Annotated in this window: 60 protein-coding genes and 1 riboswitch (2 of these 61 running past the window's edge); of the genes, 13 read left to right on the top strand and 47 right to left on the bottom strand. The window is 35.8% G+C overall.

All coding sequences use genetic code 11. The annotated features are described in order from the left end of the window. Positions 1-487, bottom strand: partial view of a gluconate:proton symporter gene (locus DKL58_RS01390; protein WP_109585824.1) — the 5' end (the start) only. The gene continues 803 nt to the left of window position 1, outside the view; the window shows 487 of its 1,290 coding nt (coding positions 1-487); it begins with the start codon at positions 485-487; its stop codon lies off the left edge, out of view. A gap of 209 nt (positions 488-696) precedes the next feature. Here DKL58_RS01390 and DKL58_RS01385 point away from each other — a divergent pair, with 209 nt between their 5' ends. Further along, the gene (locus tag DKL58_RS01385; protein WP_045927508.1) at positions 697-1,692 is read left to right on the top strand and encodes a LacI family DNA-binding transcriptional regulator; all 996 of its coding nucleotides are present in this window, start codon (positions 697-699) and stop codon (positions 1,690-1,692) included. A gap of 405 nt (positions 1,693-2,097) precedes the next feature. On the opposite strand, the gene DKL58_RS01380 is transcribed toward DKL58_RS01385, so the two are convergent. After that, positions 2,098-2,844 (bottom strand): DeoR/GlpR family DNA-binding transcription regulator, encoded by a 747-nt coding sequence (locus tag DKL58_RS01380; protein ID WP_109585823.1) that lies wholly within the window; start codon positions 2,842-2,844, stop codon positions 2,098-2,100. 156 nt (positions 2,845-3,000) lie between these two features. Between DKL58_RS01380 and DKL58_RS01375 the strand changes: the two genes are divergently transcribed. Genes DKL58_RS01375 through DKL58_RS01355 form a run of 5 tightly spaced genes read left to right on the top strand, consistent with a single transcriptional unit; the run spans position 3,001 to position 6,464 of the window. Then, positions 3,001-3,864, top strand: a complete 864-nt coding sequence (locus tag DKL58_RS01375; protein ID WP_109585822.1) for a class II fructose-bisphosphate aldolase — start codon at positions 3,001-3,003, stop codon at positions 3,862-3,864. A gap of 3 nt (positions 3,865-3,867) precedes the next feature. Continuing rightward, positions 3,868-4,287, top strand: coding sequence for a PTS sugar transporter subunit IIA (locus DKL58_RS01370; protein WP_109585821.1), 420 nt, complete (start codon positions 3,868-3,870; stop codon positions 4,285-4,287). 17 nt (positions 4,288-4,304) lie between these two features. Next, positions 4,305-4,802, top strand: a complete 498-nt coding sequence (locus DKL58_RS01365; protein ID WP_109585820.1) for a PTS sugar transporter subunit IIB — start codon at positions 4,305-4,307, stop codon at positions 4,800-4,802. Positions 4,803-4,806: 4 nt separating this feature from the next. Next, on the top strand, positions 4,807-5,625 hold the full coding sequence (locus DKL58_RS01360; RefSeq protein WP_109585819.1) for a PTS mannose/fructose/sorbose/N-acetylgalactosamine transporter subunit IIC: 819 nt from the start codon (positions 4,807-4,809) through the stop codon (positions 5,623-5,625). After that, positions 5,622-6,464, top strand: coding sequence for a PTS system mannose/fructose/sorbose family transporter subunit IID (locus DKL58_RS01355; RefSeq protein WP_034978857.1), 843 nt, complete (start codon positions 5,622-5,624; stop codon positions 6,462-6,464). The genes DKL58_RS01360 and DKL58_RS01355 overlap by 4 nt, the downstream gene beginning before the upstream one ends. An 83-nt stretch (positions 6,465-6,547) precedes the next feature. Here DKL58_RS01355 and DKL58_RS01350 read toward each other — a convergent pair whose 3' ends face one another. The 4 genes from DKL58_RS01350 to DKL58_RS01335 form a co-directional block, all read right to left on the bottom strand. Then, complete coding sequence (locus tag DKL58_RS01350; RefSeq protein WP_109585818.1) at positions 6,548-7,561, bottom strand: alpha/beta hydrolase; 1,014 nt, start codon at positions 7,559-7,561, stop codon at positions 6,548-6,550. 253 nt (positions 7,562-7,814) lie between these two features. Continuing rightward, positions 7,815-9,668, bottom strand: coding sequence for a beta-glucoside-specific PTS transporter subunit IIABC (locus DKL58_RS01345; protein ID WP_109585817.1), 1,854 nt, complete (start codon positions 9,666-9,668; stop codon positions 7,815-7,817). A 16-nt stretch (positions 9,669-9,684) separates the two neighbouring features. Then, the gene (rpiB, locus tag DKL58_RS01340; protein WP_052060281.1) at positions 9,685-10,200 is read right to left on the bottom strand and encodes a ribose 5-phosphate isomerase B; all 516 of its coding nucleotides are present in this window, start codon (positions 10,198-10,200) and stop codon (positions 9,685-9,687) included. Between the two features lie 17 nt (positions 10,201-10,217). Continuing rightward, positions 10,218-10,874 carry a ribulose-phosphate 3-epimerase gene (locus tag DKL58_RS01335; RefSeq protein ID WP_109585816.1) on the bottom strand — a complete coding sequence of 219 codons (657 nt, stop codon included), beginning with the start codon at positions 10,872-10,874 and terminating at the stop codon, positions 10,218-10,220. A 182-nt stretch (positions 10,875-11,056) separates the two neighbouring features. On the opposite strand from DKL58_RS01335, the gene DKL58_RS01330 reads away from it, so the two are divergent. After that, entirely contained in the window at positions 11,057-12,043 is a 987-nt protein-coding gene (locus DKL58_RS01330; RefSeq protein ID WP_109585815.1) for a LacI family DNA-binding transcriptional regulator, read from the top strand. Between the two features lie 92 nt (positions 12,044-12,135). Here the strand turns inward: DKL58_RS01330 and DKL58_RS01325 are convergent, their stop codons facing one another. Together DKL58_RS01325 and DKL58_RS09695 are read right to left on the bottom strand one after the other, a co-directional pair. After that, complete coding sequence (locus tag DKL58_RS01325; RefSeq protein ID WP_239386403.1) at positions 12,136-13,125, bottom strand: D-2-hydroxyacid dehydrogenase; 990 nt, start codon at positions 13,123-13,125, stop codon at positions 12,136-12,138. A 149-nt stretch (positions 13,126-13,274) separates the two neighbouring features. Further along, positions 13,275-13,523, bottom strand: coding sequence for a coenzyme F420-0:L-glutamate ligase (locus tag DKL58_RS09695; RefSeq protein ID WP_420812274.1), 249 nt, complete (start codon positions 13,521-13,523; stop codon positions 13,275-13,277). Positions 13,524-13,856: 333 nt separating this feature from the next. Between DKL58_RS09695 and DKL58_RS01315 the strand changes: the two genes are divergently transcribed. Next, a complete protein-coding gene (locus DKL58_RS01315; protein WP_162542311.1) occupies positions 13,857-15,050 on the top strand; it encodes an MFS transporter in 1,194 nt (397 codons plus the stop codon). Between the two features lie 85 nt (positions 15,051-15,135). Here DKL58_RS01315 and DKL58_RS01310 read toward each other — a convergent pair whose 3' ends face one another. The 20 genes from DKL58_RS01310 to rsmG all read right to left on the bottom strand — a co-directional run bounded on the left by DKL58_RS01310 (position 15,136) and on the right by rsmG (position 38,330). Then, positions 15,136-17,691: a BspA family leucine-rich repeat surface protein gene (locus DKL58_RS01310; RefSeq protein ID WP_109585812.1), complete on the bottom strand. Its 2,556-nt coding sequence runs from the start codon at positions 17,689-17,691 to the stop codon at positions 15,136-15,138. A 303-nt stretch (positions 17,692-17,994) separates the two neighbouring features. Next, a complete protein-coding gene (gene ribH, locus DKL58_RS01305) occupies positions 17,995-18,468 on the bottom strand; it encodes a 6,7-dimethyl-8-ribityllumazine synthase (protein ID WP_045927488.1) in 474 nt (157 codons plus the stop codon). Between the two features lie 2 nt (positions 18,469-18,470). After that, positions 18,471-19,697, bottom strand: coding sequence for a GTP cyclohydrolase II (gene ribA, locus DKL58_RS01300; RefSeq protein ID WP_109586984.1), 1,227 nt, complete (start codon positions 19,695-19,697; stop codon positions 18,471-18,473). 11 nt (positions 19,698-19,708) lie between these two features. Next, the gene (ribE, locus tag DKL58_RS01295) at positions 19,709-20,314 is read right to left on the bottom strand and encodes a riboflavin synthase (protein ID WP_109585811.1); all 606 of its coding nucleotides are present in this window, start codon (positions 20,312-20,314) and stop codon (positions 19,709-19,711) included. Beyond that, positions 20,299-21,360, bottom strand: a complete 1,062-nt coding sequence (gene ribD, locus DKL58_RS01290; RefSeq protein ID WP_239386401.1) for a bifunctional diaminohydroxyphosphoribosylaminopyrimidine deaminase/5-amino-6-(5-phosphoribosylamino)uracil reductase RibD — start codon at positions 21,358-21,360, stop codon at positions 20,299-20,301. Before ribD ends, ribE begins: the two co-directional genes overlap by 16 nt. A gap of 120 nt (positions 21,361-21,480) precedes the next feature. Beyond that, positions 21,481-21,614, bottom strand: a riboswitch (FMN riboswitch). Positions 21,615-22,063: 449 nt separating this feature from the next. After that, the gene (locus DKL58_RS01280) at positions 22,064-22,810 is read right to left on the bottom strand and encodes an aspartate/glutamate racemase family protein (RefSeq protein ID WP_109586982.1); all 747 of its coding nucleotides are present in this window, start codon (positions 22,808-22,810) and stop codon (positions 22,064-22,066) included. Between the two features lie 13 nt (positions 22,811-22,823). Then, positions 22,824-24,395, bottom strand: coding sequence for a UDP-N-acetylmuramoyl-L-alanyl-D-glutamate--2,6-diaminopimelate ligase (locus tag DKL58_RS01275; protein WP_045927485.1), 1,572 nt, complete (start codon positions 24,393-24,395; stop codon positions 22,824-22,826). Positions 24,396-24,439: 44 nt separating this feature from the next. Further along, the gene (locus DKL58_RS01270) at positions 24,440-25,594 is read right to left on the bottom strand and encodes a sensor histidine kinase (RefSeq protein WP_034978889.1); all 1,155 of its coding nucleotides are present in this window, start codon (positions 25,592-25,594) and stop codon (positions 24,440-24,442) included. A gap of 4 nt (positions 25,595-25,598) precedes the next feature. Next, positions 25,599-26,285 (bottom strand): response regulator transcription factor CroR, encoded by a 687-nt coding sequence (gene croR / locus DKL58_RS01265; protein ID WP_034978891.1) that lies wholly within the window; start codon positions 26,283-26,285, stop codon positions 25,599-25,601. Between the two features lie 178 nt (positions 26,286-26,463). Further along, complete coding sequence (locus DKL58_RS01260) at positions 26,464-27,432, bottom strand: ABC transporter ATP-binding protein (protein ID WP_109585810.1); 969 nt, start codon at positions 27,430-27,432, stop codon at positions 26,464-26,466. 1 nt (position 27,433) lies between these two features. Beyond that, positions 27,434-28,960: an ABC transporter permease/substrate-binding protein gene (locus tag DKL58_RS01255; protein WP_109585809.1), complete on the bottom strand. Its 1,527-nt coding sequence runs from the start codon at positions 28,958-28,960 to the stop codon at positions 27,434-27,436. A 198-nt stretch (positions 28,961-29,158) separates the two neighbouring features. Next, complete coding sequence (locus DKL58_RS01250) at positions 29,159-31,030, bottom strand: ABC transporter ATP-binding protein (RefSeq protein ID WP_109585808.1); 1,872 nt, start codon at positions 31,028-31,030, stop codon at positions 29,159-29,161. Then, positions 31,031-32,755 (bottom strand): ABC transporter ATP-binding protein, encoded by a 1,725-nt coding sequence (locus DKL58_RS01245; protein WP_109585807.1) that lies wholly within the window; start codon positions 32,753-32,755, stop codon positions 31,031-31,033. 142 nt (positions 32,756-32,897) lie between these two features. After that, on the bottom strand, positions 32,898-33,680 hold the full coding sequence (locus tag DKL58_RS01240; protein WP_045927481.1) for a DUF1129 family protein: 783 nt from the start codon (positions 33,678-33,680) through the stop codon (positions 32,898-32,900). Positions 33,681-33,689: 9 nt separating this feature from the next. After that, a complete protein-coding gene (gene ychF, locus DKL58_RS01235) occupies positions 33,690-34,790 on the bottom strand; it encodes a redox-regulated ATPase YchF (protein WP_109585806.1) in 1,101 nt (366 codons plus the stop codon). A gap of 25 nt (positions 34,791-34,815) precedes the next feature. After that, the gene (locus DKL58_RS01230; RefSeq protein WP_109585805.1) at positions 34,816-35,091 is read right to left on the bottom strand and encodes a DUF951 domain-containing protein; all 276 of its coding nucleotides are present in this window, start codon (positions 35,089-35,091) and stop codon (positions 34,816-34,818) included. Beyond that, positions 35,084-35,971, bottom strand: a complete 888-nt coding sequence (locus DKL58_RS01225; RefSeq protein ID WP_109585804.1) for a ParB/RepB/Spo0J family partition protein — start codon at positions 35,969-35,971, stop codon at positions 35,084-35,086. The genes DKL58_RS01230 and DKL58_RS01225 overlap by 8 nt, the downstream gene beginning before the upstream one ends. Next, positions 35,949-36,728, bottom strand: a complete 780-nt coding sequence (locus DKL58_RS01220; RefSeq protein WP_034979054.1) for a ParA family protein — start codon at positions 36,726-36,728, stop codon at positions 35,949-35,951. The genes DKL58_RS01225 and DKL58_RS01220 overlap by 23 nt, the downstream gene beginning before the upstream one ends. A gap of 15 nt (positions 36,729-36,743) precedes the next feature. Continuing rightward, entirely contained in the window at positions 36,744-37,592 is an 849-nt protein-coding gene (gene noc / locus DKL58_RS01215) for a nucleoid occlusion protein (RefSeq protein WP_109585803.1), read from the bottom strand. Between the two features lie 15 nt (positions 37,593-37,607). After that, positions 37,608-38,330 carry a 16S rRNA (guanine(527)-N(7))-methyltransferase RsmG gene (gene rsmG, locus DKL58_RS01210; protein ID WP_109585802.1) on the bottom strand — a complete coding sequence of 241 codons (723 nt, stop codon included), beginning with the start codon at positions 38,328-38,330 and terminating at the stop codon, positions 37,608-37,610. Between the two features lie 157 nt (positions 38,331-38,487). Between rsmG and DKL58_RS01205 the strand changes: the two genes are divergently transcribed. After that, positions 38,488-39,024, top strand: coding sequence for a CvpA family protein (locus DKL58_RS01205; protein WP_109585801.1), 537 nt, complete (start codon positions 38,488-38,490; stop codon positions 39,022-39,024). A gap of 123 nt (positions 39,025-39,147) precedes the next feature. Here DKL58_RS01205 and DKL58_RS01200 read toward each other — a convergent pair whose 3' ends face one another. From DKL58_RS01200 to yaaA, 11 genes are all read right to left on the bottom strand, one after another. Then, complete coding sequence (locus tag DKL58_RS01200; RefSeq protein ID WP_109585800.1) at positions 39,148-40,077, bottom strand: FAD:protein FMN transferase; 930 nt, start codon at positions 40,075-40,077, stop codon at positions 39,148-39,150. Between the two features lie 11 nt (positions 40,078-40,088). Then, entirely contained in the window at positions 40,089-40,880 is a 792-nt protein-coding gene (locus DKL58_RS01195) for a tyrosine-protein phosphatase (RefSeq protein ID WP_109585799.1), read from the bottom strand. An 85-nt stretch (positions 40,881-40,965) separates the two neighbouring features. Next, a complete protein-coding gene (locus tag DKL58_RS01190; protein WP_045927472.1) occupies positions 40,966-41,514 on the bottom strand; it encodes an NADPH-dependent FMN reductase in 549 nt (182 codons plus the stop codon). Positions 41,515-41,525: 11 nt separating this feature from the next. After that, complete coding sequence (locus DKL58_RS01185; protein WP_045927471.1) at positions 41,526-42,065, bottom strand: NADPH-dependent FMN reductase; 540 nt, start codon at positions 42,063-42,065, stop codon at positions 41,526-41,528. A gap of 142 nt (positions 42,066-42,207) precedes the next feature. After that, positions 42,208-42,819: a TetR/AcrR family transcriptional regulator gene (locus DKL58_RS01180; RefSeq protein WP_109585798.1), complete on the bottom strand. Its 612-nt coding sequence runs from the start codon at positions 42,817-42,819 to the stop codon at positions 42,208-42,210. 113 nt (positions 42,820-42,932) lie between these two features. Continuing rightward, complete coding sequence (locus DKL58_RS01175) at positions 42,933-43,154, bottom strand: hypothetical protein (RefSeq protein WP_046331549.1); 222 nt, start codon at positions 43,152-43,154, stop codon at positions 42,933-42,935. Between the two features lie 494 nt (positions 43,155-43,648). Beyond that, positions 43,649-44,323, bottom strand: coding sequence for an ABC transporter ATP-binding protein (locus tag DKL58_RS01170; RefSeq protein ID WP_109585797.1), 675 nt, complete (start codon positions 44,321-44,323; stop codon positions 43,649-43,651). A gap of 1 nt (position 44,324) precedes the next feature. After that, positions 44,325-45,386 (bottom strand): ABC transporter permease, encoded by a 1,062-nt coding sequence (locus DKL58_RS01165; protein ID WP_109585796.1) that lies wholly within the window; start codon positions 45,384-45,386, stop codon positions 44,325-44,327. Then, the gene (locus DKL58_RS01160; RefSeq protein WP_109585795.1) at positions 45,386-45,907 is read right to left on the bottom strand and encodes a TetR/AcrR family transcriptional regulator; all 522 of its coding nucleotides are present in this window, start codon (positions 45,905-45,907) and stop codon (positions 45,386-45,388) included. The genes DKL58_RS01165 and DKL58_RS01160 overlap by 1 nt, the downstream gene beginning before the upstream one ends. A gap of 135 nt (positions 45,908-46,042) precedes the next feature. Further along, positions 46,043-46,648 (bottom strand): histidine phosphatase family protein, encoded by a 606-nt coding sequence (locus DKL58_RS01155; protein WP_109585794.1) that lies wholly within the window; start codon positions 46,646-46,648, stop codon positions 46,043-46,045. 43 nt (positions 46,649-46,691) lie between these two features. Continuing rightward, on the bottom strand, positions 46,692-47,459 hold the full coding sequence (gene yaaA / locus DKL58_RS01150) for a peroxide stress protein YaaA (RefSeq protein ID WP_109585793.1): 768 nt from the start codon (positions 47,457-47,459) through the stop codon (positions 46,692-46,694). A 56-nt stretch (positions 47,460-47,515) separates the two neighbouring features. Here yaaA and DKL58_RS01145 point away from each other — a divergent pair, with 56 nt between their 5' ends. Next, entirely contained in the window at positions 47,516-48,196 is a 681-nt protein-coding gene (locus tag DKL58_RS01145; RefSeq protein ID WP_109585792.1) for a hypothetical protein, read from the top strand. A 453-nt stretch (positions 48,197-48,649) separates the two neighbouring features. Here DKL58_RS01145 and DKL58_RS01140 read toward each other — a convergent pair whose 3' ends face one another. Continuing rightward, positions 48,650-48,991, bottom strand: a complete 342-nt coding sequence (locus DKL58_RS01140; protein WP_109585791.1) for a hypothetical protein — start codon at positions 48,989-48,991, stop codon at positions 48,650-48,652. Positions 48,992-49,181: 190 nt separating this feature from the next. On the opposite strand from DKL58_RS01140, the gene DKL58_RS01135 reads away from it, so the two are divergent. Both DKL58_RS01135 and DKL58_RS01130 read left to right on the top strand, forming a co-directional pair. Continuing rightward, a complete protein-coding gene (locus DKL58_RS01135; RefSeq protein WP_109585790.1) occupies positions 49,182-49,601 on the top strand; it encodes a hypothetical protein in 420 nt (139 codons plus the stop codon). Positions 49,602-49,616: 15 nt separating this feature from the next. Continuing rightward, positions 49,617-49,838 (top strand): hypothetical protein, encoded by a 222-nt coding sequence (locus DKL58_RS01130; RefSeq protein ID WP_222711235.1) that lies wholly within the window; start codon positions 49,617-49,619, stop codon positions 49,836-49,838. A 466-nt stretch (positions 49,839-50,304) separates the two neighbouring features. On the opposite strand, the gene DKL58_RS01125 is transcribed toward DKL58_RS01130, so the two are convergent. The 5 genes from DKL58_RS01125 to coaA all read right to left on the bottom strand — a co-directional run bounded on the left by DKL58_RS01125 (position 50,305) and on the right by coaA (position 56,032). After that, entirely contained in the window at positions 50,305-52,338 is a 2,034-nt protein-coding gene (locus tag DKL58_RS01125; RefSeq protein ID WP_109585789.1) for an FAD-binding protein, read from the bottom strand. 101 nt (positions 52,339-52,439) lie between these two features. Continuing rightward, positions 52,440-52,976: a TetR/AcrR family transcriptional regulator gene (locus tag DKL58_RS01120; protein ID WP_109585788.1), complete on the bottom strand. Its 537-nt coding sequence runs from the start codon at positions 52,974-52,976 to the stop codon at positions 52,440-52,442. 307 nt (positions 52,977-53,283) lie between these two features. Next, entirely contained in the window at positions 53,284-53,856 is a 573-nt protein-coding gene (gene efp / locus DKL58_RS01115; protein ID WP_034978986.1) for an elongation factor P, read from the bottom strand. A 197-nt stretch (positions 53,857-54,053) separates the two neighbouring features. Then, positions 54,054-55,043, bottom strand: a complete 990-nt coding sequence (locus DKL58_RS01110; RefSeq protein WP_109585787.1) for an ornithine cyclodeaminase family protein — start codon at positions 55,041-55,043, stop codon at positions 54,054-54,056. Positions 55,044-55,117: 74 nt separating this feature from the next. Continuing rightward, positions 55,118-56,032, bottom strand: coding sequence for a type I pantothenate kinase (coaA, locus tag DKL58_RS01105; protein ID WP_034978991.1), 915 nt, complete (start codon positions 56,030-56,032; stop codon positions 55,118-55,120). A 95-nt stretch (positions 56,033-56,127) separates the two neighbouring features. Here coaA and DKL58_RS01100 point away from each other — a divergent pair, with 95 nt between their 5' ends. Continuing rightward, a complete protein-coding gene (locus DKL58_RS01100) occupies positions 56,128-56,700 on the top strand; it encodes an SGNH/GDSL hydrolase family protein (protein ID WP_109585786.1) in 573 nt (190 codons plus the stop codon). A 15-nt stretch (positions 56,701-56,715) separates the two neighbouring features. Here the strand turns inward: DKL58_RS01100 and DKL58_RS01095 are convergent, their stop codons facing one another. Beyond that, positions 56,716-57,165: a GNAT family N-acetyltransferase gene (locus tag DKL58_RS01095; RefSeq protein ID WP_109585785.1), complete on the bottom strand. Its 450-nt coding sequence runs from the start codon at positions 57,163-57,165 to the stop codon at positions 56,716-56,718. 9 nt (positions 57,166-57,174) lie between these two features. Beyond that, on the bottom strand, positions 57,175-57,671 hold the end of the coding sequence (gene helD / locus DKL58_RS01090) for an RNA polymerase recycling motor HelD (protein WP_109585784.1). 1,798 nt of this gene lie beyond the right edge of the window; only the last 497 of its 2,295 coding nucleotides appear in the window; its start codon lies beyond the right edge, outside the window; its stop codon occupies positions 57,175-57,177.

Here is a 57,671-nt window from a genome sequence, read left to right as displayed (position 1 = left end):
AAAGCACAACGTTAATATACATTGGGGCACCAATAGCCATAGAAAATGCTGCCAAAGCAACATCTCGAGGCAATCCCAATGATAATAGAATTGGTAATAAAATAACTCCAATTGCTATTACTGAACCAACACCGTATGCACTTACAAAAATAAAAGCAGTAACTAAAACAACTAAAATTGCTGCTAATAGTGGCTTCTTTTTACCAATTGACTTAGTAGCTTCTGATATTGCAGGTGCAATCCCACTATCTACCAGTACTCGACCAAACCATGAACCAAATACAATATAAATAATAGTTGGACCATAGCTGAGCGCTGGCTGCGCAAAAACTTTATTAATTGCTTCATTAAATGGTACTAAACCAATGATGCACCATAAGATTGCCATCACGAAGAAGCCAATCATCAAGTTTCCACCTTTTAAAATGTACCATATAAATAAAGCAAAAGTTATTAATAGCAAAATTGCTATTATTGTAGAACTCATTACACTTACCTCTTTACTAACTCATTATTTCATCTAATGAATATCAGCATATTTCTTTTTAAGGTAACCGGTTACCTTCTTAATATAAAACATTTAGTTTGTCTTTGCAAGCGCTTTTCAAATTAATACTGATTTTTGCAATATATCATTTTAAGAGCATTAAAATGATATACTAGTTTTAAAAACATTTAACAAAAAGAATAGTGATTATGAAAAAAGCAACAATCCGTAACGTAGCTGAATTAGCACATGTTTCCGTTGCGTCTGTATCAAGGTATTTAAATAATAAGGCTAAAGGTAGACTTTCCGAAGAAAAAGCTAAGGCAATAGAACAAGCAATTAAAGACTTAAATTACATTCCTAATCTTGCAGCTCGTCAAATGGCTACTAATCAAAGCAAGACTATTGCGGTAGTTGTTTCCAATATAGACGATTATTTTTCAACTGAATTGTTTAAAGGAGCATCTAACATCCTCAGAGTTAAAGGTTATGAGGCTTTTTTGTTAGATACCAATGCAGAACAGCAACGAGAACGAGAATTAATTAAAACCGTCAGCAGCAGTTTCTTTGATGGACTACTGTTTCAACCCTTGGGTAGTAATATAAAAACCATTCAATCTGAATTTATCCATAACATTCCCACAGTAATCTTAGACAGACGGCTAGCCACCAAACGCTGGCCTCAGGTTATTTCCAATAATGTTACGGCTTCAAAGGACGCCACGAAATATTTTTTAAAACAAGGTTGCGATGACATCTTAATTTTATCTTCTGAAGTCAAAATTGCTTCCACAAGAAGAGACAGATACAGTGGTGTTTGTGCTATTGCAAATCCTGATCAAATTCATTTAATTGAGCTTGACGAAGAGTCGTATAATTATGTGACGATTAAAAATAAGATTGAATCTTTCCTGTTAAAACAAAAAGTTCGAAATAAAAAAACTTTGATTTTTAGTTTCAAAGAACGTTGGCTACTTGCATTTTTACCTATGCTTTTTGCCGATGGCTTTTTAAATAGCGACCAAGTCTTGATCACTGGATTTTCAGATACCAAATTAGTACAAACCATTTTACCCGAAGCAAGATTAATTTCCCAAAACCCATATCTAATGGGAGCAAGTGCTGCAGAAATTTTACTTAAGAGTTTAAGTGGAGAAGATAATAGCAAAAATTATGAACCCCTTATTGTTCCTGCTAAATTTTAGCTGGTAGAATTAAATGTTAAAAACCTAAATAAATAATTCTGAAAAAGATCTTTTAACAGATCAACAAAAGTGCACTGAGGTTATCGGTCAGTGTCCTTTATACATACATTTTTCCTCAGTCTTGATAGTATTAACTAACTCAAATCGATCAGAAACCAATCATTATGTGCCAAAGTTATGCCATAGTTTAAAAAATCTTAGGTTTTCATTTTAGACTTTACTATTTTGCAAAAACATCTGGTTTATTCTATCCGTCAATTTAGCAAAGAAAAAAGAAGATGAATCATAAAAATGTGATTCATCTTCTTTTTTTGTAAGGTCAATGACCTGCTTTTTAAAGGCTTAGTTCTTATTATTTACTTTACATTGTCAATTTTTAAACCCATGGTAGTATTTTTTATTGAATTAATACACCAATTCAACATTATTCTTTTCAAATAACTTACTGTACTTTTTAGCAGGCTTTTTATCCGTTACTACTGCAAAAATCTGACTTAATTTACAATCTCTATATGGGAAAACCAGACCCATCTTATTACTATCAACCAATAAAATTAATTTTTTGCTGCATTCAATTAAAGTATGTTTTAGGCTAGACTCAGATTCAACCTTATCAGTAACACCATACTCCAGACTAAATCCTCTACATGACATAAAAGAAATATCAAAAACATGATCACGTAAATTTCTGGCAGTAATCATACTACTAGAATACGTATCAATCATACTCCCCCCAATTACATTAATTTTATTTTGTGTATGTAGATTTAAATAGATCGCCGTTTCTAAATTAGTAGTTGAAATGTTTAAGTCGCTAAAAGCAGCAAGATTTTTAGCTAATATATTGGCTGTACTACTGCTATCTAAAAAAATATTTTGCCTGTTTTCAACATAACCGGAAGCCAAGGCAGCAATGTATTTTTTCTCAGTTAGATTAATATGTTGCTTAATAGTTGTTGGTGTTTCAATCTCATTTGGTTTTAAAACCAGTGCCCCACCATGGATTCTTTGTACGAGTCCATTATTTTCAAGTTCTTTTAAATCTCGTCTAATAGTACTGGCACTGTAATGCATATGCTTCGCAAGGTCACTAATCGTCAAAAAGTTTTTGTCCTTTAATATTGTTAATAATAATTTCTGTCTGTCTTTCATCTTTAACCTCCATAATAAAATGACTAAAAAGTGTCAAAACTTGGAAATTAATCACCAAATATTTGACGTTTTTTCAATAAAGCTACCATCTATTGAAAAAGCTATTTAACACTTTAATATTAACCTTGTAAGCGAATACAAAATGGAGGTTAAAAAATGACATTAGTAACTTTAAATGATATTTTACCAAAAGCAAAAAAAGAAGGATATGCAATAGGTGCATTTAATTATGCGGACATGAATACGGCTCGAGGAATTATTGCCGCTGCTGAAGAAGAGAAATCACCCGTTGTGCTGCAAATTGCTGAATCACATTTTCCTTATTTACCTTTAAGAGAAGGTGGTAAATTAGCTTTAGATTTAGCTGAGAATTCAAGTATTCCAGTTGTTGTTCACCTTGATCATGGTACTGATATGGAAACTTGTATTAAGGCATTAAGAATGGGTTTTAGTTCTGTAATGTTAGATTTTTCCCAAAAATCTCTTGCTGAAAACATTAGTAAAACTAAAGAGATCGTAGATTTTGCCCACGCTTTAGGTGCAAGTGTAGAGGGTGAAGTTGGTGTTATGACCAGAGATGCTGGTAAAGGCAAGCCAGACTACAATAATTTAACTGATACTTACACTACCGTAAGTGAAGCAAAGCAATTTTATGAAGAAACTGGAATAGACGCAATGGCCATTTCATACGGTACGGTTCATGGCATTTATCGGGAAAAACCTGTATTAAATTTTGACAGACTACATGAAATTGCCGAAGCAGTTCCAGTTCCATTAGTTGTTCATGGAGGTTCTGGATTAACAGATGAAGAATACAAAAATTCAATTAAAAATGGTATAAGCAAAATTAATTATTATTCCGTCATGTCATTTAATGCCACTAAAGGCTTAAGAGAATATCTTGATAGCAAAAAAGAACAACAAGTTTTCTTATATGATGCTGATTTAAAAATTATGGAATTGGTAAAAGAAGACATTAAAAATAAAATTGAAGTTTTCGGCTCAGCTAACAAGGCATAAGTTATGAATAGTTTCCTAATTATTACTCATAGTACTCTTGCAGAAGGCTTCTATAATAGCACTAAATTTCTCAGTGGTTTGACTACTAATGTTAAATTTATTGACGCATATGTAGACGAAAGCGATTGGACTAAAGAAGCAGAAGAAATTATCTCAAATCAAGATAAAGAAAAACAGCTGATAGTATTGACCGATATCTATGGTGGTAGTGTTAATCAAAAAATGACTTTAATGCTCACAAAATATCACTTTATGTTAATTACAGGAGTTAATCTGCCCTTAGTTTTATCATTAGTGCTCGAGACTCAACCTTTAACTAAGGAAAAGTGTAGCAATCTGGTTGAAGAAGCCAGAAAGCAATTGCAGATTATTGAGCCAATCAAAACAAACAGTGATGATACTGACAGTGATTTTTTAAGTTGATGAGGAAGTAATGAATTATGATTAAAGAATTGCGAGTTGATGACCGTTTAATTCATGGACAAGTGGCACTTACTTGGCCCGGACACTTAGGAACTTCTCACATCGTTGTAGCTAACGATGCGGCAAGTAAAAATGAAATGCAGCAAAGTGCATTAAAAATGTCTGTACAAGGTACTGCCAAAGTGCTTGTTAGAGATATTACTGGAGCAATAAAACTTTTTCAAAATCCTAAAGCACAAAATATTCCAATGTTTGTAGTTGTTAACCAGGTAAAAGATGCGGAAAGAATCTTCACCGGTCTGAATGGTCAGCAAATCGAAAGAATTAATATTGCTAACGTTGGTCGCTTTGATGGAATAGATAAAAGCCTGAAAACAGAAATTAACGGTTCAATTTTACTAACCGCAGCCGATAAAGAAGCAGCAACAAAACTGTTAAAAGCTGGAGCAAATGTTGTTCACCAAGTCATACCTACAGACAAGGCAGACAAATTCTCTAATTTATTAAAGGAGTAATAATATGTCGAATAATATAATTTTAGCTGCATTTCTTTGTGGCCTAACCGAATTTATTTGCTATGGTGGTGACTGGCTGTTAGGACAGAACATGGCCGATCAACCTATTGTCGTAGGACCCTTAGTTGGCCTGCTTTTAGGTGATTTACAGACAGGAATTGTTTTAGGTGCAATGCTTGAAGCAACATTTATCGGTGCTGTAAATGTAGGTGGTGCTGTTTCTCTAAATCCATCTGTAGCAACTGTACTGGCAGTTGCTTATGCCATTATCGGTGGCGGTGACACAAAAGCTGCTGTTGCCTTGGCAATTCCAATGGGATTATTAGGTGGTCTGCTTGAAGTTGGAACCTATGTTTTATTTTCATTATTTCAAGATTCCTGGACTGATGCAGCAGATAAAGCTAACGAAAAAAAATTAGTATGGCTTCATTACGGTGTATGGTTTGCCAGATCATTAGTTTTCTTTATTGCAGTATTTATAACTGTCGTAATTGGTGTAAAACCTGTTGCTGCTTTTATTAAATCTTTGCCTCCTTTTGTTGAAAATGGTTTGGGATTAACAGGTGGTCTGCTTCCAGCTGCCGGTTTTGCAATGCTTTTAAGTATGGTCTGGGAAAAGAAACTTGCAGTATGGTATTTCCTTGGCTTTATTTTAGTCGAATATGTAAAATTGCCTTTACTGGTTGTTGGAATAATTGGTTTAGTATTTGCTGTAGTCTTCGCCTTTTATGATAAAGATATTTTTGACCTTAAACACAAAAAAGCTGCTGCAAACAATAATGAGTCAGCCAGTCAACAAGAAGAAGAGGACTTTCTATCATGACACAAGAATCTATAACTAAAAACACTAAAATTTCACCAACTGATAAAAAATTACTCCGCAAGCTGTATCTCAGATCATTAACTATTGGTGCCCCTTTACAATATGCGAATGAATATGGCTCAGGATTTGAATATTCAATATTACCTTTTATAGATCATTATTACAAAAATGGTTCAGAAGAAAAGCGGCAAGCTCTCAAAAGACATATTGTTTTCTATAATATCACTCAATATGTGGGAACCTTTTGCCAAGGGTTAGTTGCATCAATGGAGAAGCAGGCTTCCCAACACGAAGATTATGATGTTTCTTCAATTAGTGCCGTTAAAGCCAGTTTAATGGGACCAATGTCTGGAATTGGTGACACACTATTTTGGGGTATTTTAAGAGTTATTGCCGCTGGAGTCGCAATGACATTTGGAATGCAAGGCAATGTTTTAGCACCCTTCGTCTTCCTATTGATCTACAATATTCCTGCTCAATGGTGCCGCTGGGAAATGACTAAACTAGGATTTACAGTAGGTTCTGAATATATCACTGAAATGTATTCATCTGGTTTATTAACAATTTTCACAAAAGCGGCCAGAACTTTAGGTTTAATAATGCTTGGCGGCATGACGAGCAGCCTAGTCCAGTTTAAGACTAAATTAGTTTTTCATGTTGGCGGAGGTCAAGTAATCAACGTTCAAAATATTCTGGATTCACTTCTTAAAGGTTTAGTTCCTTTACTGATAACTTTAGGTTGCTACTGGTTGATAGCAAAGAAACACGTCAACTTTACAGTTGTCATCTTGGGCTTAATTGTTTTTTGCATTTTGATAAGTGCATTAGGCATAGCTTAAGGCCAGAAGAATTAATTAAAATAGCAAAATTTTCTAAATTGAAAATCTTGCTATTTTTTGTTTCTGCTAACTTAAAGGGTACTTTACAATTTTTCACCTTTAATAATGTTAGCAATGTCTACACAGACTTCTTCCGTTTGTTTTAAATAGCCTAAACGATCAAAAAACCCATGATCAAGGCCTTTGTATAAAATTTCTTGACATTTAAAACCTTTATTTTTTAGTAAATTAGCAAAATATTTATTGCTAGGTAAAAAGTAGTCAAATTCTGCTTCAATTAATGTAACAGTCGGCATATTTTTAAAATCATTTGCATAAACTGGACTAACTAATGGATCAGAAACTAAGTTTTGGTCAAGATAAAGTGGTCTCATTAAATTAGCAATATACATTATTTTATTTAGTCTAGTATGAATGAAGTTTGTTTGCTCTTTATTCATTTCATATAAAGAATAATCCCAATGATAAATTGTTTGGGAAACTTTTTGCAGATCTAAAGCTCCATAAATTGATATTACTTGCTTAATATAACCATTTTTGTCAAGCAATCCACATCCAACAGCTAAATTTCCGCCTGCACTGTCACCTGCAACAAAGATTTGTGAGTTTTTAAAACCTAAATATTTTTGATGATTAACAATCCATTGCACTGTTTCATAAGAATCATGCAAAGCCCCTGGAAAGGGAGTTTCTGGAGCTAAACGATAATCAAGAGAAATAACAGTGCAATTTGCTTTCTCCGCAATTAAACGGCATTGATTTAGCAAAGTTGAACTATTACCACCGATAAAGCCACCACCATGCAAATATAGACATGCATTGCGTGTGGGAATTTTACTAGCAGGCCTGCAAACTATAGCAGGTATATATCTATTTTCACATTGAACTAAAATACTTTTATCAATAATTGATGAACTAGCCAAATCTTTATTTGGCGAACCCATGCCATCTCTCGCATTTTGGAAATCAACATTGCTTAAATCAATTGCTGCCATAGCTTCTTCGTCAGAAAGAAGAGGCTTATTTTTAGTTCTTTCCAAGACTTTAGGGTCTAATAACCCCCATTCTTCACCGTATGCTGAATTTCTGATAATCATGATATCCTCCAAGATTTGCTTAAGTAAATACTATGTTTGTTACTTTAATAATATACTAGCATTTAGCAAAAACATTTCATATAGAGCAGTGACATAAAATAAAAATGGTTATTTTTATTTTACATTCTATCAAAACAATTTACTTTGTGAAAAAACTTTTTATTTCAGAAAAAAGACTAATAAATTAAGTTAACAAAACTGTAATTTATTAGTCTATTAATTAATATTTTTCTTATAATAGAAATTATAAAAGCTAAACTTGAACTTTCAAAGTGGCACTGCCATGATCATTTTTCCCTGCATTCAGTAGTTCAACGCTTTGATAATCTTTAGTATTCATAACGATGACAACAGTAGAGCAATCATAACCTGCTTTTTTAATTTCATTTAAGTCAAAATGTAATAGCTTTTGACCTTGCTTAATCTTATCTCCTTGTTTGACAAAACTTTCAAAATATTCGCCATTTAGTTTAACTGTATCAATTCCAATATGGATCATTACTTGTACGCCATTGTCTGAAGTTAAGCCAATTGCATGTTTAGTATTAAATAGCATAGTAACTTCACCATCAAATGGTGCATAAACATCTCCTGAACTAGGCTCAATAACAAAGCCGTCACCCATTGAACCATCAGCAAATGCTGGATCATGAGCTTGGGTTAAGTCCTCAATCTCTCCCGAAATTGGACTCAAAATACTTTCATCTGAAACAGGTTGTACTGAATCAGATTTATCTGCTGCTTGTTCGGTATTATTCTCGTCAATACCTAAAACCATTGTGACAACACAGCCGACAACAAAGCAGGCTAGTAATCCTATACAATAAGGAATAAAAGTTTTACCTACGAAAGCTGGTAAAGTAGTTAAACCACCAAACACAAACGCAAATGCCTTAGCTTTCATTCCACCAATAATCGCACCGCCAACTGCTCCTCCTGCAACAGCTCCAACTAAAGGCTTTTTATAACGGATTCCAATACCGTATATCGCTGGTTCTGTAATGCCGGCAAAGAAAATTGATAAAAGCGCTGAGATAGAATAAGCCTTCATTTTTTTGTCTTTTGTTCTGACAAAAGTACCAAGTGTTGCTCCTGCCATACCAAAGTTGGCCGCACATGTTAATGGCACAATATAGTCATAACCTAAGCTGCTAATATTATTAATCATTACTGGGTTAACTGCCCACTGTAAGCCGAATATAACAAAAATATTCCACACGCCACCTATCAGGGCTCCTGCAACCCAACCGTTAAGGTTCATTAACCAATTAATAACATTTGAAATCCCTTCTCCTACGTATACGCCAAACGGTCCAAAAACTCCTGCAGTTAAAGGCACCATAACAAATAAAGATATTAGTGGAACAAATAATAACTGTAAATTAGTCGGTATCCAACTTCTCAGCCATTTTTCCAAGTATGATAGACACCAAGTTGCCAAGATAGCTGGCACAACCGTTGAAGTATAAGTCATTAACACTAAAGGTATACCAAAGAAATGGACAACTGTACCATTACCTGTACTACCCATTAGTTTCATAAACTCAGGCATTATTAAAGCACCCATAATGGCTGCAGCCACAAATTTATCACACTTAAACTTTTCAGCAGCGGTAACTGCAAGCATTATCGGTAAGAAATAAAAGACAGCCGTTGAAGCCACTGTCAAAATATGATAAGTAGAAGAAGATGTAGATAACCAGTTTAATTGTGTTGCAAGTAAAACTAACCCTCTAAAAACACCTGACCCAGCAAATAACGGTAGCAATGGGGTAAAAATCCCTCCAATAACATCCATTAATTTTAGAAACCAGTTGGTATTCTCTTCTTTAGCTGTATGCTCATTTTCGCTACTTGTTAAATCCGTGTTTTCAATTAACTGATCATAAATCTGAGGTACCGCTGGCCCAATAACAACTTGAAACTGGCCAGCTTTTTCTACAACACTAATGACTCCATCTAAAGATTCAATTTTTGCTTTATTTTTATGAGCTATTTCACTATTTGCTAAGCGCATCCTAAGTCGTGTAGCACAGTGGGTAATATTTGTAATATTATCCTGTCCCCCAACTAACGATAAGATTTTTTTGCCAAGATTTTCGGACATTTTTTTCACCTATCCCTTACAATGATTGGTCCTCAAATTGTTCTTTGCCATCAAATTCTTTAGAGTGCTCCAATTCATCAAACTTTTGTTCATTATCACTTTCAATTGCTGCTAATTCTTCTACCCTTCTTTCATGACGACCGCCAATATATTTGGCTTCTAACCAATTTTTGACGATCATCTTGGCTAACTCTGGACCAACTACGCGAGAGCCGAAAGCTAATACATTTGTATTGTTATGCATTCGCGAGAGCTTAGCTGAATAGCAGTCACTGCATACGCAGGCACGAATACCTTTTACCTTGTTTGCTGCTAATGAAATGCCTACACCAGTGCCACAAATTACGATTCCCAGATCATAATCCCCATTAGCAACGGCTTTACCAACCTTTTGACCGTAAATAGGGTAATCAGTTCGCTCATTACTCTTAGTCCCAAAATCATAAACTTCATAGCCCAAGCTTTTAACATATTCCATAATTGTAGGTTTCAGTTCCAAGCCGACATGATCTGATCCAAAAGCTATTTTTATTTTCTTTGCAACCATTTTTACTGATTTTCCTTTCTGATTTGAGCAATTGTTTCCTGATAAGAAACTGGCTTGTTAAATAGTGCCGAAGTTCCGAGAATAAAATTATCAACGCCTTTTCTATGCAGTTGATTAATTTTTTCTCGTGAAACTGCTCCGTCAATTCCTAGGACAAACTCATACTTTTCTTTTGCTGCAATAAACTGATCCAGCTTTGGCATTACAAAATCTTGAAACGGCTGTCCTGCAAATCCCGGATGAACAGTCATTACTAAAACATAATCTACATTAGGTAAAAGCTCCTGAACTGTCATAAAAGATGTACCAGTATTTACTGCAATTCCAGCTTTTTTACCCAAAGCGTGAATATCATCAATCGTCCTTGCAGGTTGCTTTTCAGCATCTGGACAAAAATAAATAATGTCTGCTCCCAAATCACTAAAGAATTTAATGTAAGAACGGGGATTTTCAATCATCAAATGAGCATCCATAGGTTTTTTCGTCAAGGAACGGATTGTTTGATAATCTTCTGGTCCTAATGCAAAATTCGGAACATATCTACCATCCATTACATCCATGTGATACATATCGACTCCAGCGTTATTCAGCTTTTCAACTTCTTGTTTTAAATTACTAAAATCTGCGCACATCATTGACGGGCTTAGTATTAAAGACATTTTCTCCTCCTTCTTGAGTAAACGTTTACTCATACAACACACTGATATTATTACACTTAATTTTTATTTTGTAAACGTTTTTCTAAAAGTTGCGTTATAAATATGAGCAATCGTTTAACTATAAAAGGATCTTCATTTTTTATTTTAATGATATAATTAGGCAATAAATGAAGGAGTAGGTAATGAAGCAATATTCAATTAAAGACATTGCAAAATTATGTAATGTTTCAACTGCAACAGTTTCACGGGTAATTAATAATAATGGCAGGTTCTCTGAAAAAACCAGACAAAAGGTTTTAGATGTTATTGAACAAACTGGCTATAAAATCGATAACAATGCCCGTAGTTTGCGTACGAATATTACATTCACCATTGGAATCCTTGTTCCAGACATTAAAAATCCATTCTTTGCCGATTTGGTTCAAAAAATTGAAGAATTGCTGTTTACCAAAAACTATTCCACCATTATTTGTAATACTGATAAAAATGAACAAAAAGAAAAAGCATACTTACGTATGCTTGAAAACAAAAAGGTTGATGGCATTATCGTGATTTCTGGGTCTTATCAACATGGTTTTAAATTTCAAAGTTCTCTAAAAGAAATTCCCTACATTTGTATTGATCGCGAACCAGAAAATTTTCATAATACAGTTTTTATTTCCTCTAATCACTATCAGGGCGCCCTAGATGCAACTAATTATTTATTTCAAAAAGGAGCAAAATCTCCTGTAGTCGTAGTCAAAAAAGTTAGTAGCTCAATTAAATCTAGAATTGACGGTTTTAAGGAAAGTTTGAAAAATCATTCTCTTAAATTTGCCAAGTCACGCCACGAACTGAAGTTACAAAGTCAATCTTCATTCGTAAAATTTTTGCAAAAAAATCCCAAAACTGACAGTTTATTTGCGGTCGATGACGGGATTGCAATGGAATTACTCAAATATCTTAAAAATCTTGGTTATCAAGTTCCTCAACAAATTCAAGTAATTGGTTTCGACGATGTACCTGCAGCTAACATAGTTACACCAAAGTTAACAACCATCCAGCAAAATACCAGAAAAATTGCACAAACAGCCGTTACCAGCATGATGCATGCCATCAATAAGCAAAATGAAAAAGGAAGTCAATTTCTAATTCCAACTAAATTAATAATCAGAGAAACTACAAAATAGCTAAGTAAAAACTTAGCTATTTTTGTTTAAAGATGCTGTTTCATTTTATTGTTATAACGACCATTTGCGGCCAAAATATTTTCACTATCTATTTACAAGTTAACTACGCTATTTACTTCTCCTCCGGAAATAATTGTTTTAGCATCGTTCAAAGCAATTTCAATACTGTTTTTAACAGCTAGTTTTGTGAAGAAAGCAATATGCGGAGTAATTAATACCTGTGGCATTGCTTGTAGTTCTTTATAATCTTCCGGTAGTGAATTCAGCATATTCTTTTTATCATAAAAATCTGTTTCATCGGCTAAAGTATCCAAGGCTGCAGCAGAAACTTGTCCATTTTTAAGGGCCGCAATTAAAGCTTGTGTGTCAACCAAGCCCCCACGGGCTACGTTAATTAAAATAGGCTTTTTCTTCATTTTATCAAAAGCAGTTTTGTCAATCATGTTTTCAGTACTTGCTAATAACGGCGTATGCAAAGAAATAATATCGGATTTAGCAAGAATCGTGTCAAAGTCAGTATAAGTGAGGTAGGGTTCTAGAGACGCGTCATAAACAGGGTCATAAGCCAAAACTTTAGCCCCTAGTGCGCTGTATAGGTGTGCACTAGCTCCACCAATATGACCGGCACCAATTATACCGACAGTGCAATTAAAAATTTCAGTACTAATTGTACTTTTATCATAAGTAAAATCCCCATGAGCCATTCTGTCTTGGTAAATCCCAATTTTACGCAGTAAATACATTGCATCGGTCACACCGAGTTCGGCAATGGCCCTTGGTGAATACGCTGCAACATTAGTAATTTTAATGCCATTCTTTTTTGCGGCTGCTAAATCTTGATTATCAACTCCAACTTGCCGCACGGATAATTGCTTAATGCCATATTGCCGAAATTTTTCATAAACACTGGCACTGACTGGAAGGTTTCCTTCAGAACTCACTCCGTCAAAACCTTGTGCTAAATCAGCATTATCTGCAGACAAGTCATCGTGGACGATTTTTACTTCAACTTGGTTTTTTTGAGCCCAGTTTTCAATAATGCTTTCCTCCATTTTAATTACACCATAACAAATAATTTTCACTTTTTATCTCTCCTATTCTTTTCTTAAAAAATTGGTAATCTTAGCTTTCTAGCTGGAAAAATCGGATTGATTCTAATTCACGGTATCGACAATACCAGAAGCCCTAACTTTTTCATATTCAAGACCGTGAATGCAGGGCTAGAGGTATATTAGCATCCCGCTTTCTCATTGCTAAAACTGCAACAGTTCCTGGTAGGATCGCTGGTTTGGTAGATAATTACTTGAATTAAACGCTCATCTTTTCTGGAAATTCGCTGCTGAATTTTTCGTGCCAAAGATGTCGGCACAACTTGTTTTAGATCTACAACATCGCCTTCTGCTAGCGAGCAAATCTTAGAAGCTACACAAATAATATCACCACCAGCAATTTGAAAATGTTCCTTTTTGACTGTTTCAATTAATATTTAGGGCAAATCACAAACTTTAAAAATTATGGGTACGCCACGCAATCCAATAATTGTAACCATACATTATCCTTATCACAACTATTACTATCACTTTTTCTTAATATTTATATAATACTCTAAAAATTTGGACAACACTACGTATTTTATGGATTTGTAGCGTAATTTATAAAAAATAATCGTTAAGAAACTTAATTAAGATCTAAGTTTTTGCATATTGAAAAAGGCCGTTTCAAGTAAAAGAAACGGCCTTTTATGTTACTTTTGGTGCCAGCAAAATTCCTACATGTTACGCTTCTCATTATACAAAACGAAAGCGTGGCAAAATTGGACAATAATAACTTTCTCAGCCGTAACCAAATATTATTACCACTAATCAATTTTTTGACGAATTTTAGCAGCATCTTAGTTGGAATTGGCGGTTCACTAATTATCCGTGAATATTCAGATAATATCGTTATTAACGGCTTGATCTCAAGCATCAGTTCATTAGCACTTATTTTGAGTGTTTTATTTATCGGTTCCAAGCTTGACAATACTGACAAGCGCCGCATGCTTATCTGGATGTATATTTTACTGAGTTTATTTTTATTACTCCCTTTTACTTTTCCACAAAAATACTTTGTACCCTTATACATGCTGGTTGACCTGTGTATAACAATGTTTAGCTTAGTAGAAGGGTTATCTTTCACTGGGAATTTAAAGTCACTTTTGACTGATAATGCACTGGAGCGAACTATTAACCTTAATTCCATTGCCGGACTTATTGGTAATATCGCCAGTGTGGCAGCGATGGCAGTTTTAATTTTTACTACCCGCAACTATTTGTCTTTTCTCTTAGTAGCAAGCTGCGGTTTTTTTATAAATATCTTTCTCTCTATTACTTTACGCCAAAGGCACTTTACTAAAAACCAAAATAGTTTTAAAACCTTAACTCACCTCATAACAGTTTGGCACAACATAACTGCTAGCAAAGGCTTACGCGCCTCAATTATTGTTGCCATTTTTACCAGTGCTCTCCAAGCAGTATTTAACGGATTGACAATCTATTTCTGGAAAGCAATTGATCCTAACTATAGTCACGTTTACTGGCTACTAGTTGCCGTAGTCAGTGGGCTTTTCTTAGGTGCTATTCTTATCCACTTTGATAATACATTTTGGCTGCTTAGTGCTTTAGTATTTATTACCACCCTGGCTTTAGGAATTTTCTTTTTAAACCAAACAATCGTTACTATGACTGTTATTACTGTACTGATATATGTCGAAACTTTACCAATCGCTAATTGGTGCAATAAAACTAGAATTAAAAGAACCGGTAAAGAGGTGCAGTCTTCCCAATCAAGTTTCTTGCAGCTGGGGAGTGCTCTCTTGAATATCTTTTTTACTGTCGGAATATCTGCAATCGCCAATGCTTGCCACCAACCAGCTCTTACTTTACTTGCTGCAGGAATTGCCCTTTTACTTGTTTTTAGCCTTCTTGGCAATAATGTGCAGCAGTACCTCCAAGAAATGATCAATTAAAATTGAGCAAAAAAATCAACCATCTCTCATAAAAGAAATGATTGATTTAAGTTAACTTTTTAAATTAATATGCTTCAAACAATTATTATTCTTTTCTTCTGCGTTTAGTCACCACACCTAAAAGACTCAAAACTAGTGCTGAAGCACCTGAGAAAAGCATGCCTACTTGAGATTTCCAATCTGAACCTGTCTGAGCCAAAGTTCTGGTCTTTTTATTTGTTCCAGTAGACTTACCTAGTTGCTCACGACCTTCATTTGGCTTACTGGTAGACTTGCTTTCTTTAGTTGCCTTTTTATTAGTCTTATGTGTTCCCTTCTTATTCTTATTCGGCTTTGAATTACCGCTAGAATTATGATTATTGTGATTGTCGCTTGGTTCCTGTCCCGGTTCTTTTCCCGGTTCCTTAGCACTTTGATCATTCTTCGTGTAAACGTAAACCACATCTTGAGATTCGCTGGTAAAGAAACCTGTAGCGTTATTAGGTCTGGTCTTTAACGTATAACCAGAAATAGCTTTTGTTTCAGTTTGATAGCCGTCACCAACATTACCGCTTAAAATAACATTAGGAGCGATTTGATTACCGTTTTCATCTTCATAATGAACCGTTACATCAGCGGCCTTAACAGGCGTTTTACCGTTACCATTGTCAGTAGGTTTTTGATAAATAAACATAATATCATCTACGTTTTCGCCTATCAGTCCTTTAGCATTTTTCGGCATAGCTGTTAAAACATAACCAGGAATTTCTTTGACTTTAGCTTCATAAGGAGTGCTGTATGTACCAGTGTAAGTCTCATCAGGCGCAAGCGTCTTGCCCTTTTCATCTTGATAATGAGCTGTTATTGTAGTTTCACGCACGTACGTTTCATCTTTTGCACCATCTTTCCAATTGTTTATCAGTTGATCTGATGACCATATTTCTGAGGATTCAGGATCCTGCATTGTTTTCTTTCCAACATTTAACCAAGTTCCTGGTGTATCAAGACCCATAATTGAAACGAGTTTGTTTCCTTTTCCCAGTTTCAAAACTAGCAGGTTTTGGTGCCCTCTCAACATATCATAGGTGTTACCGTTACTACTCATATCAAAATTGCTGATGTCTAGGGTTCTTAAGTTCGAAAGTTTAGGATATTTACCATCTTTTTCAGGATTAGCGTAGAGATAGAACATTTGACTCATGCTTTGTACTTTAGAAGTATTGAAACTTGACAAATTCAAACCGACTAAACTATTTGTATCACGAAACATGTATGACATATCTACAACATTTGCAGTATCAAAGTTGCGCAGGTCTAAGTATGTTAACTTATTACATCCATTAAACATACTATTCATAGTTTTAACTTGAGAGGTATTAAAGCTACGGCTAGAGATGTTTAGGTCTTTTAGCTTTGTACATTTCATGAACATAGATGACATATTCGTTACTTTACTAGTATTAAAGTTAGAAAGATCAAGTGAGACAAGGCTGGAATCCCAACCGAATACTGAACTCGTATCGCTCTTATAAGAATAATACATACTAAACATTGACGCCATATTTTCAACATTTTTAGTATCAAAACTGTGTACATCAATGTTAGTCAAACTTGCACAGTGATTAAACATAAATGACATGTCTTTAACATTAGTGGTATTGAAGCTAGTAACATTTAATTTTTTAAGACTCTCACATCCTGCAAACATCCATGACATATTTGTGACTTGGGAAGTATTAAAATTCTGCAAATCTAATTCTTTGAGACTTTTGCAACCAGCAAACATATATGACATATCTTTGACTTGGGAAGTATCAAATTTACTTAGGTCAAGATCTTCGAGATTGGTACAGCGGTCAAACATATAAGACATGTTTTTAACATTTGAGGTATTAAAATGAGAAAGATCTACGTGTTTAAGACTACTGCATTGACTAAACCAGGCAAACATGGTGGTCGCTTCCGAAGTATCAACGTTTTCTAAGCCTTCAATATCAGTTAGGCCACTAAGGCTAATAAAAACTGACATGGTATTGCCAACAACTTTAAAGTAACCGTCAAAGATTACCTTTTTTACCTTTGCAATATCAGGGTTTCGTCCACCTTGATCTAGAAATTCACCTAAAGTTTTAGTTGTATTGACAATAGTCGGATTATCCTTATCATGACTTCCACTTACAGTTAATACGTTAGTATCACTATCATAACTTTCGTCAGCATTACCCCACTTACTTGTTTTAATAGTTTTTGTACTAATTTTATTTTCATTCTTAGTGATGTCTGTTTCTGGTTGATCATTACCAGCAGAAGTTTGGGAGTTGGAATCTTTATTGTTGCCCTGCGGTAATTCTACACTCCCATTTTGAGTTTTATCTGCATTATCTGTAGTACCATTAGTATTTCCTTCTGGTGCAGTGGTATTCGCATTATCAGTAGTAACGCCCTGATTATTTACTTGAGATACAGTATTGTTTGCTACTCGAGTTTTAACACGACTATCATTATCATTCTTATTAAAGCTTCGTGCAGTGTCTTGTGTTCCTGAATTGCTATCAGCCTTTACGACATTAGTATTCAAACTCATCAAACCAAGCGCAGCTGCCGTTAAACTGCTAAAAAGCAGTGCTCCAGTCCGCTTATTGTGATCTAATCCTTTATTCATTTCTTACCTCCTAACATAAATTCAACTATTTTGTCTATCCGAAAAAAGTATGTATATTATTACATCTTTATTATATATATTAAATAATAACAAAGCAAGCTTATTTTAAATTATTTTTACTAAAATAATGATAAAGAAATTAAAATATCACAATAAAATTCAAGATATAAAATAACATTAATAGCTTTTATATAATATATAATTGATAATCACATATTTATTAATTAAAAAGAAAACAAGTCGTTTCTGATAGTAGAAGCGACTTGTTTTCTAGTCATTATGAACAGTGATTAAATGTAGTAATTATAATTGTTTAATTTGTTCTTCTATATTTAAAACCTCTAACACATCCGTAGCACACTCTGCACCTTTATTGCCCGATTTACCACCGGCACGATCAGTTGCTTGTGCCACCGTATCAGTCATTAACACGCCAAACATCACTGGCACTGTGCCATTTGCTGATGCTGCTGCTAACTGTGAAGTAGTGCCTTCACAAACGTAGGTAAAGTGAGCTGTTTCACCCCGAATTACTGCTCCTAATGCAATGATACCGTCAACCTTACCACTTTTTGCCAAGCAGTTTACCGTACGGGCAATTTCAAAGGCACCAGGTACCCGTATTACCACAATATTTTCATCTTTCACGCCCGATTTTTTTAATTGTGACACAGCTCCAGAAAGGAGACGATCCGTTACCACACCATTAAACTGAGCAACAACAATACCAATCTTTTTATCTTGTCCTTGAGCAATGTTTCCGTTAATTTCTTTCATAATTAATCCACCTCATTTAAAATATGATTCATTTCATGCTTTTTAGTAGCCAAGTATTTCTTATTCTCTGTCGTCATGCCCACTTCAACTGGAATGCGTTCAGTAACTTTGATGCCATAGTTTTCTAATTGCGCTACCTTATCCGGGTTATTAGTCATTAATTTAACTTCGCTAACACCCTTTTGTCGTAAGATTTCGGCTGCGACATTATAGCGGCGAGCATCAACTGGCAAGCCTAGATGCTGGTTAGCTTCTACTGTATTCATACCCTCATCTTGCAGCTTATAAGCGCGTAATTTATTCTCCAGGCCAATGCCTCGACCTTCTTGACGCAAGTATAAAACCGCTCCTGAACCATTTTCTTCAATTTTAGTTAATGCTTCAGCCAGTTGAGCGCCACAATCACAACGCTTAGAACCAAATACATCTCCCGTTAAGCATTCACTGTGAAGCCGCAATAAAAGCGGCTCACCTTTTTTAACTTCACCTTTGCTAATTAATAAAGTAGGCTGCTTTTCAGGATGCTTGGTATCTCTGAAACCTTCAAGCTGGAAGTGACCATATTTTGTAGGAAAGTCAACCTTAGTAAAAGATTCAATCCCCAAATCTTTGTTTTCCTGATTTTTACGGTACTCAATTAACTCCTCAATGGTCAAATAAGGTATGCCAAGTCCTTCTGCTAAAGCTTTTAGATCTTTGCGTCTGGCCATTGTTCCGTCTTTTTTAATGCACTCACAAATAAAGCCAACAGGAGCAACGCCAGCTAGTCTTGCCAAATCTAAGGCTGCTTCTGTATGACCGGTCCGTTCCAGCACGCCACCTTCTTTAGCTACTAACGGGAAAACATGACCAGGATGATAAAAATCAGCCCATTGACTATTAGGATCAGCTAACTTTTTAATTGTTTTCGCACGATCAAAAGCTGAAATTCCCGTAGTAGTTTCAGTGGAGTCAACACTAAGAGTAAAAGCTGTGCCAAAAGTATCGTTCGAGCCAGTTTCAATTGGTTTTAATTGCAGACGGTCGGCATACGCTTTGCTCATTGGTACGCATAATAATCCACGAGCCTTAGTAATCATCATATTAACCGCTTGCGGTGTAACCTTCTCTGCTAAGCCAATCATGTCCCCTTCAGACTCACGTTGAGGCGAATCAGCGACAATAACTAATCCACCTTTTAGCATATGTTTTAATACCTTTTGCATTTTTTCGTTCAATTGTTCTGTCATTTTTTTCTCCATCATAATTCTTTTTTCCAAGCCTGAATCTGCTTAACTGCGTAGCGACCAATCATATCCACTTCAATATTTGCTTTATCGCCCACTTGATAATGAGCAAGCGTAGTATTTTGAATGGTATAAGGAATTAAGCTTACGCCAAAATGATCATTCTCTGCCATCGTGACGGTTAAACTGATGCCGTCAATAGCGATCGACCCTTTTTCAACAATAAAGGGAGCATACTTATGTGGTACTTGAAATTCCAATTCAATAGAATTTTCGTTTTCAACTCGTTTTACGAGCTCGGCTGTTGTATCAATGTGTCCTGCAACAATATGACCATCCAGTTTGCCGTTTAGCGCCAGTGAAGGCTCCAAATTAACCAAACTACCTTTTTGCAACTTGCCTAGATTAGTTCTTTTCATTGTTTCTGGCATTACATCAACTGCAAAATCTTCTTCGCTCCAGTCAGTAATGGTTAAGCAGATGCCGTTCACGGCAATGCTTGCTCCTAAAGGCAAATCTTTTTGCATCAATTTTGGCGCACAAATACCTAGTCTAGCATGTTGCGCACTTATTTCTAAGCGAGTTATCGTACCAGTTGTTTGAATTATTCCTGTAAACATTCTTTTCTCCTCACACGAATTCTTACATCTTGGTTTAAACTTTTAACATCCAATAATTGGTAGTGACTTATTTCTGCTAAAGCCTGTCCGTACACAGCAGGTAGTGCTGTACCACCCAACACCAGAGGGGTAATATACGTTACTATTTCATCCACCAAATCAGTTGCTATAAACTGGGCTTGTACATTGCTGCCACCTTCAACTAACAACGATTGAATTTCATGTTCAGCCAAAAGTTGGATCACCTTTTGGGGTGTCCATTTGCTAGCAGTATAACAGCACACATTTTCTCCAACATTTTGAGTTAAGTTTGTTTCACTCAGTAACCAAATTTGACCCCGGGTCTTAAATATTTGACTGGTAAAATCCAACCGATTGGCATCCTTAGTTAACACAATCCTAATAGGTGGATGTGGTAAGTTTTTTATTCTGACAGTTAACAGCGGATTGTCAATGCGTAATGTGTTTGCACCAATTAAAATGGCTTGATTTTGCAACCGCAATTTTTGTACATCTACTTGAGCCGCATCCCCAGTCAAAAGTGTTCTTCTTTTGCCCGCGGCATTAATTTTGCCATCAATAGACATTGCATATTTAAGTGTCACAAAGGGCCTTTCTTGCTGATAAAAAAAGTTATACGCAACATTTAAACTCTCAGTGCCACCAATGACCTCAGTCTGAACACCATGACTTTTAAGATATTTAATGCCTTTACCTGCCACAATTTGATGAGGATCGACCTGACCAATAACAACTTTTTTGATTCCGGCCTCGGCTACTTTTTTGCAACAAGGTGGCTGCTTACCATAATGACTGCAAGGCTCCAATGTTACATACAAAGTTGCTCCCCGAGCTTGTTTGGGATCTGCTAAGTGTGACAGTGTATTTACTTCCGCATGTTCTTTGCCAAATTGATGGTGGTAGCCAGTTGCTAAAACCTGACCATCTTTAACCAAAACTGCACCAACTAATGGGTTTGTCCAAGTCATTCCCTGAGCTTTTAAAGCCTCTTGGACTGCCATTTGCATATAATCTCTATCCTGCACTATTTCACTTCCTAAGCATTAAAAAACCTCGTTGATAAAATCAACGAGGCTTATTTTTTTATTCATCAAATAAGATTTCAGCGAAGTTTAATAACGACGCGAGTTTTCTGCTTAATCTTGTTTGTTCTTCTCCCATCCAGACTTTAACTGTCGGTACTAGACTTGCACTAGTTCCACCGCAAAACGCGGGTCACGGACTTCAATCATTAATTGTCACCGTCGGTAAGGAATTACACCCTGCCCCGAAGAAACCGTATTCAACTGTTTTTAGTATAATATAGTTATGCCCTATCGGCAATAGCAATTTATTGTTTTATATAATTAAATACATGATAAGCTCAAACTTAAATAAATTATTCCTTAAAACTTCCAATCAGACAAATGGAGAGGAATATTATTGTTTTTACCAAAATATTTTTTAAAGGCAGTGCCAAATGACGAATGATCTTTAAGATGATTGCAATAAGCGTCTCTGATACTCAAAATTGTTGTCACTGCTAAATTAGTAGTGACAATTATCAGTATGCTAATAAATATATACAAAAGATATAGCATCTTAGCCCTCCTATTTTTAACTGTATCACTTTTATAATACACTACTACTTAGTGATAACATTGTCAACTTTTTTTGGCAAAATAAATAGACTAACAATCAAATTGATTACTAGTCTATTTTAATTTAATATGTAAAACTTACGTTTTATTAATACATATATTTCTCTATAGCTGTTCTTGGATCCATTCCCGCACGTATTTTCAGTTCCAGTTCAATTGCTACGTCAGCCAAGATTACTTGCGGGTCGATAACATTATAAGGATGATCTGGAGCTTTTTCCTGAGCCAGCGACAATTCAGTACAGCCAAGTAAAATCACATTGCACCCATATTGATCATGCATTGTTTGCAATATGTGGTGGTAAAGTTCGCCATTAACCACACCTTTTTCCTTGATATTTGAATAAATCAGTTCAGTAACCATTGGCTGAATCTCAGATCCTCCAATTTCAACCTCACGCCCTACTTCTTTAATCTCATCTTCATACAAATGATCGTAAATTGATCCTTCGGTGGCAATTAAACCAATTTTTTTCTCTCGTGGATAATCGGTTATAAACTTATGAACAGCAATGCGCATCATATGCAAAAAAGGTATGTCTGTCAGTTTGGCCAAGTCATCATAACAATAATGAGCTGTGTTGCATGGCATTACAAAAAAATCAGGCTTTAGTTGTGCTTGCTGGAGCACATCCTCACGCAAAGCAGTGAAAAAATTAGGCTTGCTGGGATCTTTGATATATGCTGTACGATCAGGAACTTGTGCATCATTAACTAAAATATAATTTAAATAATCCTGATCTTTAGTAATTTTGATACGATGATTAATCATCCGGACATAACTTTCAGTCGCAATAGTGCCCATACCGCCAATAATACTAAAAAAATGTTTCATTATACCTGCTTTTCTAACTTCTAAAGTGTTCTTTTTTGCCTTCAAGCTCATCAATTACCTGTTGAGCAACCATAATATCAGATGGATATGGCGTATCTACACCGCGTATTTTTTGAAAACCGTCTGCACCTTTACCGCAAATCAGGACAATATCACCTTTTTTCGACAAATTAATGGCATCATATATGGCCTTCTTACGATCGAGTTCTATTGTTACATCAACTTTAGAATGATCAATTCCGGCATTAATTTCCTGTGCAATTTCTTTTGGATCTTCAAATCCCGGGTCATCAGTAGTTAAAAAAGCCTTATCCGCATACGTATTTAAACTGTGACTAAAACCGGGACGGCGAGAGACACCCTTATCACCTGGAGCACCTACAACAACAATGATTTTTGGATTATTAAATTCACGTTGCATAAAGCCCATAAGTGCCATCATGGAAGCTTCGTTATGTGCATAATCTACAACCACTACACCATGGTCTTTGGTCACTTCTGTCTGCATCCGTCCAGGAACCGTTACTTGACTAATTCCTTTAGCAGCATCGTCATGATCCATTCCGGCCAGTCCGGCTCCAATTACTGCAGCCGTACCGTTTGATTCATTAAAGTCACCCAGCATCTTTAACTGGTAATCACCAGCTATTTTAAGCTGCCTTGCTTTGTCACTGACACATAATACCTGAAATTTAGTCTGAGCCATATCAAGTTTTTCGGTTGCAAACCGAAAATCAATTGTCTGTTTTAGGTTCGGATTGCTAAATTTTTCGTCAGCAAACAAGTAGATACTGTCTGGATCAGTAGTAGTCGTGGCAGCAGCATAAACTTCGTCAAAATGGTCAGTCTGAGCGTTAATAATACACTTGCGCGCATTAACCAATAACTGCAGTTTGCAGTGTAAATAATCAGCAAAGTTAGGATGCTCATTAGGTCCAATATGATCGGGTGAAATGTTTAAGAAAAAGCCTAAGTCATAAGTTAGTCCAAACACCCTGTTTTTCTTATAAGCCTGACTGGAAACTTCCATAACCATATGCGTCATACCATTGTCCACAGCCGTTCGCATATCACGGAACAAATCAAGTGATTCAGGAGTGGTTAAGCTGGATTTAAAAGTATCATCTTTTCCCTGACCTACAACTGTGTTGACCGAAGAAATCAGTGCTGTTTTGCCACCATTGACTTGATCCAGCATTCCTTTTAAAAAATAAGCAGAAGTGGTTTTACCTTTAGTACCAGTAATAGCAATTAAATATAAATCATCTTGAGGAAAGCGGAAAAAGGCTGCAGACAATAGAGCCATTGCCTTAGAAACATTGCGCACAATCAGTGCATGCATTCCCTTGCCTTCTGGATATGGTTGCTCTGCTACATAACAGTTGGCACCATTTGCTTTTGCCATTGACAAAAATGTAGGACGAAAACCAGCACCTTTACAAAAGAACAGTGTATTGGTTTGAACATCCCGTGAATCATATGACACATATTCCATTTTAGATGGGACGGTGTCCTGAACAGCACTTGATTTAAGCAGATGGTGCTCTTTTAAAATTAAAATACAGGTATTTAAAGAAATACTCATGCTATACTCCTCTATTTAATATCTCAGTCAAAATTATACCACAGCTATGCTGGAGTTTTTTCACTCTTTAGGTTCAAAGGCAGACAAATAATGAAACGTGTCCAATCTTTATCAGATTCACAACGAATTTTGCCGTGATGAAGATCAACAATGCTTTTGGTAATTGACAGACCCAGTCCTGTACCACCTGTTTTAGTATTCCGAGATCCTTCTACTCTATAGAACCGTTCAAATATTTTTTTTAACGACTCTTCAGGAATTTGGGCACCATTGTTTTCTACCCGTAATTCCACTTCATTGTTATTGACCAAATTAGCAATCAAATTAATTTGTGTTGCCCCTGTACCATATTTCAAAGCGTTAGTGATGAGATTATTGTAAACACGTACTAACTTTTCTGCATCGGCTTCAATCGTTAAATTCTTAGGTCTTGCTTCAATATTAAATACTATCCCTTTTTCTTGACCTTCAAATTCAAATCCCGCCGCCACTTGTTCCAACATAGAAAAAATATGTAAAGAAGACAGATTTAGTTTGGTACTTGTTGATTTTAACGTTGTATACTCAAGCAGATCATGAGCCAGAGACTTCATTTGTTCAGCTTTCATATACGCGATATTAAGATATTTTTGCTGATCTGCTGGATCTGACACCCCCGATTTAAGTAATCCTAAATATCCAATGATAGAAGTTAACGGCGTTCTGATATCATGAGAAACATTACTGATCAGTTCATCTTTAGATTTTTCAATCGCCTTTTCTTCATTAATTGCGTTGACTGTACTATCGACTAATGAATTAATCGAATCAATTACTTTTTGTAAATCTGTTTTGACTTTAAAAGAAATTGTATGATCAAAATGTCCCTTTGCAATATAATGCAGTTCAGAAATAACATGTCTTAACTGCATTTGATGATAACGCCGAATTAAGCGCCAGTAGAGCACGATTAAATCGCCAATACCCATAAAAATAATAAAGGTATTTTGCCAAGACCATAGATGGCGTCCACCAGCAAAAGTAATGGTCTTTTTTAAAAAATAAATACCGTTAACCAGGTTTTTATTTTGTAAAATTGTCAAGTTGATTAAAATAATCACCGATAGGTTTAACAATAACAGCAAAATAACCGTTATAACGCCTTCAGCAAACAACTCGCTTTTTTCAGCAGCTGTCAGCTTGACCCTTTCTTTTTTCATCTAGCTAAGCCTCAACTTTATAGCCTACACCCCAAACAGTCTGAATAACATCTTCGCCGCCTGTGGCCGTTTGAATCTTGTCACGCAAGTGCGAAACGTGCACCATAACGGTTTTAGCAGAAACTATCGATTCCTGTTGCCAAACCCGTTCAAAAATTTCATCAGCAGAAAATACACGATTAGGGTGGCTGGCAAGAAGATACAGAATACCGAATTCCAAAGCAGTCAACTGAATATCTTTGCCATCAATTGTTTTAACTTCATGTGAATCACGGTTGATAATGAGCGGTCCAACTTCAAGAATGTCAGGTTCATCATCTTTGACCTGTTTTTGACTGCGACGTAAAAGCGAACGAACTCGTGCCATAACCTCTAATGGATTAAATGGCTTTGACACATAGTCATCAGCACCCGTAATCAAACCCTGGATTTTATCCATGTCTCCTGTTTTAGCAGACACAATGATAATAGGAATATCAGAATCTTTACGTACTTCTTTGATAACATCAATCCCACTCATATTAGGCATCATGACATCTAAGATCATCAAAGCAATATCTGGAGTGGTAGTTAATTTAGTAATTGCTTCCTTGCCACTGTATGCAACAACCGGAGTATAACCTTCATTTTTGAGATAAATACTTAACAATTCGACGATTTCTTTGTCGTCGTCAACAACTAAAATTTTCATAGGGCTAATTTCCCTTCTTTTTACTTATTGATTATATTCGCTTTATTTTTCTATTCTACTAAATATAGTGTAGCAGAATCTATGTCTAATATTTTAGACAATTTTGTAACAAACTACTAATATTCAAGCATAACTTTATTATTTTATTAAAAAAGCTGGGTTTTTCCAGCTTGCTTTCTTAGTTTAAATTACTAATACCATTTAAATATTCCACTATCCACTGTCGATCAATATATCCTAAAAGTTCCTTATTTTGGTTTTGCACTGCCACTGCTTCATGATCGCACAACAGCTGCAGAAGCCTGGCGATAGTTTCTTCTTCACCAATTACCATCATATCAGGCAGTGACCTTAAAGCATCTTTTTTATATTTATTAAATAAAGCCGCCTGCCTCAAAGGCGTTTCGTATAAGTTATTGCCCAAACTGCCTTTAAAAAAGTCTCTCACAAAGTCATTTGCCGGGTGCCTTAAAACTTCTTCCGGTTTGTCCACCTGCAATAATTGCCCATCTTTCATAATACCAATTCTGTCCGCCAAAAGCAGCGCCTCATTCATATCATGAGTGACAAATATAATGGTGTTATGAAGCTGTTGATGCAAGTCAACAACCAGTTTTTGCAAATTTGCCCGTGAAAGTGGATCAAGGGCACTAAACGGTTCATCCATTAAGACAATAGGCGGCTTAGAAGCAATTGCCCGTAGTATTCCAATCCTCTGTTGCTCCCCACCAGATAATTCATGCGGATATCTTGAGGCATATTCTTGCGGATTTAACCCCACTTTTTCTAATAGTCGTGCAGCTATTTCATCAAGGTTCTTGCTCTTACCCTGGATCGCCGGAATCAGAGTAATGTTTTGAGCAACTGTCATGTTGGGAAAAAGTGCAATTTGCTGCAAAACATAGCCAATTTGCCAGCGCAATTTTTGCACATTGTATTCTGTAGTGGGCCGTTCATTAACTAAAACCAGGCCAGAATTTGGGTCTTCCAAACGATTAATCATTTTAACAGATGTTGTTTTCCCACTACCGGAGTTGCCAACTAAAACAAATAATTCACCTTGCTGAACATCGAGATTAAGGTTATTTACTACTACTTTATCAGCAAACGATTTTTTTACGTGATCAAATTTTATCGCTGAAGTCATCTTACTTCTCCTTAAGCAAATGCTGTTTTACTAAAAAATTATGTGCAACTTGTCTCGGATCCATATTTTTAACGTTTACTTCATAGTTCATTTCCTGCATTTGCTTTTCAGTAATTCTGCCTGCTAATTTATTCAAACTATGCACAATATGGGGATGCTTATTTGCAAAGTCATTACTCATTAAAGGAGCACCCTGATAAATAGGGAAGTTATGTTTATCATCCTTTAAAATACTTAGATGATACTGCCGCAACTCACTGTCAGTTGAATAGGCATCAACGATGTTAACTTTATTCTGGTTTATTGCTTGGTAGCGCAGAGCCGGCTCCATTGATTTAACAGGAAAATCGATTTTGTATAGTTTCTTGATCCCTTTAAAACCATCCCCACGGTCAATGAACTCTAAAGTCATGCCGCCCTTTAACTGATTAGTAATATTAGCCAAATCACTGATTTTCTTTAAATGATTTTTATTTTTAAAAGAGGTTTTGACAGCCAAAGCATAAGTATTATCATACGCCATGGGTTTAAGCAAAGTTAGTTTATCTTGCTCATACATTAATTTTTTAGCTTTTTCATAAGTCTCTTTTTCGCTTAGTCCTGCTGTTTTTACTGGAGATTTGGCAAAAGTTTCCAAAACGGTCCCTGTAAATTCAGGGTAAATATCAATCTTGCCATTTTTCAAAGCACTGTATAAAAAGGTCGTTTTACCAAAATTGGGTTTCAGAGTCACCTGCACATGTGAATCGTCTTGCTCGATTAAATCTTTATACATATTGATCAAAATCTCTGGTTCAGAACCCAACTTGCCGGCAATAATAATAGTCTCCTTTTGACTGGTAACTGCTTGGTAAATGCCGCTTCCGGCCAAAAATATAATGCTGACACTTAAAATTCCTAAAGCAGTTTTAACCGATGCATGCTCCAGCCACTTAATCAAAGCACTTAACGTGATTGCTAAAATACCTGAACATACTGCTCCTATAACAATTAATGCGGTATTATTACGGTCAATTCCCAATAGAATAAAACTACCAAGACCCCCAGCACCAATTAAAGCCGCCATAGTGGCAGTTCCAATAATTAAAACCAGTGCTGTCCTAATACCGGAAATAATTGTTGGCATAGCTAAAGGCAATTCTACTTTAAGCAACTTTTGCAAACGAGACATGCCAAATGCGTCTGCAGCTTCTTCAAGAGCAGGGTCAATTTCAGTTAAACCCAGATAAGTATTCTGAAAAATTGGTAATAAGGCGTATACAACTAAGGCAATCACAGCAGGTACTGTTCCTATTCCTACAAGTGGAATTAGCAAACCCAACAGTGCCAATGAAGGGATTGTCTGCAATATACTGGCAATTTGTAATAAAAATTCCGCAGCCCTGGTGTGTTTTACTGCCCAAAAAGCCAGAGGCATTGCAATTACCATTGCAATTAGTAGCGAAACTAATGAGATTTGCAGGTGCTGCAATAGGGCTACGCCCAAATCGCCCCTGCGCTCACTTAAGATTTGGAAAATTTGATTCATCGTTTAATTCCTTTTGTCTAGGCCAATTTTTTAATTATCCTAAATTACATAAAGCACTATGCTAATAGCTTTAGACCTAGCTAATTTCTTAAACATTACCATAACACAAACCTGAGTTCTGCAAGCAATTATTGCTTGCCAGTCTTTTTAAGCAAAAAAATTCCCAGCACAATAATGCTGAGAAAATATAATCAAAAATTACTGTATTTCTTTTTTACCAGTATATAACTCGTAGTAGTAACCCTTTTGCTTTAGAAGCTGATCATGGTTACCGGCTTCAATAATATGACCATGATCAAGTACTAAAATCAAGTCCGAGTTAACAATTGTAGATAAGCGGTGCGCTATGACAAAGCTAGTACGTCCTGCAAGCAGATTATCCATACCAGACTGGACAAGCTTTTCTGTTTGCGTATCAATGCTGGAAGTTGCCTCATCTAAAATCATGACTGGCTCATCCGCAATCATCGCCCGCGCAATACTGAGGAGTTGCATTTGACCCTGAGACAGATCTCCGCCATTACCATCGATAATAGTTTTATAGCCTTCGTCCAAGTGATGAATGAATTCATCGGCATGCGATAAGTGCGCTGCCTGGTACACATCATCATCACTTGCTTCAGCATTACCAAAACGGATATTATCCATAACTGTACCGGTAAACATGTGTGTGTCCTGCAATACTATTGATAACGACCGCCTTAAATCATCTTTTTTAATTCTATTAATCGGAATACCGTCATAAGTTATAGTACCAGAATTAATTTCGTAGAAACGATTAATCATATTAGAAATAGTGGTTTTGCCCGCTCCAGTTTCACCAACCAGCGCTACTTTCATACCAGGTTTGGCATCAATCGAAATATCATACAAAATTTGTTTATTTGGCGAATAACCAAAGTTAACATGATCAAAAACAATATGACCATTGACAGTAACTTTCTTCACTGACCCATCTTTTTGCGGTACATTCCAGTGCCATGCACCCTTTACATCTTCGTCTTTAGTGATGGTTACATCACCATCATCAACTTCAACTATCTGATCTTCTAATTTAAAAATTCTTTCCGCACCGGCTAATGCCATTACGATAGAATTTAACTGTTGCGAAATCTGAGCTATCGGCATTGCAAACTGTTTTGATAACTGCAGAAAGGCACCAATAACACCTAATGAAAGAGGTGCAATATGATTGATGGCCACCGCACCACCTAAAACTGCAATTAACACATAAAGCAAGTTGCCCAAGTTACCCATAATTGGGAATAAAATCGTGGCATAAGTATGAGCCTTGCCAGATGCTACCTGCAATGAATCGTTATAAGCATTAAAATCTTGCTCAACTTCAGGCTCATGGCTAAAGACTTTAATTACCTTAAGGCCATTAAGCATTTCTTCATTATAACCGTTAACTTGTCCTAATTCTTTTTGCTGCAGCTTAAAGTAATGAGCTGAACGTATCGTTAAAAAGCGTACAACGATAATAGAAAGAGCAAAGACTATTAAAGTAAAAATAGTTAGCTGCCAGCTTAAAACCAACATCGCACCTAAAACGAAAATAAGGTTTAAAGTTGAGTTCATAAACTGTGGAATCGATTGTGAAATCATTTGTTGCAACGTATCAATGTCGTTTGTATAACAGCTCATGATGTCGCCATAATCATTCTCATCGAAATAAGAAATTGGCAATTTTTCCATGTGCTCAAACATTTCCATCCGCACTCTGAATTGGACTTTTTGAGCTAAAACTGCCATTAACATTGCAAAAAGATAATTAGAAATGAATCCAATAGCGTAACAGCCAAACATTACTGCAATTGCGTGCAAAAGTGGACCGAAGTCTGGTCTGGCCTCTTTAGTTAGCGGAATAATGTAAGTATTTATCAAGCGCTCGATAAACAAGGATCCTAAAACATTCGCAGCAGCCGTGAGAATTATGGCAACTGTAGAACTGATAAGCATCCAAGGACTGGTACTAGCAACTAATTTAAGCAGACGCCACAGTATTGCAGAACGTTTACCAGAGATTTGGCTATTTTGTTTTTCCACTGCTTTATTCAAATTAATCACCTACTTCTTTTGTTCTTCTTGAAACTTGGCAATTGAGCTGTACAGATCATTGCGTTTCATTAACTCTTCATGTGTACCAATATCTTGAATTTTACCATCATCCATGACAATTATTCTGTCTGCATCCTTAATGGATACGATTCTCTGCGAAATAATTATTTTAGTGGTATCTGGCATATTTTCTACCAGTGCTTCGCGGATTTGACGCTCAGTTTGTGTATCAACCGCTGAAGTAGAATCATCCAAAATTAAAATCTTAGGCCTCTTCAGCAATGCCCGTGCAATTGTAATTCTTTGCTTTTGGCCACCGGAAACGTTAGTCCCCCCTTGTTCAACCATAGTTTCATATTGGTCAGGCATTTCACGAATAAAATCATCTGCATGAGCAATTTTGGCAGCAGCAACAATTTCTTCATCAATGGCATTTTCGTTACCCCATTTCAGGTTCTCCTTAATGGTTCCTGAAAACAGAACATTATTTTGCAAAACCATTGCCACGTTGTCGCGCAGTGTTTTTAAATCATATGATTTTACATTGTGTCCAGATACCCGAACGGCTCCTGAGTCTGTATCATAAAGCCGTGGAATCATGGATACTAAGGTTGATTTAGATGACCCGGTTTTCCCAATAATACCAATTGTCTCACCCGGTTTAATGGTTAGATTGATATTGTTTAAAGCCAGGTTCTTATCATCTGGATCATATTTAAAATTAACGTGATCAAAAATTACTTCACCATTGTTTACATGCTTTAAAGGTTTGCGTGGATTTTCAATTGATGGCTTTTCATTGATAACGTCAGCAATTCTGTGACCACTAGCAGCAGAGACAACCAGCTGTGTAAAGATCATTGCCAACATATTCAAACTGCCTAAGACAGAGTTTGAATATGAAAACATTGAGATAAGCTGACCGGTTTGTAAACTGCCACCAACAATTTCTTTGGCTCCAAACCAGCAAATAGCCAAGTTAGAAATATTTAACACTGCCATAACAACAAGTGAGTTCAGCGACATGATTTTTTGTGCAGTTGCAAATAGTCTGTAGATAAAGCCGGCAGATTTTTTAAATTTAACTGTTTGTGCTTCTTCTTGAACATAGGTTTTAACTTCACGAATGCCGCGAATGTTTTCCCGCACTACTTGGTTCATGCGGTCATAGCCCCTAAAAATCTTAGGAAAATACTTGCTGGCACTTTTAATAATGATACCGAGCAGAATGACAAAAACTGGTGCAATCACTACAAATACCAGTGATAATTGGGGACTGACAATAACAGACATGATTATTGACACCAATAACATCATTGGCGCTCTGACAGCAATTCTAATTAATATTTGATAAGACATCTGAACGTTATTAACGTCAGTCGTCATTCTCGTCACCAAACTGGCACTAGAAAAATTGTCAATATTTTCAAAAGAATAATCTTGCACATGATAAAACATGTCTTTACGCAAATTGGCTGCAAACCCAGCTGCAGCATGAGCAGAGGCATAACTGGCACCAGCACCTAAAACAAGTGAAAGAACCGTAAACACCAATAAAACAATACCGCTTTTAGTAATGTAGGGCATGTTCCCTTTCATAATGCCATTATCAATTAAAATACCAACCAAATATGGTATTAACATTTCAATGATAACTTCACCAGTGACAAAGAGTGGTGACAGCAAAGACAGTTTTTTATACTGCCTGATTGACTTACTCAGCGTGTTAATCATTAAATACCTCTTTCTAATTTATTAATGCGTTATTTTTAAACGTGTATTCAGTTTAAAAAGGATAAATAGATTCATGATAAATCTATTTATCCTTTAAAACATATAGTTATCTAAGTATAGCTCTTTTCTTGACAAAAAGCACCTATTTGCTCCTATCAGCTGGTGAAAAAGCAGAGCCGATAATTTGATAATGACGACGGAAAAGCCAGCGAATACCATATACCACTGCAGCAATTATTAAATTATATATTCCAGGCAAAACAGGATTTATAATTTGTAATGCTCTCAGAGATAAAACGCCAAAGCAGATAAAGAGCAATGCCATCATTGAAATAAAACCCCAAATTAATTTTGACCAGGGGATCTTGCGATTTTTACTGCCATTAGGTAAGACCCATTCATTATACTTCGTCATAAAAACGCCCAGTGCAGCACCAACAATCAACAAAGTTAAGGCACCCATCTCTGAATTATATTTGTTGTTCTTTTGGAATAAACCAATTAAGCCAAAAAGACCAAATAGCAAAGCTACATAAAACAGTGCATTATCCGTGGCATATTGCCAAAACGGAATATCTGAAGCTTTCTTCTTTTTGGGTTTTAACATGTCAGCAGCTTTTAATTTAGGTGACATGCCGTAATATGTACTGGCAGGTTGACCATGACGCTGTGCAATTATTAAATCATTCAAGAGCGCATCTACTCTTTTTTGAGCCTCTTCATGACTCATCTTGCCTTGTGTTTCAAGTTCTTTTTGCAAGCGAAAAACATAGTCAGAATTTTTATTGCTAAGTTGTTTACGCAACTCGGCAGGCTGCATTTGTTTGACCTCATCATCTATATTTTGATTGATTACTTTTTCCTTTAGTTTTTCCTGCTTGTTAGTATCTATTTTAGCTTGTGCTTCAGTTTTCTTTTCTGCCATTATTATTTCCTAAACGTTAAATCTAAATTCAATAATGTCGCCATCTTGAACTTCATAATCTTTCCCTTCAAGACGCAACCTACCAGCTTCTTTAACTTTCTGCATGGTTTCATATTTGTCTAAATCCGTGTATGAAACTACTTCCGCGCGAATAAATCCGCGTTCAAAATCAGAGTGAATAACTCCAGCCACTTGTGGTGCTTTCATCCCCTTATGGAAAGTCCAGGCACGAGTCTCAGGACCACCAGCTGTAAAGAAAGTTCTTAGTCCCAAAATATGGTAGGCTGCCCGGATTAAACGGTCAAGACCCGACTCAGTTACCCCTTCAGCTTCTAAAAATTCGGCTTTTTCATCATCATCCAAACCAGCAATCTCTTCTTCAGTAGCTGCAGAAATTCCTAGACATTCAGCATTTTCACTTTCAGCGTGCTTTTTAACAATTTGATAATATTGATCTTTTTCGGGATCGGCCATTGAATTTTCAGCAATATTAGCAACATAAATAACTGGTTTATCAGTTAGCAAGAACAAGCCCTTAACAATTTTTTGTTCATCTTCATTGAACTTGATTGAGCGAACGGCGCTACCCTCTTCCAAAACCGGTTTAATCTTTTGCAAAACATTATATTCAGCTTTAGCTTCCTTGTCATTTTGCTGGGCAATCTTTTTCACCTTGCTAATCCGACGATTAACGGCATCTAAGTCAGCAATTGCTAATTCCAGATTAATAGTATTGATATCTTCTTCCGGATCTACTTTGCCAGTAACTGAAGTGATATTGTCATCTTCAAAAGCACGGACAACATGAATAACGGCATCAGTTTGGCGAATATTTTCCAGAAATTTATTACCCAAACCTTCTCCTTTTGAAGCTCCCTTAACTAAGCCGGCAATATCAGTAAATTCAAAAGTAGTATGAACTATTTTTTTAGCAGGAATCAATTCCTGAATTCTAGCAAGTCTCTTGTCTGGAACTTCAACCATACCAACATTCGGTTCAATCGTAGCAAACGGATAGTTGGCCATTTCCGCCCCCGCTTTAGTAATTGCGTTAAACAAGGTCGACTTACCAACATTAGGCAGCCCAACAATCCCAGCAGTTAGTGACATTTTTTATCCTCTTTCTAAAACAAAATTAGTTATTATCTTGATTAAAGTGTGGTTGTGCTATTTCATTTTTAGGCACATAAAGCTCATTTTTGGTGTTGACCGGATCATTCGCCTTAGTTAAAACTTTTTTAAAGTTATGTGTAAATTTTGAACGCGGCATCATTACGATGTGGCCGCAGCCCATGCATTTTAACCTGATATCTGCTCCTAAGCGTAGAATTTCCCAGTCATTAGTTTTACAGGCGTGAGGCTTTTTCATCAGTACCGTGTCCGCTAAACCATAGGAAATTTCTTTATTCATCAAGATCGACTCCTAGTACATCAAGTATTCTGTTTAATTCAGCAGTTGAAGAAAAGCCAATAGATAAATGACCACTGCCTTTTTTACTTTCAGAAATATTGACAGTTGAACCCAATCTATTAGCCAGCTGATGTTCAGTAGCGCGGATAAAAGGTGACTTCTGCACTGTCTTTTTGCGTGGCTTTTTAGCATTAAGATTGGCAACCAGTGCCTCAACTTTGCGCACTGGCATTCCTTCTTTAACCACTTGTTTTGCTACTTCATCAATCTTGTCTTTGTTTTTTAAACCTAAAAGCGTTCTGGCCTGCCCCATTGAAAGATCACCATGCTGAAGCAAATGCTTTGTTTTGCTTGGTAAAGTAAGCAAACGCAAGTAATTTGCAATATAAGGACGGGATTTGCCCATTCTTTTTGAAACTTCTTCTTGAGTTAAGCCTAAGTTTTTTTGCAGCATTTCATATGCCTGGGCTTCTTCAAGCGGTGTTAAATCCTCACGCTGCAAGTTTTCCAGAACCGCAACTTCCATCATTTGGCTTTCACTAAAGTCACGCACAATGGCAGGTATTGTAGTCTTTTTGGCTAGTTTTGAGGCACGAAAGCGACGTTCACCAGCGATAATTTCATAGCCCTTAACTGACTGACGGACGATTATCGGTTGAAAAACTCCGTTTTCTTTAATTGAATCAGCCAGCTCTTTAAGAGACTTATCATCAAAATTTTTGCGTGGCTGATATGGATTAGGTCTGATATCGCCTAAGTTTAAATCCTGAATTTCTTCCTCATTGTCTTCAATCTGTGGCTCATCTTCAAATAAGGCTTCAATTCCGCGACCCAGGCCACCATGTTTTTTTGTATCTTTACTTCTTGAGTTTCTTGCCATGATTTTTCAACACCTCCTTAGCTAAATCATCATAAACTTCGGCACCACGAGAATTTGGCGCATACTCAGTAATTGCTTCCCCATAACTAGGTGCCTCCGCCAATTTGGTAATTCTCGGGATAATAGTTTTATAAACTTTATCAGAAAAATAGGAACGTACTTCTTTAACAACTTCAGCGCCCAGATTAGTCCGGGCATCCAGCATTGTCAGTAAAACTCCCTCAACTCCAAGGTCTTTGTTAAAGTGTTTTTGTACTAAACGAATCGTATTAAGCAACTGACTCAGACCTTCCATTGCATAATACTCACTTTGAACCGGAATTAAAATTGAATCCGATGCTGTAAATGCATTTATCGACAATTGCCCTAAAGAAGGTGGACAATCAATAAAGATAAAATCATAATTGCCACTAATTGAATCTAAAGCAGATTTTAAGCGAGTTTCACGTGCCATCATACTAATCAATTCTGTTTCAGCACCTGATAAATTAATAGTTGCCGGAACTAAATCCAAGCGATTAGTTGAGGTATGGAAAATCGTATCTTTAAGCGGAACATCATTAATCAAAACACTATAAATATCTTGATCAATCTCGGATTTTTCTATTCCCAAGCCAGAGGTTGCATTACCTTGCGGATCAATGTCCACAATTAAGACTTGATATCCGCGTTCCGCAATCGAAGCCGCTAAATTAATAGTTGTGGTCGTCTTGCCAACGCCACCTTTTTGGTTAGCAACCGAAATTACACTCACCATATTTTCCATGCCTTCCTACTTTCTTTTTAATTCTATAGTAATCATATAATCATCAGGATCGTTATTTTCCTTAAACTTAACCTTAATACCTGACTGCTGTGCAAGCTTTATTGCCTTTTTAATCGTATTAATCTGTACTTTTAAATCTTTGGGAATTCGATTGGCTGCTCGTCTTGTTCTTTCAGCCTGCTCTTTTTCTTTATCCTTAGCATTTTTACCGGCAAAATATTGTTCTACATTTTTAACTATTTTTTCGGTGTCGCTCACATTAAGGTTATGAGCCAAAATTTCATCGAGAACGCGGCTTTGATCTTTTTCACTAAGTCCGACTAGACAGCGTCCATGACGAGGAGAAATTTCTCCACTGGCTAAATAGCTCTGCACCTTAGGCGTTAACTTTAAAAGGCGCAACTTGTTCGCTACATAAGATTGCGACTTGCCAATATTTTGAGCCAAAGTTGTTTGAGTTAAATTATTTAACTTCATGAGGTTATTATAGGCTTGTGCTTCATCAATGGGATTTAAATCTTCTCTTTGCAGGTTTTCTATTAAAGCTAATGAAGCAGCTTGACTATCATCCATATTGTTTACGATAGCCGGAATTTTTTCCCAAGCTAGATGCTTTGCGGCCCGCAATCTGCGTTCACCAGCAACAATTTCATATTCATCGCCCTTTTCACGCACAATAATAGGCTGCAGCAAGCCATCTTTATCTAAAGTCGTTGCTAATTCACGAATTGATTCTTCAGAAAACTCATGCCGTGGCTGATATGAATTAGGTTTAATTTTACTTAGTTCAATATCCTGAACTTGTTTATTTTTAGGTATTTCTTCATGATGACGCAAAGAAGAAAATAATGACATTTTGAGTCCCCCTGTTTATTGAATTGGTTTACGGTGTGGTGTGCCCGCCTGCCGCGGGTACTTTTTAGGTGTGGCCTGCACTTTTTTCACCAAAATCAGCGTGCGGTCTTCACTGCTATGAGGCAATTGCAATTCTTTTACAGCAATTGTCTTGCCACCTAAAGTTTTTAAGGCTTTTTGACTGGAATTTAATTCATCTTCAGCTTTTGGTCCTTTGAGAGCAATAAAATTGCCATTTTTCTTAACTAGTGGCAAACAATATTCACTCAACACAGCCATATTGGCAACAGCACGGGCAGTTACAATATCAAACTGCTCACGATACTGCTTATTTTGTCCAACATCTTCTGCGCGTCCATGAACTAAAGCAACATTCTTCAAGTCCAGCTGAGTGACTAATTCCTGCAAAAAGTTCAGTCTTTTGCCAAGAGAATCAACTATTGTTACTCGTAATTCAGGCACCATAATTTTTAAAGGAATTGAAGGAAAGCCTGCTCCTGCACCAACATCACACAAAGTCCGAGATTTCGTAAATATTTCGCCAAACGTAAAAAGAGGAGTAATACTGTCAAAAAAATGTTTTAAGTAAACATCATCTTTTTCTGTTATTCGTGTTAGATTAACTTTTTTATTAGTCTCAATCAGACTGGTAAAGTATTGGTTAAATTGGTTGATTTGATTTTCATTTAATTTAAAATTACGTTTTGATAATTCTTGGACAAACTGTTCAGGATTCATTTTTCACCCGTGAAACCTTGTTTCACACCCTTTAAATTTAACGCTAAAAATGGCTTATTGTAAAGTCAATGCATCCCTTTAATTATGGAATATTTTTTGACTATCGTCAAAGTCTAAACGCATAAATTAAGCTATAATATCGTCAAAGGAGATTAATATGATTGTTACTTTAATTGTTCTGGCTTATTTGGCACTAAAAACTTATAAAGGATTTCAAACAGGCTTTACCAGACTAATAATCAATTTGGTATTTTCTGCCATTGTCTTCATTGCAGCAATACTTTTTCAAAATCCAGTCGGCAATTGGCTTTATAGTCAGATCACGGGACAAAATATTCAAACCACATTAACTCCCGGAACCAATCTGATGCTTTTCCGTTTTTTAGCTTTTTTCATTATTGTCTTTATCGGCAAAATGGTGGTTAAGATTTTTAAAGGATGGGTGCCAAATAAAAATCCTCATGCAACTAATTTTGGCAATTTACTAGATAGCGTATTAGGTGCTGTTGCGTCTTTTTTTGCCAGTTATTTTTTTGTTTATATTATTTTGTCTATGCTAAATGCTTTACAAAATCCGTGGTTTATCCAGCAAACTCTTGATTCATCATTTATCCGTTTCATTATTTACAATACGCCAGGTTTATCCAATGGTCTGTTTAACAGCATTTTTAGCATTAGTCGAACAGCTGCTTAAAATAATTAAAATTAGAACTCCGTTTTTATTTTAAAAAAATAAAAATGACGCCTTTTTCATTTCCCTTTTAAGACAAAAACTTACTGTAACAAAAAAGTGCCTTCCGAGGCACTTTTTAATTTATTATTTTTGAAAATTGTCATACTCAACGTGCTCATCATTATAAACAAAAACAGCTCCGATGCGATCAGGATTATCATGCCAACCAGCTACCGGCTTACCTGCAAAAAACAGCCTCTTGCATTCAATTTCTGCTTCAACTGAATACTTAGTAAAGGTAGTGACTCCAGCTAAATTTGTTTCAACCGGATAGCCAGTCCGAGGGTCAATTAAATGGTGATATTTATGCCCATCAACTTCCAGGTACCGTTCATAAGTACCACTGGTAACGGCTGAACATTGTGGCACCATTACCGAAGCTATATTATTGCCACGAGGCTCTTTAGGATCCTGCACTCCCACTGACCACTGACCACTAGTCCGTTTAGGAGAATCACCAACAAGTAAAATATTGCCGCCAAGATTAATAATTCCAGCATGAACGCCATAAGCCATCCAGTAATCCTTAATGCGATCAGCAATCCAACCTTTAGCAATACCGCCAAGATCTAATTCCATTCCTGACTTTTTCAAAAAGACGGTTTGATCAACATCATTTAAGTCAACGCTAAACGGGTCAATCAGTTTCATCCTTTCTTTAATCTGATCATCAGTTGGAACATGGGCATCTTTAAAACCAATCGCCCATAGTTTAACGACTGGACCAATTAAAGCATTAAAGCCAAAATTTTTTCGGCTCTCTTCTACTGCCAATTTGATCAAATCATAGGTACCACTGGAAACTTGCACGGGATGTTTACCAGCCGCATGGTTTACATCCATAACTTCAGATTCATCACGATTAACTGTTAACAGATCTTCATAATGATCAATCAAAGTAAAAGAATCATTAATGACGCTTTTATCCAGTGCTCCAAAGATTTGTAAAGTTATTGATGTGCCTAAAGCATGATGTTGTCCCACTTGTTGTTCTAAAGCTAAATTTTTTATCATTGATTTTATCCCTACTTCTCCAAATAGTTTTCTCTTATTTTTTCCTGCATCTGTTCATCAATTCCTAATTGTTTATCAATATAAGAATCAATATCGCCATAGTTTTCATTGATTGTAATCAAGCTCGTATCAATATACGCATTTGCTACTGAACCTAAAATACGCATGTTAGCACGAAACTTATCATTTTCTCCGGCTCTTTTAAATTGTTCATCACGAACCTTGCGGTAATCGTTGAGCATCAAATTCGAATAAAGATAATCCTGTCGAATCGTCTCTAAATCTACTCCTAAAATGTAAAGCAATATTACAGTTACTAATCCTGTTCTGTCTTTACCTTCCGAACAATGGTATAAAACTGAGCCGTGAGTCGTTTTAGCAATTAAACTGACAATTTGGTGAATACTATTCTGAGCAAATTTATTGCTGACATGATCATGATATCTCTGACACATCGTATAGAAACCAGCATATTGATTATGGCGATATTGCTCAAATTCTATACTCATATCCAGACCATTGCCACCAGTATTATCATCGACTGACAATGGAAATTCATAATGATCAACACCTGGTATATTTTGGTCGGGATTAGCCTTGCACTCAGCCGGGGAACGTAAATCGATAATTTTAGTCAGGCCATAATCAAGCAAAAATTTTTCATCTTTTAGAATTATTTTACTAATGTTGCCTGTACGCAATAAGCGATGACTTTTAATTTTGTGGCCACCAAAGCCAATATAGCCACCCAAGTCACGGGGATTTCGCACAGATTTTACAGGTAAAACGACAGGTTCAGTCATGCCAACTTCCTTTCACATCAAAAATAACCGGATAGGATGCTCCTATCCGGTTATTTTACTCTCTGCCAGTTAAACTGGCAAAAGTTTATTTATGTGCTTGCTCAACAAACTTGAAGAAGTTATCCATCATGCCATCTAACTGCTTAATAGTTGCTTCATCAGTCAACTCACCAGTTTCTTTGTTAAACTTATCTGGAGCTTGACCAATCAAAACTTCGTTTCCTGGCAAAACATTTGCACTCATATCAGGTGAAAGCAAAATTTCACGCATATCTTCTTGAGCACGACCAGTACCTTGTGAACCATAAGATGCACCGGCAACAGCAACTGGCTTCATCTTCATAACATTAGGACCTGCATGTGAGCCTAACCATTCAAGACTGCTCTTTAAAGCAGCAGGAATAGTATGATCATATTCAGGGGTAGTGATTACTATGCCATCAGCACTCTTAATGTCTTCAATCCAGGCCTTAATAGAGTCATCAGCCATTTCTGTTCTGCAGAAAGGAGTCAATTTATCAACTTCTTTTACTTCAATATCTGCTTTATCACTATAACGCTTAGCAATAAATTGTGCTAAAAAACGATTATATGAAAAAGATGCATTTGTACCAACAATTGCTAATATTTTCATTCTCGGCCCTCCTACTTAGTTACTTGTGCGTACCAACTATCAACTTCATCGAAAAATTGACCTAAGAATTTAACGGTTGACTCATCTTTCAAGTCACCATTATCATCAAACTGTGTTGGTGCAACACCCATCATGAATTCATCACCGTTAAAGACCTTAGCGCCAAAGCCTGGTGCAGTCAACAAACTCTTCAAACGACTTTGTGAACGAGAACCACCTTGTGGCATTGGTGAAGTTGAAACAATAGCAACAGGCTTGCCCTTAAATGGGTGAGTTACACAGGATAACCACTCAAGTGCACTACTCAAGGCACTAGTAACAGAGTGTTGTTGCTCAGGAGAGCCGATTAAAACCAAATCAGCGTCTTCAATTTGTTTACTCAAGGTTTGGATTGCTTCAGGAGCATCTTCACCCTCTTTGAACATTGGCAACCCTTTAACAGTTGCAAACTTAAAATCATACTTGTCGGCAAAATGCTTAGAAATAAATTTAAGCAATGCCTCATTAAATGAATTATTGGCATTTGAGCCAGATAATGCAAGGATTTTCATAAAAACCACCTTTCAGGAAACTAATTTCTGTACTAATTATAGCATATCCGTACCTTTTTAGCATGTTTCTGCTTTCAGATGGTTTTAATAATTTAATACCCGCTTCGAACCAATAAATCCTTTACTAATAATGCATTAAGGTTTATTTTTTGTTCTTGCCTTCATTAGTATCAAATAATGAAACATTATTTGTCTTGCTTAGCCAGTCATTTAAGATTGCGTCGTTAATCTGTGCCGTTAAAACATTTATAATTTGTGTTTGCGAAAATGTTGCAATTTTATTAACTAATAATGAAGCAATGCCACTGGTAGTAATCCAGTTAGCAATGACAACACTTCTAATTTTATCTTCGGAATAATTACTATCCGGATACTGCTCCCTAAATTTTTCAATACCAAAATCAATTAATGTATCGGCGATAATTTTACTGCCAAATTTACCGTCAACAAACATCGCTCTAAAAAGATTTTCTTGTTCCCTGGCAAAATCAATGTATGATAAGTCCATATCAATCAATGGCTTACCAGTATAATTTTTTTGCAAAATATTATTCTTTAAGTTGTCGGCAATTTTACGCAAAACTTCTTTGCGTAAGTCTTCCATACTATTAAACTCAAGATACAAAGGTTGAGTGGAAAAATGACCAGCTTTGGCAATATTGCGAGCAGTCAAACTCTCAATACCATCTTTAACAACCATTTTGTAGGCAATACTTAAAATCTTATTTCTTCCTATTTCTTTTTTTCTAGCCATTTTGGTTTTCCTTGATTAACTTTAAACGTACTATTTTATAAACCAGTTTTACAGAGACAGTATTACTACTATCGAAACTTCATTTAGACAACTAATTGAAATGAGTCAATTATTTATTCCTCATTATTTAAAAACTCATCATAATAAGTTGAAACCATATCACTTACTTCTTCTTTGCTTAGACCTTGTGCAGCACAATAGGAGAAGAAAGCAGCGGAAAGAATATAGCCTCGTTCAGAATCATCTGTTAGATTGTCTGAAAATGTCATATTAATACTATGGTTTTGATAATCGGTTGATAACTCAATCGATTTATCTTCAGGGATATCATTCATTACTGTACCTCTACATGAATAGCTTTACTTAATAATATATTATACTCGTATCGCTAATAAATAAAATAAAAATTATACCAAATTAAAACATATACTCAAAAAAACTTTTTTGTTATTTTAGCAAAGAAATCATTATTTCTTAGTAATTTACTCAAGCAGTTAAAAAACACATTAATAATTCTATTTTTTAATCACAATAGTTATTTTACCTCAAAAAATAACATTATCTTTCACTAATAAGAATAGTAAATTTAAAAGTACTTTGTCAAGGGCAAAGTACTTTTTTCTAACACAAAAGAATTAAGGTTTTTTCTGTAAAATTTAACCAGCTAAAAAATGCTTTCAATTAATAACACTATTAATGTTAAACTAAAATTATTGCAAATAATAAAATTACTAACAACAAAAAAAGATTAGTTGATTTCTAGCTTTTAATCAAAATGATTTTCATGGTTATTTTTTATATTGTTATTTTTATTTATTAAATTTAATAACTAAATTTCTTGCTTTATATTGCCATCCATCATCTCATAAATATGATCTGCATATTGCTTTAATCTTGGATCATGCGTTACCAACAAAACTGACTTATTATAATTTTTCGCCAGGTTTTTAAACAATTGCCCTACTTCTGCCACATTTTCACTGTCAAGTGAAGCAGTAGGCTCATCAGCCAGCAAAATTTGAGGATTGGCGTAAAGAGCACGTGCAATTGCTGCCCGTTGCTGCTGACCGCCTGATAATTCACTCGGATATTTATCAAGTAAAGAATTGATACCAAGCTGTTTTAATAGTTCCTGCAATTTTTCTTGACTAATATTGCCTCTTTTCTTTACCTTATTAACTAGTTCAAACTGCTCTCTAATTTTTAAAAAAGGAACTAAATTATAAGCCTGCAAAACAAAACCCAGCTGCATTAGTCGTAAATGATCACTAGCTTTTGCAGAAATACGTGCAATATTCTGACCATTGACAATAACCTCTCCTGTAGTTGGTTTTTGCAAAGAACCAGCTATTGTTAAAAAGGTGCTTTTACCTGCTCCTGAAGGGCCCATAATTAAAACCACTTCACCTAGATTGGCTTTAAAATTGATATTTTTTAGAGCAACGACTTGTGCAGCTCCAGTGCCATAAACTTTTTGAACATTTTTTAATTCGATAATTGCCATATTATTCACCTATTGCCTGTGCCGGATCTACCTTTAAAATTGATCTGATTGGAATTAAGCTGCCAATAATTGCCGTTAACAGCAAACCTACTGTACCGGTCAGAATGATTCTTGGCGTGAAGCTGATGGGAACTGCGGCCGGTAAAACCTTAACTGTCACAAACATTGCTGCCAAGCCAATGACTAATCCAGCAAGGACCAATATAATTGCCTGGCTAACGGTTGCTTTTACTAAAGTGCTGCTGGGAATCCCCTGAGCACGCATGACCGCATAGTTATGCATTTTTTGCATTGTTAAAATGTATAGGAAAACTGCGATTATAATTAACGAAATAATGTATAAAAATCCAATCATCAATTCAAAAGTCATATTTTGCGCTGTATATCCTGGAAGTTTTTTAATAAATTGGTCAATGGGATACGTTTTGCTATCTTTATAATTATACTTGTAGTTATGATTACGAGAAATTAGAGCTGAAGCCTCTAAAGTTGGCATCCCTTGCCTCAATTTTTTCCAAGACTCCAATGTCCCGTAAATAATTGGAGCAATATTAATTTTCGCATTTTTAACAAAACCCACAATCTTGTACTTTCTGCTTGAGCCGTTAAGTGCAAGCTTGTCGCTCAATTTGTACCCTTTGGTTTCAAACGCCTGGTCAACAGCCACCTCATAATTCTTTTTTGCTTTTCTACCCGCAATAAGTTCCTCATCATGATAAATAAACTGCTTCTTTTTAACTCCAATAAATTGTGCTGAAATTTGGGGACGTCCTGCTTTCTTAACTACTACTGGAATTTGACCTAGCAATGCTTCATCTTTAGATAGTGTTGCTTTTTTTAAATCAGTTTTTGTTAGAAATGACTGACTCATGCTTACGTTAGCATTTTTATTTAAGACTACTTTTTGAGCATCCCAAGATTCAAGTGCCTGCGTATTTTCACTGGCCAAGCCAGTTGCCAGTGCTGATAAGATAAATATCAGATAACTAATCAAAAAAATCATTAAGATTATTAACCCATAACGTAGTTTCTCTCTTTTTATTTCTTTAATTGCTAAAAACATTAGTTCTTTCCTTTGTTTAACAGTTCCAAGCTCGCTTTAAAACGAGTCATAATTGCCTTTTTTTGAGCTGGGTTTGTTAATACCAAGCGAATGGTGGCATGACTGAGCACCATTGCACTCCAATTCTGCGGATCTAATCCAGCTAGTATTTTTGGTGAAACAGGATGACCAGGTGAACTTTCGTTATACAAGATATGCATTTTTATTAATCCCGCATATGTACTTGTCTGCATTTCTTCAATAAAATGCACAACATTAACATAATATTGTTGTGCATCAAACTGCGCTTTTATTTTTATGGGTAAATGAATACTTTTTAGAGCTAATTCATACATATAATGGTATGCATCTTCTAAATCAATAAAATATTTGTAAAAAGCCCCGCGTGCGATGCCTGTTTCTTTCACTATTCGCGCTACTTGTGCTTTTGCCAAAGGATAGCTGCTGAATTCTTTTAACAACGCACTTTCAATTTTTTTCTTTTTACCAGCAGGCAAGTTAATAAAAGTTGACTTAGCCATTTTCCAAATCATCTCCTTTTGTCGTAAGTGACACAGTGTCACTTTATAAAAATAATAGTTCATTTATTTTTAGTGGTCAATTATAATGCTCGCATAATTTTTTATAAAAAAAGCCTCTCAATGAGGCTTAGTACGCTATTCAAAAGTTAAAATACGGTTATAATAATTTACCCGGGGAATACCATTAAGATAAGAAACTTTTGCTAAAGCACAATTATCCATGGTTTCAAAATACTTCATGTCACCATGCGTAAAATAGTGGGCAAACATCATTCTAATTAAAGTACCATGGCAAAATACAAGCACTTTTTTAGTCAAATAATTCTTTTTCATATCATCTAAAAAACTGCCACACCTTTGATCCAATGCTGCAAAAGATTCGCCACTTGGAGCATATTTAATATAGTCAGCTGCAGCCTTGCCCCACGGATCAATGGCATCAGGATATTTTTGCCCCAGCTCTGAAAGAAAATGACCGTCCCATTCGCCAAAATTAATTTCCGTTAGCCTTTGATCAATTTTTATTTCTTTTTGTCCTTTAGTAAAAATTTCAGCGGTTGTCAAAGATCTCTTTAAAGGACTTGAAAAAACCACATCAAATCCCGCAGGATCGAAATTCGCAGCAGCTCTTTCAGCACTTGCGCGTCCAGATTCATCTAAATCATGATCAAAAACGGAACCTTGAATACGACCGGTTTTATTTAAATCTGTCTGCCCGTGACGAACAAAAACAATTTCCATAATAGCCTCACATTTCTATATCTTAAATTTTGTTACTAATTTTTTAGCGCCTTTTAAAATCGAACTTTGTCCTGAAAACATAAGTGTCATCAGTACTAACTTTCTGCTCAAACACAAAACCAAAATCATGAAAGTCCTGTAGTTGCTCAGGTTCAGTTAATTGGTTTTCAGCAATATAGCGCACCATTTCTCCGCGAGCCATCTTGGCATGCACCCCAACTGTTTTCCACTGACCATTTTTCCTTTCTTGAAAATCAACAGTAATCATCTGCCTGCCATTCTTAACGTATGGAGTAACATTGCGCGAATATTCTTTAGAAGCCAAATTAATGAGTATCTGATCTTCATCAAAAAGGTTATCAGCGATTGTCGTGCCCCAAAATCGGTATAAATTGGGCTGTTTAAACCCCTTTACCTTGTTTTTCATTTCCAATCTGTATGGCCATACACCATCAAAAGGTCGTAAAACACCGTACAGACCTGATAATATACGGACATTCTCTTGCAAATAAGACAAGGCGGGTTTAGTGAACAGGTCGGGAGCCATATATTGATACTGAATGCCAGAATAGGAAATAATCGCAGGAGTTAAGCCAGCTTTTTGACTCAAGTTTAGAGTTTGAATTTGTCTTTGACCTTCTTTAGTTGTACGCTCACTAGATTGCCAAATTTTTTGTAATTCGTTAAAACTGCATTTTTTTAGAAAAGCGGCTAATTCTTGAGCTTGAGCTAAAAATTGTGGGTGCGTCCTTGCAGAAAAAGAGTCATTATCAACTGTCATTTTCATTGCCGGTGAAATAATAATTTTCATCTTTACCACCTTTTGGGTTAAACTTATTAATAATATTTACTGAAGGAGAGAAATCAATGAATCCTGATTTTGCCATCGTATTAAATTTTAAACTAAAAAGCGCAAAAGATGTAGACGCTGATTTTTTAGTTAAAACTGCTCGCAATATTGGAGCCCGGGCTGTCAGCGTTGACGCTCATCAAACTGACTTTGAAAAAGCTTGTGCAAAATATACTATTGCTTTGGTCGATGCAGAAACTATCCAAGAAAGTTGTGATTTAGTCCCAGCGGATCCAATTGCAAAGCTTGTAGCCAATCGTAAAGATGGGCAAAATACGATAATTAATATTCCGGTCACAGATAATGGTAAGTTGTCTTCGGAAACTGAAGAAATGCTTAAGCAAATCAACAACTGGATGCATCTTTTTGGCCATGCTTTTAATGAAAGCGAACCCTGCGCGCTTAAAATTAGCAATGTAGAAGACAATAACGGTTTCGTACTCCAGAATAGGCACATGCCTTATCAAAAATATATTTTTATCAAACAGCCACTGCCAGAAACACTAAAAATTCTGGGTCTGTCCGACAATCCTAATCGTATCGAAATGATTGAGAATAGGATTGAGCTGGATTTCACTTTTGCTGATGACGAATTGAGCATAAACTTAGATGGTGTGCCTAAAAGTGATTTTACATGGCAGCTAATTCGGATTCAAGAGCACCGGCCAGAAGACGATATTAAGGAAACTAAATATTAGCACTCAATAACAATTTCAACTTAAAAACTGATAAATCTTGTTAAATTTATTTCACTTGAATAAAAATTCAGGTTACATTATCAAACAAGGACTTATCAGTTTTTTAATGATTCAGTATTATGGTAAGGAAGGTAAAGTAATGAGACATCTTGGTCAAAAAGCAGATGAAATCAGAATATAAAGCTGTAAAGATGACTAGTTCCGATAATAATAAAGCAGAATTGTTTTATAACGTTGCAGCTAGAGGAGATTTAATCAAAGCCTCAAAAATTAAATATTTAGCTTGACCAAAGCTACCTGTACTCAATAATTAGTTTTGAAAAATTGCTAACCAATAATATAAGTACAATAAAAATAACATATTAAAAAGGCGCTGAGTAATACTCAATGCCTTTTTGTTAACCTAAAAGACTGGCTTTTCCTGATCCTTTATTACGTTGAAACAGGTATTTTTTATTTAAGATATTCCAGAAGCTGCTCAATATCTGTTTCTTTTTTATCCTGCGTAATATCTTTATCATTTAAAATTTCAATTGCACGTTGCACTATTGAATAAATCTGTTTATCGTCATTACTATCAATCACCAGATAACTTATTTTAAAGTAAGATTCTAAATTTGACGTATCTTTTTCGTCCAGTGCTTTTCTCATTAAAAATCTAAAAATAGCCTTCATATTACGTGTCTTTTTACGTTTTTCCTGTTTTTTATCGTAAACAGGTAAAAATAAAGCAACACATACAGCAGCAATTTCAGCGGCCGCAGTAACCCACTCTGATAAAGGTCCTATACTCATAATCTCCTCCCCTTGGTTAATAGACAAGTATTACTTAAATGAAAAATCAAAATTTTGTTATCAAATACGTTTTCACTTTAATATATATATGATTTATATTATATACATTTATATAAAAGCTTGCACTTTTTATTTCTATATGCGATATGATTATATTAAGAAACTAATTATTTTATTTGGGAGGTAAAATATGCAGAATAAAAAAGCTATTTATAAAAAAATATGGTTTTGTTTTGTAGTGGTTTTTATAACTTTTTTCACTAATTTTGTGTCTGGCAACACAGGTATACAAGATGCACAACAAACGGTTATTGCAAAATCAACAAAAGTAGTAAAAAGTAATGCAAAAAAAGCAGTTACTGAAAAAGTAACTGTTAAAAGAAGAAAAGCTGCTCGCAAAAGAAAGTTAGCTGCAAAAAGAAAACAAAAAAAGCAAAAAGGTGCCGCCAAGCGCAATGTACGTAAAGTCTATATAGCTCCTAATTCGGGAAGAAGATATCATTTTAATCCGAGTTGCCGTGGTCTTCGAAGAGCACATGGAAACATAACCAAAATGTCATTAAAAAGGGCTATTAACCAAGGCTACACCTTATGTAAATGGGAAGATTAAGGAGAAGAATAGGTAATGATTAAAATTGGTTTTAGAAAGCCTAGTTTAAGAAGGTCAATCTCTGCCAGAACAAAGGGAAGAGCAACAAGGGCCATAAAAAGAGCTATTATCCCCAACTATGGTAAACCTGGTATGGGTTGGGCTCATCCAAAAAGAAAGATATATAATACAATTTATCATAAGACTACCTTTGATACTCGTAAATTATTTATTCATGACAGTTCTAGAAAAAAATAAATAAACATTTGGAGAGCCAGTTAATCCCAAAAAAGTTAACAACAGTGTCTCTGAAGTGAATAAACAAGACTAGAAAAATACTTTCTACGCATTAGCTAAGATTGTTATAAAAAAGACTGATAAATCAGCGTTTCACAAACGAAATTTGTCAGTCTTTTTTTAATATTAAAGTTTCTAAATCCACTATTGCCACTGTCACTGCAAAATTTACCATTGCTTTTTAGTATAAGATACTGTCTCTTCTAACGCAGCGAATAATCATGAAATAATGGTATCAAAGTTAATCAGTTAGCTTTAACTATGAATTCAGATCCATAATACTTGAGCATCTTAATAATTTCCAGGTCAACTTGAGTCGTGGTTTCTCTCACTGGTTTACGGGCCGGACCCACATTCGCAATATTGGCTAATTCCACTGACCGCTTTAAAGCTGCCGGAACTGTCCCTACTAAAAGGATCTATAATCTTACTTCTGCGCTAATTGATAACCGAGTACCCAACCTAAGGTCATGGCCATGCCAAGGGTCAACCCTTGCATTGGAGTAGAATATTCGATTGCGAATCTTTCACCGGCATTGTTACCACAAGCGTATAAATTTTCGATTGGATTCCAGTTAGAGTCAACTACTCGTTGCTCAGAATCTGTATTAACTCCGTTTAAGGTAACTATTCCAGTCATTGGCTTATCTTCAACAAAGTACATGCCAAAGAATGGACCTTTATTAACCGGCAATAGGAGTTTCGGATCCCTACCGAAGTCTGTATCCTCACCTTGTTCACAGAAATGATTATATTTAGCAATTTCTGCTTTAATATTTTCTTTTTGTTCTTCATTCAAATGCATATATGTAAGCAAAGTGTCCAAATCTTGAGCACCCCAGCATGAAACTGTTTCGCCAGGATTGGTCTTTGCACCTTTAGCGCCCCGATCAAGCCATGATTGGAATTCTTGATACAAATCAACTTCTTCATCACCGCCTGTTGGTACAGAAAAGTGCTCTGGAATTGATCTGCGCATTAATTCTGGCCACTGACTATCCCAAATTGCAAAATATCTTCCCGGTTTCGACCTTTCAACACGCTCTCTCATTCCAAATACACCGAGAACAGTTTCATCAGTAAATCTCTTACCATTGCTATCAAAGTAAATAAATGGTGACCCCCAAGGATTAAACCGTGATGCGCCTATTTCAGGTGCAGGCTGTCCTGAAAAGCTTGAGCCCCAGCGTAAAACATTGGTTGCATATTTATCAGAATTTAAAATAACCTGAGGATCAACCGCACAACGCGGACCCGGATCCATTGTAGCTCCAGCCCATAAAGCCATTTTTATGCCACTGCCGTCTCTACCAAAACTTGGACAGTGTAATTCTTCTGTGTCCAAGCCATGAGCTTCATATACATTTCTTTTCTCGTCTTGTAAAGCTTCATACATTTGAGGATTACCACCATAATCCCCACCAGTTAGAACAACCGCATCATTAGCCAAAAACTCTATAAATTGACCATTTTTATCTTTTGCAATAACTCCCGTAACTTTTTGATGAGGCACTTTTTTACTAAAGAAACTTACTTCACCATTTTCAGAAGTTTTTTCATCTTGTTCTTCAACTGAATATGATTCATGAATTAGTTTAACCCCCTTAGTTTCCCAATACCATTTTGCTCCTTGCTTTTCAGCATCAGCTATTAATTTGGGGGCAGCAGCATTATAGTTAATTTGCACAGCACCTGTCCAACTGGTAAACTTATTTATTTCCCTGCCTTGAGGTAAATAATCATGTTTAGAAGTAACGTTTAACAAACAAGCTTTGTTAACAACTTCAGGAGCAGTATGATCCATTAGCCAATCTATCATAGCACCACTATTATCTACAAACTGCTTGACTAGCATAGGATCGGTTCGGTTATGAGTTCTTCGTTGATACTCAGCAATAAATTCGCTCTTTTTTATCTTAGGCGCACCATTTTCTAGTTGAAAATCAGAATTAACAGCTGCTATATCATGCATACCGTAATAATAGACATTATCTTCCGCTTGGGCTTCAATTACAGCAACTTTTTTGTGCTTTTCACTGGCAGCAAAGGCGCACATTGTTCCAGCATTGCCACCACCAACTATTACAATATCAGCATGAATAACCTTCTTTATTTCTTCACAATCAATTTCAGGCTCATTTCCGAGCCAGTCAGGAGCCTTCTTTATTCTTTTACTTTGAGCTGGCTTTCCACTGGCTTCATTTATGATTTCCTGTATATCTTTCTTAATTGCATTTGAAGTGACACTCGCACCACTAATTACATCAACATCTGCACTTTGTGCCGCTAAAATTTTAGCCTGCATTTTGTGTGCTGCTAACTGTCCAATATTTTTAGTCTCTTTACTAGCGTCAATCTGTAATTCAACGATTTTATTATTTTTGATTTTTGCATCTACTTTTACCAAATCATGCATTCCTTGATTTTCTGCATGATAATTGCCATCTTTATAACTTGCCATTTTAATTCCTCCAATCTAGCATGTTACTGTCTTCACATACTAGATTAGATTATTTAGCCAATCTATCAATTTACAGATTCGTGATTTTGTTAACATAAGCGTTAATTTCGAGGAATAAAATCAGGCAGGGCATAAATTAAAGCTTTAGTTACTTCTTTAGGATCATCTTGCATTTTATCCCTTATCCATTTAGAAGTAGCTGAGGCTTGCATATAAATGCAGTACTTTAGAATTACTTTTTCTTTTGCCGTTAAATAAATGCCTTTTTGATAAAATTTCCGTTTAATAATTTTTAATACATTTTCATAACCTTGTTCTGGAAATGGTGTGATCCCCTTCTCACTGTTTTGAAATAATTCCTTGTGCTTTAACATCACGGAAAAGAATTTTAACAGGCCATCATACCATCCATATTGAACATAAATATTATTCATGCAGTCCGCCAAATAATATTTCCATAACCATTGGTGAATGTCGTATATATCCTGAAAATATTTATAAAAAGTAGTACGAGAGACATTACTTTTTTGACAAAGTTCAACTACCGAAACTCTTTCAATGTCTTTTTCTTTTAGCAATTCATTTAACATGCTGGCTATTCTTATTTTTGTTTCATTAGCCTTAACTTTTTGTTTCATTTTTAGCTATACCCTTTATTCAGTTTCCAAGTATGAACGGTTTCGTTAATTTTATTATATACTCATACCTAAAGTGCAAAAATTTAAGTCAAAGTAAAATGACGAACTTTCTTAACCTTGATACCAAAATCACATTTTAAATCTATTGAATTATGTCTAAAACTAAACTAGTTAATTGTAGCTTTAAGTTAATTTTCCATGTTGCTTTACGTTCACAATAAGAAATGCCATAGGCTAAATTTTATATCAAAAAAGGCGTAACTTATACGGTTACGCCAATTAATTACTCATTTAATAATAAATAAAGTTACTTGCCACCTTCGGCTCTTGACTTGTAGGCACCCTCTGCAGTATTGATAACCAGTTCTTCACCTTCCTTAATGAAGTCGGGAACTTGGACTACCAAACCTGTTTCCATAGTAGCTGGTTTGCCGGAACCGGTAACAGTAGCGCCTTTAATGCCCGGTTCAGTATGAGCTACTTTCATTGTGACAGTTGATGGTAATTCTACACCAAGCAGCTTGCTGTCATTAGCAAACTCCAATTGAACCTCAATATTAGGCATCAGGTAAAGTTTATCATCACCGAGTTGTTCTGCTGAAACCTCATATTGTTCATAAGTTTCAGTATCCATGAAAGTATAAATATCACCTTCATTATAAAGATACTGCGCATTTTTTTTGGTGATTTCTACTAAATCTACTTTCTCGGTTGGACGCATAGTTTTATGAACCACAGCACCACTTTCAACATTACGCAAATCCATTTGCATAACAGTGTTGCCTTTTCCCGGTTTATGGTGATTAGCCTTTAAAACACGAATTAGTTTACCATCTTGACTAAAGACCATACCCTTTTTTAAGTTAATTGCTTGTACCATTTTTTACTCCTTTAAATCTATTTCTGAATTGATTACTGATTTTAAGAAAACCACGCTGGAGGTAAAGCAAATTTTTTAATTAATAGTAAATAAATCTCATTCATAATGATTAGTATAACAAAATTTGGACTTTATCAACACCACTAAATCAGTGGTTTATGATTTTAATATAAACCAAATATTTATTTGTAGTGAAATTACATATTAACTTGTGTGCCTACATTTTGCCTTGCGGCTTTATCATAAATAGACTTCGTTGCCATCAGGTCTTGAGCAGCAATGCCAACAGTTTCAAAGAAAATTATTTCGTTATCGTTTTCACGCCCAATTAAGTCACCACTAATCACTTGACCGATCTCACCAGTAAAGCTAGTATTTGCAACCATGCCCTTATTTAACGGAATAATTATGTCGCCAGATTCTGCTAAAACGGCATCTTTAGAGTCAAAGTAAATTTTATTTGCTTTAGCGACTAATTCAGCTGGGGTTTCTTCCATTTGTGGCTGATAAGCACCAACGCCGCAGATAGTTGCCCCTTTTTTAATAAATTGAGCATCATAAACCGGTTTAGTTGACGGCGTAACAGTAATAATCACATCTGCATCCTTCACGGCTTCATTTCCTGTCTTAACTGCAGTGATTTTGGTATGGTATTGCGCTAATTGTTCTTGCATTTTCCCAGCAAACTTTTGAGCTCGGTCAAAATCAAGGTCACTGACTGCAACTTCATCCAGGTCACGTACGATCAGCATTGCTTCAAGCTGTGTAGCAGCTTGCCCTCCCGTGCCAATCAATGCACCCTTTCTGCAATTCTTTTTTGCCAAATATTTCAACGCCACGCCAGAAGCAGAACCTGTGCGCAATTGGGTAACATAATTACCATCCAAAATAGCATTAACTACTCCAGTTTTGGTATCAATATTTAACACCTGAGCATTAATTGAAGGCAAACCTTGATTAATATTTTCAGGAAACATGTTCAACACTTTCACACATGCCGCATCATAATCTTCACAAAAAGCCGGCATACACAAGAAGGTATCTTTGCCATTTTGCTTAAGAATCTGAGTTCTTAAAGGCACATCTACTTTACCGGCAGAAAAATATTTAAAGGCATCGGCCACTGCAGCAATGCAGTCTTTTAAGGAATAACATTTTTCAATATCACTTCTGTTTAACAGTAACATTTGTTCCTCCTATATTTACTCTTTATTTCATACTTTTACAGCCTATTATAAGTTACTCTTTTAAAAGGTACACATTAGATTTGTTTAAGATAAATCTGATCGATAACATGACCTGCAGTTTTATGCAAAATTAAATTGGCGCGTTGCTTGGTTGGAGCAATATATTCACGCAAGTTGACCAAGTTCACCATTTGCCAAGTTTCCTCTGCAAACTTTAAGGCTTCATCCCTGGGACCATTAGCCATCTCATAATAAAAATTATGCGGATTATTTTTATTTAGCTCCATTACCCTGACGAAACGCTGCATAAACCACTTTTCAATCAGATCCTCAGGAGCATCAATATAAATTGAAAAATCAAAAAAGTCACTTGTCACAATTTGACCATTGGTTGGCAACTGCAGCGTATTAATGCCCTCAATAATTAAAATATCGGGTTCACAAACATGGCCATAATCCCCAGGCACAATGTCACTTAATTCCTGAGAATAAAGTGGGTAAACAATATCTTTTTTGCCACTCAATACATCTTGCAGAAAGTCGGTAAGTAATTTCATATTATAACTTTCAGGAAAGCCCTTACGGTCAGTCAGATTACGTCTTTCCAATTCCTGATTAGAATAAATAAAACCGTCTGTGGTCATCAGGTGTACTTTCAAATCAGGATATGTCCGACTAAGCAATAATTGTAAAAGTCTGGCTGTGGTAGATTTACCCACTGCTACTGAACCGGAAATACCAATAATAAAAGGCGCGCTGGCAACTTTCTGCTGCAAAAACTCGCTTTGCTTTTGCTGCAATGACCGTTTCCCCTGATAAACTAAATAAAGATACTTAATTAAACTGCTGTAAACTTCTTGAACATCAGTTAAATTAATAATATCTCCTAAAGATTTTATCTTTGCCAGTTCTTCTTTAGTAATCTTAACTGATTCAGTGGCAGAAAAAGACTGCCATTTTTCCCTGTTAAATTGTAAATAATTTTTCATTCTAATATCCTTAAATTTCTATGTGCTTTAATATAGTAAAATAAAAGTATAAAGTCTCCTAATTAATTCTTCTAATCAAAAAGAAAGGCAAAACTATGAAAAAGATAATTCTATTTGGCGATTCTTTATTTAATGGCTACCATGCTGGCCGTGATACTAATGTCATAACTGCAGGCGTGCAAAAAGAATTAGGCGCAAATGTGCAAATTATAAACTTATCTTTAAGTGGCGCCACTACTGCTGAAGGCAAGAAGCGTCTAAATTTAATTCCGCAAGATGCCGACATAGTAGTACTCGAATACGGTACAAACGACATGTCAAGTGATTGGGGCATTAGCAGCATTGATTATGCTAAGAACCTGAATTACATGGTTGAAAATATCGGTAGCGCTAAAATGATTATTGCAGGTCCATCTTATGAAGATCCTAATAACAAGTACATCATGCAATACTATAATCTTGAAGATATGAAAGTATACAATCAAATTGCTGCAGATTGTGCTCGCAAGTATAATATCCCCTTTATTAACTTAATCGCCAACTTTTGTCCGTTGAAAAATTTATCTTCGTATTATCAAGAAGATGGACAGCATCTCACTACTATCGGAAATCAAATTTTAATAAATCTGGTAGTGACGGCAATTAAAGAAAAACTTGCACAAATATAGTGCAAGTTATCATTTTTATAAATCTTTATACATCATAACATGCTTAATGTCAGCCTCTACAAATGGCTCGCCTTCAGTGTGATAGCCTAAAAAATCATAGAATGGCTTTGCCTGCCATTGGGCATGACAATAAAGCCGGTCGGCACCCTGATCATGCAGGAATTCATGAACCTGTTTCATCATTTTGGTTCCCAGCTTTTGCCCGCGGGCTGTTGCAGCTACTGCTACTCTGCCTAACATCCACTTACCATTTTCTTGAAAAATACGACAAACGGCCAATGCATTTGTTTTTTCTGCATTGAGCAAATAGACCTGAATTGAGTCTAAATCTTGATCGTCAAGCTCTGGTACTGTTATTTCCTGCTCGGTTACAAACGTATCTATTCGTAAACGAGCTACACAAAACATTTCGCGTCCTGTCATTTGCGCAACCCGTTTGAAAGTAAATTTTTCACTGTCAGTCATAAAATCTTCCTACTTTTCTATATAAGTTTTCGGGTCTACTTCCAGAAGTGGGCTCTTTTCGTTAGTATAAACAATATCAAGCTTGTACATCGCCCGCGAAGTTATTGTGTATACAAGTTGCGTTTCATCAATGCGATGATAATTTTCTTTTGAGGCAGCCCACATAATGACGGCATCAAACTCCAGGCCTTTAGCTAAATAAGATGGAATCACTAAAGTGCCGTCAACTAAGCGCTGATTGGCAGTGGCAATCAATGTTGCTTTCACTTTGTCTTCTTTGAGCTTTTCTGCCACTATTTTGGCACTGTCCAAGTCCTTGGTAATAATTGCAGTTGTCATGTTAGCCTGATTATTTTCATCTAGTATTTGTTCCAGTACCTTGATTGTAGCAGCATCATCAGAACGTTGCCAAAGAGCTGGTTTAGGACCCTGACGGTCAAACGATTCAATTTTTTCACCTTGTCGCAGGATTTGCTTGGTAAATTCAGTCAACTGTTTTGTTGAAC

Source organism: Lactobacillus kullabergensis, assembly GCF_003151025.1.
In the GTDB taxonomy this organism is placed as follows: Bacteria; Bacillota; Bacilli; order Lactobacillales; family Lactobacillaceae; genus Lactobacillus; species Lactobacillus kullabergensis.
Note: the sequence above shows the minus strand (reverse complement) of the source record. Positions and strands in the feature narration are given on the sequence as shown.

What these genes read in the sequence shown, in the direction of transcription:
- DKL58_RS01385 (WP_045927508.1), top strand. Translation starts at nt 697, where the DNA reads ATGAAAAAAGCAACAATCCGTAACGTAGCTGAATTAGCACATGTTTCC.
- DKL58_RS01380 (WP_109585823.1), bottom strand. Translation starts at nt 2,844, where the DNA reads ATGAAAGACAGACAGAAATTATTATTAACAATATTAAAGGACAAAAAC.
- DKL58_RS01375 (WP_109585822.1), top strand. Translation starts at nt 3,001, where the DNA reads ATGACATTAGTAACTTTAAATGATATTTTACCAAAAGCAAAAAAAGAA.
- DKL58_RS01370 (WP_109585821.1), top strand. Translation starts at nt 3,868, where the DNA reads ATGAATAGTTTCCTAATTATTACTCATAGTACTCTTGCAGAAGGCTTC.
- DKL58_RS01365 (WP_109585820.1), top strand. Translation starts at nt 4,305, where the DNA reads ATGATTAAAGAATTGCGAGTTGATGACCGTTTAATTCATGGACAAGTG.
- DKL58_RS01360 (WP_109585819.1), top strand. Translation starts at nt 4,807, where the DNA reads ATGTCGAATAATATAATTTTAGCTGCATTTCTTTGTGGCCTAACCGAA.
- DKL58_RS01355 (WP_034978857.1), top strand. Translation starts at nt 5,622, where the DNA reads ATGACACAAGAATCTATAACTAAAAACACTAAAATTTCACCAACTGAT.
- DKL58_RS01350 (WP_109585818.1), bottom strand. Translation starts at nt 7,561, where the DNA reads ATGATTATCAGAAATTCAGCATACGGTGAAGAATGGGGGTTATTAGAC.
- DKL58_RS01345 (WP_109585817.1), bottom strand. Translation starts at nt 9,668, where the DNA reads ATGTCCGAAAATCTTGGCAAAAAAATCTTATCGTTAGTTGGGGGACAG.
- DKL58_RS01335 (WP_109585816.1), bottom strand. Translation starts at nt 10,874, where the DNA reads ATGTCTTTAATACTAAGCCCGTCAATGATGTGCGCAGATTTTAGTAAT.
- DKL58_RS01330 (WP_109585815.1), top strand. Translation starts at nt 11,057, where the DNA reads ATGAAGCAATATTCAATTAAAGACATTGCAAAATTATGTAATGTTTCA.
- DKL58_RS01310 (WP_109585812.1), bottom strand. Translation starts at nt 17,691, where the DNA reads ATGAATAAAGGATTAGATCACAATAAGCGGACTGGAGCACTGCTTTTT.
- ribH (WP_045927488.1), bottom strand. Translation starts at nt 18,468, where the DNA reads ATGAAAGAAATTAACGGAAACATTGCTCAAGGACAAGATAAAAAGATT.
- ribA (WP_109586984.1), bottom strand. Translation starts at nt 19,697, where the DNA reads ATGACAGAACAATTGAACGAAAAAATGCAAAAGGTATTAAAACATATG.
- ribE (WP_109585811.1), bottom strand. Translation starts at nt 20,314, where the DNA reads ATGTTTACAGGAATAATTCAAACAACTGGTACGATAACTCGCTTAGAA.
- DKL58_RS01280 (WP_109586982.1), bottom strand. Translation starts at nt 22,810, where the DNA reads ATGAAACATTTTTTTAGTATTATTGGCGGTATGGGCACTATTGCGACT.
- DKL58_RS01275 (WP_045927485.1), bottom strand. Translation starts at nt 24,395, where the DNA reads ATGAGTATTTCTTTAAATACCTGTATTTTAATTTTAAAAGAGCACCAT.
- DKL58_RS01270 (WP_034978889.1), bottom strand. Translation starts at nt 25,594, where the DNA reads ATGAAAAAAGAAAGGGTCAAGCTGACAGCTGCTGAAAAAAGCGAGTTG.
- croR (WP_034978891.1), bottom strand. Translation starts at nt 26,285, where the DNA reads ATGAAAATTTTAGTTGTTGACGACGACAAAGAAATCGTCGAATTGTTA.
- DKL58_RS01260 (WP_109585810.1), bottom strand. Translation starts at nt 27,432, where the DNA reads ATGACTTCAGCGATAAAATTTGATCACGTAAAAAAATCGTTTGCTGAT.
- DKL58_RS01255 (WP_109585809.1), bottom strand. Translation starts at nt 28,960, where the DNA reads ATGAATCAAATTTTCCAAATCTTAAGTGAGCGCAGGGGCGATTTGGGC.
- DKL58_RS01245 (WP_109585807.1), bottom strand. Translation starts at nt 32,755, where the DNA reads ATGATTAACACGCTGAGTAAGTCAATCAGGCAGTATAAAAAACTGTCT.
- DKL58_RS01240 (WP_045927481.1), bottom strand. Translation starts at nt 33,680, where the DNA reads ATGGCAGAAAAGAAAACTGAAGCACAAGCTAAAATAGATACTAACAAG.
- ychF (WP_109585806.1), bottom strand. Translation starts at nt 34,790, where the DNA reads ATGTCACTAACTGCTGGGATTGTTGGGCTGCCTAATGTTGGTAAGTCG.
- DKL58_RS01230 (WP_109585805.1), bottom strand. Translation starts at nt 35,091, where the DNA reads ATGAATAAAGAAATTTCCTATGGTTTAGCGGACACGGTACTGATGAAA.
- DKL58_RS01225 (WP_109585804.1), bottom strand. Translation starts at nt 35,971, where the DNA reads ATGGCAAGAAACTCAAGAAGTAAAGATACAAAAAAACATGGTGGCCTG.
- DKL58_RS01220 (WP_034979054.1), bottom strand. Translation starts at nt 36,728, where the DNA reads ATGGTGAGTGTAATTTCGGTTGCTAACCAAAAAGGTGGCGTTGGCAAG.
- noc (WP_109585803.1), bottom strand. Translation starts at nt 37,592, where the DNA reads ATGTCATTATTTTCTTCTTTGCGTCATCATGAAGAAATACCTAAAAAT.
- rsmG (WP_109585802.1), bottom strand. Translation starts at nt 38,330, where the DNA reads ATGAATCCTGAACAGTTTGTCCAAGAATTATCAAAACGTAATTTTAAA.
- DKL58_RS01205 (WP_109585801.1), top strand. Translation starts at nt 38,488, where the DNA reads ATGATTGTTACTTTAATTGTTCTGGCTTATTTGGCACTAAAAACTTAT.
- DKL58_RS01200 (WP_109585800.1), bottom strand. Translation starts at nt 40,077, where the DNA reads ATGATAAAAAATTTAGCTTTAGAACAACAAGTGGGACAACATCATGCT.
- DKL58_RS01195 (WP_109585799.1), bottom strand. Translation starts at nt 40,880, where the DNA reads ATGACTGAACCTGTCGTTTTACCTGTAAAATCTGTGCGAAATCCCCGT.
- DKL58_RS01190 (WP_045927472.1), bottom strand. Translation starts at nt 41,514, where the DNA reads ATGAAAATATTAGCAATTGTTGGTACAAATGCATCTTTTTCATATAAT.
- DKL58_RS01185 (WP_045927471.1), bottom strand. Translation starts at nt 42,065, where the DNA reads ATGAAAATCCTTGCATTATCTGGCTCAAATGCCAATAATTCATTTAAT.
- DKL58_RS01180 (WP_109585798.1), bottom strand. Translation starts at nt 42,819, where the DNA reads ATGGCTAGAAAAAAAGAAATAGGAAGAAATAAGATTTTAAGTATTGCC.
- DKL58_RS01175 (WP_046331549.1), bottom strand. Translation starts at nt 43,154, where the DNA reads ATGAATGATATCCCTGAAGATAAATCGATTGAGTTATCAACCGATTAT.
- DKL58_RS01170 (WP_109585797.1), bottom strand. Translation starts at nt 44,323, where the DNA reads ATGGCAATTATCGAATTAAAAAATGTTCAAAAAGTTTATGGCACTGGA.
- DKL58_RS01165 (WP_109585796.1), bottom strand. Translation starts at nt 45,386, where the DNA reads ATGTTTTTAGCAATTAAAGAAATAAAAAGAGAGAAACTACGTTATGGG.
- DKL58_RS01160 (WP_109585795.1), bottom strand. Translation starts at nt 45,907, where the DNA reads ATGGCTAAGTCAACTTTTATTAACTTGCCTGCTGGTAAAAAGAAAAAA.
- DKL58_RS01155 (WP_109585794.1), bottom strand. Translation starts at nt 46,648, where the DNA reads ATGGAAATTGTTTTTGTTCGTCACGGGCAGACAGATTTAAATAAAACC.
- yaaA (WP_109585793.1), bottom strand. Translation starts at nt 47,459, where the DNA reads ATGAAAATTATTATTTCACCGGCAATGAAAATGACAGTTGATAATGAC.
- DKL58_RS01145 (WP_109585792.1), top strand. Translation starts at nt 47,516, where the DNA reads ATGAATCCTGATTTTGCCATCGTATTAAATTTTAAACTAAAAAGCGCA.
- DKL58_RS01140 (WP_109585791.1), bottom strand. Translation starts at nt 48,991, where the DNA reads ATGAGTATAGGACCTTTATCAGAGTGGGTTACTGCGGCCGCTGAAATT.
- DKL58_RS01135 (WP_109585790.1), top strand. Translation starts at nt 49,182, where the DNA reads ATGCAGAATAAAAAAGCTATTTATAAAAAAATATGGTTTTGTTTTGTA.
- DKL58_RS01130 (WP_222711235.1), top strand. Translation starts at nt 49,617, where the DNA reads ATGATTAAAATTGGTTTTAGAAAGCCTAGTTTAAGAAGGTCAATCTCT.
- DKL58_RS01125 (WP_109585789.1), bottom strand. Translation starts at nt 52,338, where the DNA reads ATGGCAAGTTATAAAGATGGCAATTATCATGCAGAAAATCAAGGAATG.
- DKL58_RS01120 (WP_109585788.1), bottom strand. Translation starts at nt 52,976, where the DNA reads ATGAAACAAAAAGTTAAGGCTAATGAAACAAAAATAAGAATAGCCAGC.
- efp (WP_034978986.1), bottom strand. Translation starts at nt 53,856, where the DNA reads ATGGTACAAGCAATTAACTTAAAAAAGGGTATGGTCTTTAGTCAAGAT.
- DKL58_RS01110 (WP_109585787.1), bottom strand. Translation starts at nt 55,043, where the DNA reads ATGTTACTGTTAAACAGAAGTGATATTGAAAAATGTTATTCCTTAAAA.
- coaA (WP_034978991.1), bottom strand. Translation starts at nt 56,032, where the DNA reads ATGAAAAATTATTTACAATTTAACAGGGAAAAATGGCAGTCTTTTTCT.
- DKL58_RS01100 (WP_109585786.1), top strand. Translation starts at nt 56,128, where the DNA reads ATGAAAAAGATAATTCTATTTGGCGATTCTTTATTTAATGGCTACCAT.
- DKL58_RS01095 (WP_109585785.1), bottom strand. Translation starts at nt 57,165, where the DNA reads ATGACTGACAGTGAAAAATTTACTTTCAAACGGGTTGCGCAAATGACA.